Source organism: Planosporangium thailandense (assembly GCF_011947195.1).
Lineage (GTDB): Bacteria > Actinomycetota > Actinomycetes > Mycobacteriales > Micromonosporaceae > Planosporangium > Planosporangium thailandense.
In genome coordinates this window covers 1-56964 of sequence record NZ_JAATVY010000019.1, presented here as the reverse complement: position 1 = coordinate 56964, position 56964 = coordinate 1, and the positions used below count along the sequence as shown (strand labels likewise).

At 71.0% G+C, this 56964-nt stretch carries 55 protein-coding genes and 1 pseudogene (1 of these 56 only partly in view); 24 read left to right on the top strand and 32 right to left on the bottom strand.

What is annotated here, in order from left to right:
• On the bottom strand, positions 1–3451 hold the 5' portion of the coding sequence (locus HC031_RS22805) for a Pls/PosA family non-ribosomal peptide synthetase (RefSeq protein WP_205863101.1). Its footprint begins 512 nt before the window's first position; 3451 of the gene's 3963 nt are visible here — the first part of the coding sequence; the start codon lies at positions 3449–3451; its stop codon lies off the left edge, out of view.
• 1611 nt (positions 3452–5062) lie between these two features.
• Here HC031_RS22805 and HC031_RS22800 point away from each other — a divergent pair.
• Positions 5063–5662 carry a DivIVA domain-containing protein gene (locus tag HC031_RS22800; RefSeq protein WP_167927433.1) on the top strand — a complete coding sequence of 200 codons (600 nt, stop codon included), beginning with the start codon at positions 5063–5065 and terminating at the stop codon, positions 5660–5662.
• Positions 5663–5922: 260 nt separating this feature from the next.
• A complete protein-coding gene (locus tag HC031_RS22795) occupies positions 5923–6723 on the top strand; it encodes an SAM-dependent methyltransferase (RefSeq protein ID WP_167927432.1) in 801 nt (266 codons plus the stop codon).
• A 53-nt stretch (positions 6724–6776) separates the two neighbouring features.
• On the opposite strand, the gene ligD is transcribed toward HC031_RS22795, so the two are convergent.
• Positions 6777–8240, bottom strand: a complete 1464-nt coding sequence (gene ligD / locus HC031_RS22790; RefSeq protein ID WP_167927431.1) for a non-homologous end-joining DNA ligase — start codon at positions 8238–8240, stop codon at positions 6777–6779.
• Between the two features lie 97 nt (positions 8241–8337).
• Positions 8338–9798, bottom strand: coding sequence for a PucR family transcriptional regulator (locus HC031_RS22785; RefSeq protein WP_167927430.1), 1461 nt, complete (start codon positions 9796–9798; stop codon positions 8338–8340).
• Between the two features lie 152 nt (positions 9799–9950).
• Here HC031_RS22785 and HC031_RS22780 point away from each other — a divergent pair, with 152 nt between their 5' ends.
• The 4 genes from HC031_RS22780 to HC031_RS22765 are packed head-to-tail and all read left to right on the top strand — an operon-like array spanning position 9951 to position 14074.
• A complete protein-coding gene (locus tag HC031_RS22780; RefSeq protein ID WP_167927429.1) occupies positions 9951–11045 on the top strand; it encodes an ABC transporter ATP-binding protein in 1095 nt (364 codons plus the stop codon).
• Between the two features lie 35 nt (positions 11046–11080).
• Positions 11081–12280: an ABC transporter substrate-binding protein gene (locus tag HC031_RS22775; RefSeq protein WP_167927428.1), complete on the top strand. Its 1200-nt coding sequence runs from the start codon at positions 11081–11083 to the stop codon at positions 12278–12280.
• Positions 12280–13248: an ABC transporter permease gene (locus HC031_RS22770; RefSeq protein WP_167927427.1), complete on the top strand. Its 969-nt coding sequence runs from the start codon at positions 12280–12282 to the stop codon at positions 13246–13248. The genes HC031_RS22775 and HC031_RS22770 overlap by 1 nt, the downstream gene beginning before the upstream one ends.
• Positions 13249–13258: 10 nt before the next feature.
• Positions 13259–14074: an ABC transporter permease gene (locus HC031_RS22765; protein WP_167927426.1), complete on the top strand. Its 816-nt coding sequence runs from the start codon at positions 13259–13261 to the stop codon at positions 14072–14074.
• Positions 14075–14190: 116 nt separating this feature from the next.
• On the opposite strand, the gene HC031_RS22760 is transcribed toward HC031_RS22765, so the two are convergent.
• Positions 14191–14475: a hypothetical protein gene (locus HC031_RS22760; RefSeq protein ID WP_167927425.1), complete on the bottom strand. Its 285-nt coding sequence runs from the start codon at positions 14473–14475 to the stop codon at positions 14191–14193.
• 46 nt (positions 14476–14521) lie between these two features.
• On the bottom strand, positions 14522–14704 hold the full coding sequence (locus tag HC031_RS22755; protein WP_167927424.1) for a hypothetical protein: 183 nt from the start codon (positions 14702–14704) through the stop codon (positions 14522–14524).
• Between the two features lie 83 nt (positions 14705–14787).
• Here HC031_RS22755 and HC031_RS22750 point away from each other — a divergent pair, with 83 nt between their 5' ends.
• The gene (locus HC031_RS22750; protein ID WP_167927423.1) at positions 14788–15435 is read left to right on the top strand and encodes a TetR family transcriptional regulator; all 648 of its coding nucleotides are present in this window, start codon (positions 14788–14790) and stop codon (positions 15433–15435) included.
• A 12-nt stretch (positions 15436–15447) separates the two neighbouring features.
• Here the strand turns inward: HC031_RS22750 and HC031_RS22745 are convergent, their stop codons facing one another.
• A complete protein-coding gene (locus HC031_RS22745; RefSeq protein WP_240942831.1) occupies positions 15448–16038 on the bottom strand; it encodes a nucleotidyltransferase family protein in 591 nt (196 codons plus the stop codon).
• Between the two features lie 47 nt (positions 16039–16085).
• Between HC031_RS22745 and HC031_RS32600 the strand changes: the two genes are divergently transcribed.
• On the top strand, positions 16086–16241 hold the full coding sequence (locus HC031_RS32600; protein WP_205863100.1) for a hypothetical protein: 156 nt from the start codon (positions 16086–16088) through the stop codon (positions 16239–16241).
• Positions 16242–16432: 191 nt separating this feature from the next.
• Here HC031_RS32600 and HC031_RS22735 read toward each other — a convergent pair whose 3' ends face one another.
• The 3 genes and pseudogenes from HC031_RS22735 to HC031_RS22725 all read right to left on the bottom strand — a co-directional run bounded on the left by HC031_RS22735 (position 16433) and on the right by HC031_RS22725 (position 18796).
• Complete coding sequence (locus tag HC031_RS22735; protein ID WP_167927496.1) at positions 16433–18049, bottom strand: SulP family inorganic anion transporter; 1617 nt, start codon at positions 18047–18049, stop codon at positions 16433–16435.
• A 182-nt stretch (positions 18050–18231) separates the two neighbouring features.
• A pseudogene (locus HC031_RS22730) lies at positions 18232–18555 on the bottom strand (ArsR/SmtB family transcription factor); the annotation flags it as partial.
• Positions 18556–18571: 16 nt separating this feature from the next.
• The gene (locus tag HC031_RS22725) at positions 18572–18796 is read right to left on the bottom strand and encodes a hypothetical protein (protein ID WP_167927421.1); all 225 of its coding nucleotides are present in this window, start codon (positions 18794–18796) and stop codon (positions 18572–18574) included.
• A gap of 128 nt (positions 18797–18924) precedes the next feature.
• Here HC031_RS22725 and HC031_RS34490 point away from each other — a divergent pair, with 128 nt between their 5' ends.
• Together HC031_RS34490 and HC031_RS22715 are read left to right on the top strand one after the other, a co-directional pair.
• Entirely contained in the window at positions 18925–20013 is a 1089-nt protein-coding gene (locus HC031_RS34490; protein ID WP_167927420.1) for a methyl-accepting chemotaxis protein, read from the top strand.
• A gap of 215 nt (positions 20014–20228) precedes the next feature.
• Entirely contained in the window at positions 20229–21755 is a 1527-nt protein-coding gene (locus tag HC031_RS22715; RefSeq protein WP_240942830.1) for an amino acid permease, read from the top strand.
• A gap of 40 nt (positions 21756–21795) precedes the next feature.
• Here HC031_RS22715 and HC031_RS34485 read toward each other — a convergent pair whose 3' ends face one another.
• The 13 genes from HC031_RS34485 to HC031_RS22650 all read right to left on the bottom strand — a co-directional run bounded on the left by HC031_RS34485 (position 21796) and on the right by HC031_RS22650 (position 36553).
• Positions 21796–23007: an amidohydrolase gene (locus HC031_RS34485; protein WP_338090780.1), complete on the bottom strand. Its 1212-nt coding sequence runs from the start codon at positions 23005–23007 to the stop codon at positions 21796–21798.
• 105 nt (positions 23008–23112) lie between these two features.
• A complete protein-coding gene (locus HC031_RS22705; protein ID WP_167927418.1) occupies positions 23113–23967 on the bottom strand; it encodes a 5-oxoprolinase subunit C family protein in 855 nt (284 codons plus the stop codon).
• Positions 23964–24617, bottom strand: a complete 654-nt coding sequence (gene pxpB / locus HC031_RS22700) for a 5-oxoprolinase subunit PxpB (protein WP_167927417.1) — start codon at positions 24615–24617, stop codon at positions 23964–23966. The genes HC031_RS22705 and pxpB overlap by 4 nt, the downstream gene beginning before the upstream one ends.
• 7 nt (positions 24618–24624) lie before the next feature.
• Positions 24625–25464, bottom strand: coding sequence for a LamB/YcsF family protein (locus tag HC031_RS22695; protein WP_167927416.1), 840 nt, complete (start codon positions 25462–25464; stop codon positions 24625–24627).
• A 95-nt stretch (positions 25465–25559) separates the two neighbouring features.
• Positions 25560–27326 carry an ABC transporter ATP-binding protein gene (locus HC031_RS22690; RefSeq protein ID WP_167927415.1) on the bottom strand — a complete coding sequence of 589 codons (1767 nt, stop codon included), beginning with the start codon at positions 27324–27326 and terminating at the stop codon, positions 25560–25562.
• Positions 27323–29119 carry an ATP-binding cassette domain-containing protein gene (locus HC031_RS22685; RefSeq protein ID WP_167927414.1) on the bottom strand — a complete coding sequence of 599 codons (1797 nt, stop codon included), beginning with the start codon at positions 29117–29119 and terminating at the stop codon, positions 27323–27325. Before HC031_RS22685 ends, HC031_RS22690 begins: the two co-directional genes overlap by 4 nt.
• Before the next feature lie 364 nt (positions 29120–29483).
• The gene (locus tag HC031_RS22680) at positions 29484–29663 is read right to left on the bottom strand and encodes a VenA family class IV lanthipeptide (RefSeq protein ID WP_167927413.1); all 180 of its coding nucleotides are present in this window, start codon (positions 29661–29663) and stop codon (positions 29484–29486) included.
• A gap of 44 nt (positions 29664–29707) precedes the next feature.
• Positions 29708–29896: a VenA family class IV lanthipeptide gene (locus tag HC031_RS22675; protein WP_167927412.1), complete on the bottom strand. Its 189-nt coding sequence runs from the start codon at positions 29894–29896 to the stop codon at positions 29708–29710.
• A gap of 48 nt (positions 29897–29944) precedes the next feature.
• Positions 29945–30133 (bottom strand): VenA family class IV lanthipeptide, encoded by a 189-nt coding sequence (locus HC031_RS22670; protein ID WP_167927411.1) that lies wholly within the window; start codon positions 30131–30133, stop codon positions 29945–29947.
• A 208-nt stretch (positions 30134–30341) separates the two neighbouring features.
• The gene (locus tag HC031_RS22665) at positions 30342–32240 is read right to left on the bottom strand and encodes an alpha/beta fold hydrolase (RefSeq protein WP_167927410.1); all 1899 of its coding nucleotides are present in this window, start codon (positions 32238–32240) and stop codon (positions 30342–30344) included.
• Positions 32237–34993 carry a class IV lanthionine synthetase LanL gene (lanL, locus tag HC031_RS22660; protein WP_167927409.1) on the bottom strand — a complete coding sequence of 919 codons (2757 nt, stop codon included), beginning with the start codon at positions 34991–34993 and terminating at the stop codon, positions 32237–32239. Before lanL ends, HC031_RS22665 begins: the two co-directional genes overlap by 4 nt.
• Before the next feature lie 384 nt (positions 34994–35377).
• A complete protein-coding gene (locus tag HC031_RS22655) occupies positions 35378–35788 on the bottom strand; it encodes a hypothetical protein (RefSeq protein WP_167927408.1) in 411 nt (136 codons plus the stop codon).
• A gap of 153 nt (positions 35789–35941) precedes the next feature.
• Positions 35942–36553 carry a response regulator transcription factor gene (locus tag HC031_RS22650; RefSeq protein ID WP_240942829.1) on the bottom strand — a complete coding sequence of 204 codons (612 nt, stop codon included), beginning with the start codon at positions 36551–36553 and terminating at the stop codon, positions 35942–35944.
• 771 nt (positions 36554–37324) lie between these two features.
• On the opposite strand from HC031_RS22650, the gene HC031_RS22645 reads away from it, so the two are divergent.
• Entirely contained in the window at positions 37325–39622 is a 2298-nt protein-coding gene (locus HC031_RS22645) for an MMPL family transporter (RefSeq protein WP_167927407.1), read from the top strand.
• A 193-nt stretch (positions 39623–39815) separates the two neighbouring features.
• Here the strand turns inward: HC031_RS22645 and HC031_RS22640 are convergent, their stop codons facing one another.
• Positions 39816–40385: an NUDIX domain-containing protein gene (locus HC031_RS22640; protein WP_167927406.1), complete on the bottom strand. Its 570-nt coding sequence runs from the start codon at positions 40383–40385 to the stop codon at positions 39816–39818.
• A 163-nt stretch (positions 40386–40548) separates the two neighbouring features.
• On the opposite strand from HC031_RS22640, the gene HC031_RS22635 reads away from it, so the two are divergent.
• The 6 genes from HC031_RS22635 to HC031_RS22610 all read left to right on the top strand — a co-directional run bounded on the left by HC031_RS22635 (position 40549) and on the right by HC031_RS22610 (position 44654).
• Positions 40549–41292 carry an alpha/beta hydrolase gene (locus HC031_RS22635; protein WP_205863098.1) on the top strand — a complete coding sequence of 248 codons (744 nt, stop codon included), beginning with the start codon at positions 40549–40551 and terminating at the stop codon, positions 41290–41292.
• Positions 41293–41403: 111 nt separating this feature from the next.
• The gene (locus HC031_RS22630) at positions 41404–42144 is read left to right on the top strand and encodes a MerR family transcriptional regulator (protein WP_167927405.1); all 741 of its coding nucleotides are present in this window, start codon (positions 41404–41406) and stop codon (positions 42142–42144) included.
• A 196-nt stretch (positions 42145–42340) separates the two neighbouring features.
• Positions 42341–42511, top strand: a complete 171-nt coding sequence (locus HC031_RS22625) for a hypothetical protein (protein ID WP_167927404.1) — start codon at positions 42341–42343, stop codon at positions 42509–42511.
• Between the two features lie 78 nt (positions 42512–42589).
• The gene (locus tag HC031_RS22620; protein ID WP_338090779.1) at positions 42590–43486 is read left to right on the top strand and encodes an NAD-dependent protein deacetylase; all 897 of its coding nucleotides are present in this window, start codon (positions 42590–42592) and stop codon (positions 43484–43486) included.
• A gap of 131 nt (positions 43487–43617) precedes the next feature.
• Positions 43618–44013, top strand: coding sequence for an HIT family protein (locus HC031_RS22615; protein ID WP_167927403.1), 396 nt, complete (start codon positions 43618–43620; stop codon positions 44011–44013).
• 137 nt (positions 44014–44150) lie between these two features.
• Positions 44151–44654: an HXXEE domain-containing protein gene (locus HC031_RS22610; protein ID WP_167927402.1), complete on the top strand. Its 504-nt coding sequence runs from the start codon at positions 44151–44153 to the stop codon at positions 44652–44654.
• On the opposite strand, the gene HC031_RS22605 is transcribed toward HC031_RS22610, so the two are convergent.
• Positions 44651–45280 (bottom strand): TetR family transcriptional regulator, encoded by a 630-nt coding sequence (locus HC031_RS22605; RefSeq protein ID WP_167927401.1) that lies wholly within the window; start codon positions 45278–45280, stop codon positions 44651–44653. The two genes, HC031_RS22610 and HC031_RS22605, sit on opposite strands and share 4 nt — an antisense overlap.
• Positions 45281–45429: 149 nt before the next feature.
• Here HC031_RS22605 and HC031_RS22600 point away from each other — a divergent pair, with 149 nt between their 5' ends.
• The 4 genes from HC031_RS22600 (at position 45430) to HC031_RS22585 (ending at position 48134) form a co-directional block, all read left to right on the top strand.
• Entirely contained in the window at positions 45430–46122 is a 693-nt protein-coding gene (locus HC031_RS22600) for an NADPH-dependent F420 reductase (protein WP_167927400.1), read from the top strand.
• Positions 46123–46182: 60 nt separating this feature from the next.
• The gene (locus HC031_RS22595) at positions 46183–47235 is read left to right on the top strand and encodes an alcohol dehydrogenase catalytic domain-containing protein (RefSeq protein ID WP_167927399.1); all 1053 of its coding nucleotides are present in this window, start codon (positions 46183–46185) and stop codon (positions 47233–47235) included.
• A gap of 134 nt (positions 47236–47369) precedes the next feature.
• Positions 47370–47708 carry a cupin domain-containing protein gene (locus HC031_RS34025; protein WP_205863097.1) on the top strand — a complete coding sequence of 113 codons (339 nt, stop codon included), beginning with the start codon at positions 47370–47372 and terminating at the stop codon, positions 47706–47708.
• A gap of 114 nt (positions 47709–47822) precedes the next feature.
• Positions 47823–48134 (top strand): YciI family protein, encoded by a 312-nt coding sequence (locus tag HC031_RS22585; RefSeq protein ID WP_167927397.1) that lies wholly within the window; start codon positions 47823–47825, stop codon positions 48132–48134.
• Positions 48135–48272: 138 nt separating this feature from the next.
• On the opposite strand, the gene HC031_RS34020 is transcribed toward HC031_RS22585, so the two are convergent.
• Both HC031_RS34020 and HC031_RS22580 read right to left on the bottom strand, forming a co-directional pair.
• On the bottom strand, positions 48273–48407 hold the full coding sequence (locus HC031_RS34020) for a hypothetical protein (RefSeq protein ID WP_277349772.1): 135 nt from the start codon (positions 48405–48407) through the stop codon (positions 48273–48275).
• 199 nt (positions 48408–48606) lie between these two features.
• Complete coding sequence (locus HC031_RS22580; RefSeq protein ID WP_167927396.1) at positions 48607–48822, bottom strand: hypothetical protein; 216 nt, start codon at positions 48820–48822, stop codon at positions 48607–48609.
• Positions 48823–48845: 23 nt separating this feature from the next.
• On the opposite strand from HC031_RS22580, the gene HC031_RS22575 reads away from it, so the two are divergent.
• A complete protein-coding gene (locus tag HC031_RS22575) occupies positions 48846–49067 on the top strand; it encodes a hypothetical protein (RefSeq protein ID WP_167927388.1) in 222 nt (73 codons plus the stop codon).
• On the opposite strand, the gene HC031_RS22570 is transcribed toward HC031_RS22575, so the two are convergent.
• From HC031_RS22570 to HC031_RS22550, 5 genes are all read right to left on the bottom strand, one after another.
• On the bottom strand, positions 49064–49345 hold the full coding sequence (locus tag HC031_RS22570; protein ID WP_167927395.1) for a hypothetical protein: 282 nt from the start codon (positions 49343–49345) through the stop codon (positions 49064–49066). The genes HC031_RS22575 and HC031_RS22570 overlap by 4 nt on opposite strands.
• A 106-nt stretch (positions 49346–49451) precedes the next feature.
• Positions 49452–50999: an amino acid permease gene (locus HC031_RS22565; protein ID WP_167927394.1), complete on the bottom strand. Its 1548-nt coding sequence runs from the start codon at positions 50997–50999 to the stop codon at positions 49452–49454.
• A 260-nt stretch (positions 51000–51259) separates the two neighbouring features.
• Positions 51260–52006: a succinate dehydrogenase/fumarate reductase iron-sulfur subunit gene (locus HC031_RS22560; protein WP_167927393.1), complete on the bottom strand. Its 747-nt coding sequence runs from the start codon at positions 52004–52006 to the stop codon at positions 51260–51262.
• Positions 52003–53955 (bottom strand): fumarate reductase/succinate dehydrogenase flavoprotein subunit, encoded by a 1953-nt coding sequence (locus HC031_RS22555; protein WP_167927492.1) that lies wholly within the window; start codon positions 53953–53955, stop codon positions 52003–52005. Before HC031_RS22555 ends, HC031_RS22560 begins: the two co-directional genes overlap by 4 nt.
• A gap of 92 nt (positions 53956–54047) precedes the next feature.
• Positions 54048–54713 (bottom strand): succinate dehydrogenase cytochrome b subunit, encoded by a 666-nt coding sequence (locus tag HC031_RS22550; protein WP_277349775.1) that lies wholly within the window; start codon positions 54711–54713, stop codon positions 54048–54050.
• Positions 54714–54820: 107 nt separating this feature from the next.
• Between HC031_RS22550 and HC031_RS22545 the strand changes: the two genes are divergently transcribed.
• Positions 54821–55753, top strand: a complete 933-nt coding sequence (locus HC031_RS22545) for a LysR family transcriptional regulator (RefSeq protein WP_167927391.1) — start codon at positions 54821–54823, stop codon at positions 55751–55753.
• A gap of 85 nt (positions 55754–55838) precedes the next feature.
• Complete coding sequence (locus HC031_RS22540; RefSeq protein WP_167927390.1) at positions 55839–56201, top strand: DUF2203 domain-containing protein; 363 nt, start codon at positions 55839–55841, stop codon at positions 56199–56201.
• A gap of 66 nt (positions 56202–56267) precedes the next feature.
• Here HC031_RS22540 and HC031_RS22535 read toward each other — a convergent pair whose 3' ends face one another.
• Entirely contained in the window at positions 56268–56843 is a 576-nt protein-coding gene (locus HC031_RS22535; RefSeq protein ID WP_167927389.1) for a GNAT family N-acetyltransferase, read from the bottom strand.
• Between the last annotated feature and the right edge of the window lie 121 nt (positions 56844–56964).

Below are 56964 nucleotides of genomic sequence, written 5' to 3'. Positions count from 1 at the left end.
GGCTCCACAGCGGCTCCACCCGCGGCCGGTAGGCCCCGATGATGTTGCGCTTGATCGCCGCGCAGCAGGCGATCACGGCGAGGCTGGAGCCCATCGCCACGAACGGCGAGACCGTGGCCGGGATCGGCAGGTCGCGGCCGTTGGCCAGGCCGGACAGCGCCAGCAGGTACAGGTAGAAGCTCGCGCCCAGGATCGAGGCGGGCAGGGTGGCCCGGAAGAACTCGACGGCCAGCCGGTGGACCACCACCTTGCGCGGCGGGCGGAAGGTCTGGTCTTCGGAGAAGTCGCCGCTGTCCTGGCGCAGCGGCAGGTGCATCGCCGGCGAGCCCAGCCACGAGGTGCCGTCGGGCACCCCACCGGCGGGCGGCACGGTGCCGACACCGACCAGTGACTCGTCGCCCAGGCTGGTGCCCGCCGGCACGAAGGCGGCGTTGCCGACGAAGGCCCGGCTGCCGACCTGGGTGGGCAGGAACGCGACGCGGCCGTTGGCGAAGGTGGCGGCGCCGACGCTGGCCATGTCGGCCACGAAGCTCTCCGCGCCCAGGGTGAGCAGGTCCGGGTCCAGGTGCGCGGCGGTGGAGACCTCGGCGCCCCTGCCCACCCGGGCGCCGAGCGCCCGCAGCCACGGCACCGTGTACAGGGTGGCGTACAGGGAGTTGGTGAACATCAGGCTGAACTCGAGCAGCTTGTCGGCGACCCACTTGCGTACGCCGAGCATGGAGCGGACCGGGTGGATGCCGGCCGGCACGTGCGGCAGCACGATCCGCTTGCCGATCGCCACGACCGCGCACACGGTCAGCACGTACACCGGCCCGGCGGGCAGGGTGGCGATGAAGCCGGCGATGACGCCCCAGGTCAGCAGCGCCCACCACACGAGCGCCACGCTGGGCAGGATCATCGCGATCGCCGCGAACTCCAGGCCGAGCAGGCCGACCAGGGCGGCGGCCACGTGGTGCAGGCGCCATCCGCGTACCGGCCGCCCCGCGCCGAGCATCTCCTCGACCGTCGGCGCGAGCGCGTCGGTGGGGTTCGGCGGCGAACCGGACCACCGCTCCCCGATCGGAACGGTCTCGCCCTGGCCGAGCACCGACTGCTCGCCGAGCGCGGCGTTCGCCTCTACCACCGCACCGGGCTCCAGGACGGCGTTCGCCCCGACGAAAGCGCCGTACCCGACGACGATCGGCGCGACGTTCACCCAGCCGTCCTCGACGCGCCACGGGCGCAGCGAGACCCCGTACCCGATCGACGCGTCCGCGCCGATTTTGACCATGTTGGGCAGGCTGATGGCGCTGGTCGCGATCGTGGTGCGCCGGCCGACCTTGGCGCCGAGCAGCCGCAGGTACAGCGCCATCAGCGGGGAGCCGCTGAGCACCGGCAGCGGACCGACCGCCAGCAGCATGTTCACCGCCCACAACCGGACGTAGGTCAGTCCCCACAGCGGATACCGGCCGGGTTTGATGCCGGCCGAGAGCGGGCGGATGAGCAGCACCGGCAGCAGCCAGCGGACCCCGAGGTAGCTGACCAGGATGGCGTACATGAGCTGGACGAGCACGGAGACCGACACGTCACCGTTGTTCCAGGTGTACACATAGGAGACCGGAAGGGTGACGGCCAGCAGCAGCAGGTAGATCACCACCGCCTGCCCGAAGCCGGCGCCCGCGATCCGCCAGCGGCTGTGGCGCAGCGGCGCCGGGCGGGGCGGTGCGACCGGGCCGGGCTGCCGGACCGCTCCGCCGAGGTGGGCGGCCATGCCGCGGACAGTGGGATGGTCGTACAGGTCGCGCACCGCCGGACTGGCCCCGATGTCACGCATCCGCAGCAGCGAGACCACGGTCGCCGCCAGCAGCGAGTGGCCGCCGAGGTCGGTGAAGAAGTTGGCCTCGACCGACAGCTCTTCGGGCTCCATGTTGAACGCCTCGGCCCACGCCGCGCGCACCTGCTCTTCGAGCTCACCCTCCGCGGCGACGACCGGTCCGCCGCCGGTGGCGGGCCGCCGGCGCACCGGGATGGGCAGCAGCCGCCGGTCGACCTTCCCGCTCGGCATCATCGGCAGCGCGTCGATGCCGTCGAGGAACGACGGCACCATGTAGCCGGGCAGCCGGCTCTGCATGGCCTCGTACAGCCGCCGGACCAGCGCCTCGTCGCCGCCCGCGTCGAAGCCCGGGCACACGATGTAGGCGGCCAGCTCCTTCGGCGCGTCCGGCGCGTCCGAGATCGGCACGAGCGCCGCGACCGCTTCGGCGACCTCGGGGTCCTCCATCAGGACGCTTTCGATCTCGCCGAGGTCCACCCGGTGCCCCCGGATCTTCACCTCGGCGTCCGCCCGCCCCAGATACTCGATCTCCCCGTCGGGGGTGATCCGGCCCAGGTCGCCGGTGCGGTACAGCCGCCCGCCCGCCGGCGCCAACGGATGCGGGAAGAACTTGTCCGCGGTCAGCTCGGGGCGGCCGACGTAGCCGCGCGCCACCCCCGGCCCGCCGATGCAGATCTCGCCGACCTCGCCGTCGGGAACCGGTTGGCGCTGCTCGTCGAGGATCACCACCGAGTACGTCGGCAGCGGCCGGCCGATCGTCACCGGCCGCCCCGGCCGCAGCTCACACCAGGTGGCCGTCACGGTCGCCTCGGTCGGCCCGTACGTGTTGAGGATGCGCCGACCCGGCCGGCTCCACCGCTCCACCAGCTGCCCCGGACACGCCTCCCCACCCACGTACAGGTTGCGGATGTGCGGCAGGTCCCGCGGGATCGTCGCCAGCAGCGTGGGCACGCAGTAGAACAGCGTGATGGCGCGCTCGTCCAGGAAGTCCGCCAGCTCGGCGCCGAGCCGCCGGGAGTCGGTCGGACCGGCCACCAGCGTCGCGCCCACCGACCACGTCGGCCAGATCTCCTCGATGGAGAAGTCGAAGGCGATCGTCATTCCCTGGTAGACCCGGTCGCCCGGCCGCACGTCGTACACGCCGGGCACCACGTCCAGGAAGTTGCGGATGCTCGACTGGTTGACCGCCACGCCCTTCGGCCGGCCGCTGGACCCCGAGGTGTAGATGATGTACGCGACCGGGTCCTCCTCACCCCCGTCGCGGCCCTCGTCAGCGCCGAGGTCCGGCCGGTCCGCCGGCTCGGCCGCGAGCACGGCGGCGCTCTCGTCGACCACCAGCACCCGCCGGTCCAGCCCCTCCGCCCCGCAGACGAGCTCCGACGACGTGAGCAGAAGATCCACATTGGAATCCTCGGCGATGTAGGCCACCCGGTCCGGCGGAGACTCCGGATCGATCGGCACGAACGCCGCGCCCGCCTTCCCCACCCCCAGCAGCGCCACGTACGTGTCGATCGAGCGCTGCAGCAGGATCGCGACGCGTGAGCCGGTCCGGATACCCAGGCCCCGCAGGTGCTGGGCCAGCCGGTTGGCGCGCTCGTCGAGCTGCCGATAGGTCAGCCACGCATCGCCACACTCCAACGCGACAGCCGCGGGATCGCGATCACAGGCGGCCTCGAAGACGTGGTGGAGGCGGCCGCGGTCGGGCCGGGCTTGGTCGGCCCGGCCTTCGTCGGCCCGGTCGTCCCGCCCTCTGCTCCTGACATAGAGGGCAGACGAACGACCGATCACACGGCTCGTCCCGCGACCGTCACCGCCGGGGTGACCGGACACCGGTAATACGGCCGCCGCGGTGGTAAGTGCCTCACTCAAACCGGTTCCTCCGAACGCGTACCAATTCCCCGAACCCCATGTCTGATCAGTTCGCTCCACCCGCTGATCACCCGCTGATCACCCAGGCTCTCCGCACACGACGGCGCAGCGGCGCCCGTGCGTTGCGCAATTTCCGATCCCCCGTCGGTTGGTGCACGACATTCGACTCGGCGCCATCGCCTACCAGCGGCTCACCCAGACGCAATACGTACGGCAACCCGCTGCCGTTCAAAGCCGGCCGATCCCGTCCGACCAATGTGAAGGAACACACGTCCATCAATCACGGCTGCTCGTGCCCGGCCGACGTCGCCCGGGTCCGCCAGCCGCCGCTACCGAAGAGCGACGCCGAACCCGCCGGTACGGCATCGCCCGGGCACCCGAAGCAAACGGCACCTGTCAATTGCACCGTACCGGTGAACGACCCCACGACCGCGCGGCGCCGAACGTCTTGTCAGCCAGCCGACAGTCAATGTGTGCGCCGGACCGCGGCGCGACGTGACCTGAATCGAGGGCGTGCCCACGTTCCTCCTTGAACCGTTGCAGGAAACAGCCCCTGCACAACGAGGCGCGTCATTGTCATTGCGAGGTGCGCGAGTCGAGGCAGCTATAACCGTATCGGTCACCGCTAAACATGAGGCCTTCGCGGGTGGCCGATCGGCATCCCGCGACAACGCCCTCAATACGCAAATCCACCCTGCGGTCCTTTGTGGACTAAGTTTCCGTACCGATCTCGGCAGACCTTGCAAAAGCGCCATTCCGGGCGCGACAGAAGCACTGAAATACCACGAAAGGACTCCGCAGCGACGACCGCTTGGCGATCCCACTACAGCACCGTCTCGACATGTTCAACCCGCGTTCGCATGAATTCCACGTCGCGGTTCAGCCGGTCATTTTCATACCTGTGACGACCCGCTTCCGGTGCCGCCACGGCAATCCGTGTTGACTGTTGCGCACTTTTCGTGACCGCAGTAATGCCATCCGTTAGCGACACCTGACGGCGCCGCGAAGTGACGCTCCGGGACGGCACGACGGAGTGGCGTCGTTCGATGCCCACAAGAAACGATACCCTTCGATGGCTTTCCAATGAACACCATCCCGGTGAACACCATCCCGGTACGCCGTCGGGTGGCGCCCCTGGAGCACCGTCCGGTCGCGCCCGGGTGCGCCGACCGATGGCTCACCCGGCGGTCCCGCCGGGTCGCACGCCTCGCTCGCCGGCCCGTCCGAGCCGCACGGCCGCCGCCCGAGCCTTAAATGAACCTCCGCTGTGCCCTAAGTGCGGGTTAAGGGATCTCGCCAACGGCCGCCTCCATCGATAATGATGGGCACCATCACCAGGGGCCGGCACCGCCTCCGGCCCGGCCGCCCGCGGAGGTATCGATGAGTTCCCCGGTCGACCCCGGCCGCGTCCGGCTCCAGCCCGACGCGCTGACCGCGGACGAGGTCCGGGCGGCGACGTTCCGGCAGTCGCCGTTGGGCTGGCGGGGCTACTCCGAAGATGACGTCCAGGAGTTCCTCGAGCGCGTGGCCACCGCACTCGAGGCCGTCGAGCGCGACAACTCCGCCCTGCGCACCGAGGTCGAACGGCTGCGCAGCTTCTATCGGGATCACGGCACGGACGTGGATCGCGTCGCCGGCCGGACGCCCGCGCGCCATCACCCCAGCCCACTCGTCCGCGAGGTCGACCGCTACAGCGACACGCTCGTCGACGTCGCGGCCGGATGCGCCGACAGCACCGCCGCCGACGACGCCGAGACCTGCGAACGCGATCTTTACCACGCGAGGGTCCGCGCCCGCGTGTACGTCGAGGATCTGATCTCCTCGTTCCTGTCCGACCCGCACACCAGGTCACGGGCCGACGACGAGCTGCGACTGGTGGCGCGCTGGATGCGCGGTTTCGGCGAGGCGCTGCTGGCTCAGGTGGATGCGATGGTGCTGGTCGCCGACAACCACCTGCGGTCACCGGCCGCCTGGCGGTGAGGCGACCGGCGCCGGCTGCGCCACCACCGACGGACCCGACCGGCGTCTTCACCCTGTTGCCGAATTCGGTGACAGCCCTTGGCAGCCGGGTACCGGTGAGCAACAGTGATGGCGGTCGCTCATGGTCGCGACGCCGGTGACCCCGACGCCGGTGACCCCGACGCCGGTGACCCTGACTCCTGTAAGCCTGACCCGGACCGTGCCGCCGGACCGAGAAGACCCGGATACCACCGCCGCCACGACGACGTGAGGAGCGCGAGTTGGAACTGCCGAGCTGGGTGCCTGACGGAGTGGACGTGACCGTTCCCAACGTCGCCCGGGCCTACGACTACTTCCTGGGCGGATACCACAACTTCGCGGTCGACCGGGAGTTCGTGGCGCGGGTGGAGGCGGTGATGCCCGGCTTCGGCCAGGCCGCTCATGCCAACCGGGCGTTCCTCGGCCGCTGCGTGCGGTGGCTGGTCGACGCCGGCGTCCGGCAGTTCCTCGACATCGGCTCGGGCATCCCGACGCTCGGCAACGTCCACGAGGTGGCCCAGGCGGCGGCGCCCGAGTGCCGCGTCGTGTACGTGGATCTCGACCCGGTGGCCGTCGCGCACGGGCAGGCGATCCTGTCCGGCAACCCACGCGCGCTGTCCGTTGAGGCCGACCTGCGGCGACCTGCCGAGATCCTGTACCACCCGCAGGTACTCGACCTGCTCGACTTCGCGCAGCCCGTGGCCGTGCTGCTGATGGCGGTGCTGCACTTCGTCGTCGATGACGACGACCCCGCCGGCATCGTCGCCCAGATCCGCGACTGCCTGGCCCCCGGCAGCTACATCGCGGTCTCGCACGTGACCGACGCCAACCACAAACAGGAGATCGAGGAGATCCGCCGGCTCTACGACCACACGCCGACCCCGGGGCAGGCGCGTACGCCCAAGCAGGTCGAGGCGCTGCTGTCGGGTCTGGAGATCGTGGAGCCCGGGGTCGTCGCGGTCGCCGACTGGCACCCGGATCCGGATGCCGCCGGCGCTCCCCGGTCGGAGCTGATCCTGGGCGCGGTGGGACGCAAGGTGTAAGTGGGCCGCAGGCCGTAGCTGGGCGCGCCCGGCGATCGACGCTCCCGGCGGAGTCAGCTCTCCCGTACCACCTCGTCCGGTGACTTGTCCGGGCGCAGGCCACGCCAGCTCGGCTGGCGCAGCCGGCCGTCGCGGGTCCACTCACCGAACTCCACCTCGCCCACCAGCTTGGGCGTGACCCAGTGCGCGTCCTTCGCGTCCCGCGTCGGCAGCGGCCGGGCGAAGGGCGGGGTCCTGCGGTCGAGGGGGCGCAGCCTTCGCTGCAGCTCGTCGAGGGTCTCGCGGCTGAAGCCGGTGCCGACCTGGCCGACGTAGTCGAGCCCGTCCGGGCCCGGGATGCCGAGCAGCAGGGCGCCGACCGTACCGGCGCGCCGACCCTTGCCGGGCGCCCAGCCGCCGACGATGACCTCCTGGGTCCGGGTGTGCTTGACCTTGATCCACGCACCGGAGCGCCGGCCCGGCTCGTAGGTGGACTCGATCCGCTTGGCCACGATCCCTTCGAGCGCCTGCTCCTTCGATGCGGCGAGGGCCCGCGCGCCGCCGCCACGCGTGTACGACGGCGTGTCCCAGCGTGGACCGTGCAGCTCCAGGGACTCCAGCAGTTCGCGGCGCTGCGCGTACGGCAGCCCGATGGTCGGGTGGCCGTCGAGCTGGAGCAGGTCGAAGATCTGGTACGTCACCGGGGTGCGCTCGCGCAGCCGCTCGATCTGCGCCCGGTCCCGCACGTGCATCCGGGGCTGCAGGGCCATGAAGGAGATCCGGCCCGCCGGGTCGCAGGCGACGATCTCACCGTCGAGGACGGCCGGGACGCCGCCGAGCGCGGTGCCGAGCGCACACAGCTCCGGGTAGGCGACGGTGGCGTCACGGTCGTTACGCGACACGACGCGTACCCGGCCGTCGCCGGCCATGTACACGACCGCCCGCAGGCCGTCCCACTTCATCTCGTAGCCGTACTCGTCGTCCTCGGCGGGCGGCGGCAGCTGCCCCAGGGTCGCGAGCATCGGCCTGATCAACTCCGGCACCGGTTTCTGATTGTCGGCCGGTTTCTGATTGTCGGCCGGCGGCCGGTCCATCCGGTGGATCAACCAGTTCTTGCCGTGCGTGTGGATCAGCGCGTACCGGCCGTCCGCCCGCCCGCCGTGGAGCACGAACTTCACCTCGCGGTCGGTCCACTTCTCGCATTCGTAGGTGCCGCGGTCCCAGATCTCGACCCGGCCGCCGCCGTACTCGCCCTTCGGGATCTCGCCGGCGAACGACGCGTACTCGAGCGGGTGGTCCTCGGTGTGGACCGCGAGGTGGTTGGTCGCCGGGTCCGCCGGCAGACCCTTCGGCAGCGCCCACGACACGAGCACCCCGTCGCGCTCCAGCCGGAAGTCCCAGTGCAGCCGACGGGCATGATGCTCCTGTATCACGAAGGTGTCGTCGGCTCCGTGCGGCAGCGGCGCGGGCGCAGGCACCGGCTCGGGCGTACGCGACGGAGACCGCTTGCTGCGGTACCTCGCCAGCTTGTCGACCATGACTGCTGTCTACCCCTCGGGGCCGCCCTCAACGCGCGGCGCCACCGGGCCCGCGGAACCGGACCCGCGTCAGCGGGCCGGCGTCACCGGGCCCACGTCAGCGGGCGCCCAGCGTCACCGCCTGCAACGCGAGCCAGAACTGCACCCGGTCCTGTGTCGACGCGAGGCTGCGCCCGGTGAGCCGCTCGATCTGCTCGAGGCGGTACCGGACGGTGTTGCGGTGCACGAACAGCCGGGAGGCGACCCGCGCCACCGACCCGTCCTCCTCCAGGTACGCGCGCAGCGTGGCCACGAGATCACCGCCGCCCTGCTCGTCGAAGTCGAGCAGCGGCGCGAGCACCGCCCGACCCAGCTCGGTCAGGGGCAGGGCCTCGCTGGCGAGCAGCAGGCCGGGCAGTGACAGCGGCTCGCGCCCGTTGATCCCCGGCCCCCGGCTCAGCGCCTCCCGCGCCTCGTAGAAGCTCCACCGCAGGCCGGCAGCGCCGGGGTACGCCCCGCCGATGCCGACCCGCGCGCTCTCGCCGAGCCGGCCGACGTAGCCGAGGGTCTGGCGGGCGACCTCGTCCACCGGCCGGCCCTCTCCGACCACCACCACGAGGTGCTCGCCCAGGTACGCGGTGACGATCGGCTCCGCGCCGGCGGCCGACAGCGGGTACACCCCGCCGGGCAGGCTGCGCAGCCGGTCCCCGCCCGGGTCGACGCCGCGGCCGGCGGCGGCGAGCAGCACGGTGTGCGGCCGCGCGGCGTCCACGCCGAACGCGGACAGGCGCTTCGCGGCTTCGCTCTCCGAGAGGCTCGCCCGCACGATGTCCTCGATCACCTGGCCGACGAGCTCCCGGCGACCGGCCAGGACGGCCTGGCGGCGGGCGAGCTCCAGGCCGACGAGGCTGGCCGCGTACGGCAGCACCTCGTGCTCGGCCGGTGTCCGCAGGTGCGCCACCACGATGTCGGCCACCTCGACGTCGGCCACCTCGATGGGCGCGTCCTGACCGGCCGGCCACTCGCCACCGGGGGGCGTGGCGGCCAGGACGGCCCCGTACGCGTCGGTCACCGCCACCGGAGCGCCGACGAGCTGGGCCAGGGTGTGGACGAGGCCGTCCAGGCCGCCGCCGGACAGCAACGCCCGGGCGAGGGCGTGGTGCATGCGCAGCAGGTCGCGTTGCCGGCCGTAGCTCTCGGCGGCGATCCGGTCGGCGACGAACCGGTCCACGGCGAGGAACGGCGTCTCGTACGGCACCTCCAGCACCGGCAGGTCGTACGCACGGGCCGTCGTGATGACCATACGGGGCACCCGCTCGTGGGTCAGCCCGGTGCCGAAGCCGATGCCGGACACCCCTCGGCGCGCGACGAGCTCCACGAACTCCCGCTGCGCCGCGGCCGTGCGCTGGCGCAGGCCGGTGGTGAGCACCAGTTCGCCGCCCTGCAGCCACGGGCGCGGGTCGGCCAGCTCGGTCACCGAGCACCAGCTCACGGGGCGTTGCAGGGCCTCGGGCGAACCGGTCAGCGCGATCAGGTGGAGCCGCGGAGCGGCCAGGATCTCGGCGAGCGGGAGCACCATGCGTCCAGACTGTACAACTGAACAATGACCATGGAAATGGTTGTGCATCCATCCATTGAGTGGCACCCGGTCAGCAGCCTAACGTCCGGGGCGCATCCGCGTCCCCTCAGGTCAGTCGCGGCGCCGGCACCGAGAGTAGAAAGGCGGCGAGATTGGACACGCCCGCGATCCGTCTGACCGGACTGCGCAAGTCCTTCGGCAACGTCGATGCGGTCGCCGGCGTCGACCTGGAGATAGCCGACGGTGAGTTCTTCTCCATGCTCGGCCCGTCCGGCTCGGGCAAGACCACCGTGCTCCGCCTCATCGCGGGCTTCGAACTGCCCACCTCGGGCGTCGTGGAGCTGGCCGGCGCGGACGTGACCCGCAAGGCGCCGTTCGAGCGCGACGTCAACACCGTCTTCCAGGACTATGCGCTGTTTCCACACATGAGCGTGATCGACAACGTCGAGTACGGGTTGAAGATCCGCAAGGTGGGCCGCCGGGAGCGGCGCGAGCGCGCCGAGGCGGCGCTCGCGACCGTCCGGCTCGAGGGGTACGCCCAGCGCAAGCCGGGCCAGCTGTCGGGCGGGCAGCGCCAGCGGGTGGCCCTGGCCCGGGCGCTGGTCAACCGGCCCAAGGTGCTGCTGCTCGACGAGCCGCTCGGGGCGCTGGACCTCAAGCTGCGCGAGGAGATGCAGCTCGAGCTCAAGCACATCCAACGCCAGGTCGGCATCACGTTCGTGTTCGTGACGCACGACCAGCAGGAGGCGCTGACGATGAGCGACCGGATCGCGGTGTTCAACGCCGGACGCATCGAGCAGGTGGGTACCCCGGCCGAGGTGTACGACCAGCCGGGCAGCGCCTTCGTCGCCGGCTTCGTGGGCACCGCCAACGTACTGCGCGACGACGCGGCGCGGACCGTCCTCGGTGAGGACGGCTGCTTCGCCATCCGCCCGGAGAAGATCGCGCTCGAAAGTTCGCCGGGCGACGGCTCGCCGGGTGACGGCTCGCCGGGTGACGGCTCGCCGGGTGACGGCGAGCAGGGCGACGGCTTGCCGGACGACGGTGACGTGACCGCGACCGGCCGCGTCGTCGAAGCCGTGTACGCCGGACCGACCACCCGGTTCGTGGTACAGCTCGACGCCGGCGCCCAACTCGTCGCCCTGCGGCAGAACCTGCGCAGCTCGTCGGCGGACGTGCAGTCCTACCGCGACGCCCCGGTCACCCTGCGCTGGCGGCGCGAGCACGCGATCCGCCTCCCCGCCTGAACAGCTCCGCACCGAACACATCCCGAGGAGAATCCATGCGTCGAGCGCGCATCATCACCAGCCTCGCCGCGGCGGGACTGCTTGCCCTGTCCGCCTGTTCCAGCGGCTCGGACTCCGGCAAAGCCACGGGCCCGGCCGGGGTCAAGCCGCCGAAGATCGAGGCGCTGAAGACCGTCGGCACCGGTGAAGGCCAGGTCAACATCGTGGCCTGGGCCGGATACGTGGAAAACGGCAGCAACGACCCCAAGGTGAACTGGGTCAGCGACTTCGAGAAGCAGACCGGCTGCAAGGTCAACTCCAAGGTCGCGGGCACGTCCGACGAGATGGTCACCCTCATGAAGTCCGGCGACTACGACGTGGTCTCCGCCTCCGGTGACGCGTCGCTGCGGATGATCTACGGTGGCGTCGTCGCACCGGTCAACACCGACCTGGTGCCCAACTACGCCGATGTCAACGACTTCCTCAAGCTCAAGACGTGGAACTCCGTCGACGGCGTCGCCTACGGCGTCCCGCACGGCTGGGGCGCCAACGTCCTCGCGTACCGCACCGACAAGGTCAACCCGGCGCCGACCTCGTGGAGCGTCGTCTTCGACGACGCGTCGGCCAACGCCAAGCACGTCACCGCGTACGACTCGCCCATCTACATCGCCGACGCGGCCGTGTACCTGATGGCGCACAAGCCGGAGCTCGGCATCAAGAACCCGTACGCGCTCGACGACAAGCAGCTCAAGGCCGCAGTCGACCTGCTCAAGGGCCAGAACAAGAACATCGGCGAGTACTGGTCGGACTACACGAAGGCGGTGCAGGCCCTCAAGTCGGGCAACACGGTCGTCGGTACCGCGTGGCAGGTCATCGTGAACCTCGCGCAGGCCGACAAGGCGCCGGTCGACGCGGTGCTGCCCTCCGAGGGATCGACCGGCTGGTCGGACACCTGGATGGTCGCCGCCAAGACCAAGCACCCCAACTGCGCGTACAAGTGGCTCAACTGGATCGTGTCCCCGGAGGTGAACGCCCAGGTCGCCGAGTGGTTCGGTGAGGCGCCGGCCAACGCCAAGGCCTGCGAGCACACCTCGGACAAGGGCTTCTGCGACACCTACCACGCCAACGACGCCGCGTACGCGAGCAAGATCTGGTACTGGACGACCCCGACCGCGCAGTGCCTGGACGGTCGCAAGAACGTGACCTGCAAGGACTACGCCGCCTGGACCCAGGCGTGGACCGAAATCAAGGGCTGATGAGCTCCGTATCTCCCCTGGCGGGTCGGACCGGGACTCCCGGTCCGACCCGCCCTGCTGAACCGTCCGGACGTTCCGGCCCCGGGTCGGCGGCCCCCGCCGCCGGCCCGGCCCGCCGGCTGGCCGCCTGGCTGCACCGCCACCCGTCCGCCCGGCTGTCGGCGCTGCTGTCCGCGCCGCTGTTGTGGCTGGGCGTGGCCTACCTCGGGTCCCTGGCGGTGCTGTTCGTCTCGGCGTTCTGGACGGTCAACTCGTTCACCGGCGACGTCGTACGGCAGCCGACCCTCGACAACTTCCAGACGATCGTCACGGACGCGGTGTACCGGACCGTGACGCTGCGCAGCCTCGGCGTCGCCATCGCGGTGACGCTGATCGACGCCGCGATCGCGCTTCCGATGGCGTTCTTCATGGCCAAGGTCGCCGCGCCACGGTGGCGGCACTGGCTGATCGTGGCCATCCTCACCCCGCTGTGGGCCAGCTACCTGGTGAAGGCGTACGCGTGGCGGGTGCTGCTGGCCGGGGGCGGCCCGGTGGACTGGCTTCTGGGCGGCAACGGTCGGGGTCCCGGGTACGGGCTGACCGCAACGGTGATCGTGCTGGCGTACCTCTGGCTGCCGTACATGATCCTGCCGATCTACGCCGGCCTGGACCGGCTGCCCGACTCCCTGCTGGAAGCCTCCGCAGACCTGGGCGCCCGCGCCGGACGCACGTTCCGTTCGGTCGTGCTGCCGACGGTCGTCCCGGCCACGGTCGCCGGCTCGATCTTCACGTTCTCCCTGTCACTGGGCGACTACATCGCCGTGCAGATCGTCGGCGGCAAGACCCAACTGATCGGCAACCTGGTGTACGCCAACATCGGCGCGGCCAACAACTTGCCGTTCTCGGCGGCGCTCGCCACCGTCCCGGTGCTCATCATGGTGATCTACCTGGTCGCGGTACGGCGCAGCGGCGCCCTCGAACAGTTGTGACGGAGCACCTATGACCCTCTCTCGCACCGCTCGGTGGCTGCTGCGCGGCGCCATGGCGCTGGGCCTGGCGTTCATCTACATCCCGCTGGCCATCGTGCTGGTCAACTCGTTCAACGCCGACCGTACGTTCGCGTGGCCCCCGCCGCGCTGGACGACCGAGTGGTGGACGCGGGCGTGGGCCAACGACGGTGCCCGGACGGCGCTGCTGACCTCGGTCAAGGCCGGGCTCGGCGCGACCGCGGTGGCGCTCGTCCTCGGCACGATGATCTCGTTCGCGGTCGCGCGGTACCGCTTCTTCGGCCGGGAGGCGCTCTCCCTGCTCGTCGTGCTGCCCATCGCACTGCCGGGCATCGTCACCGGCATCGCGCTGGACACCGCGTTCCGCACCGTCATCGTGCCGCTCGGCGTCAGCAAGGGTCTGCTGTCCGTCGTGATCGGACACGCGACGTTCTGCGTCGTGGTCGTCTACAACAACGTCCTGGCGCGGCTGCGGCGTACCGGCACGACCCTGGAGGAGGCCTCGGCCGATCTGGGCGCGTCGACATTCCAGACGTTCCGGTACGTGACGTTCCCGTTGATCCGGTCGGCGCTGTTCGCCGGTGGCCTGCTGGCCTTCGCGCTGTCGTTCGACGAGATCATCGTGACCACCTTCACCGCGGGCGCCGGCGTCCGGACGTTGCCACTGTGGATCTTCGACAACCTCTTCCGCCCGAACCAGGCACCGGTCATCAACGTGGTCGCCGCGGTACTGATCGTGCTGTCGGTGGTGCCGATCTACCTGGCGCAGCGCATCTCGAGCGACACGGCGAGCGGCGGGCGCCTCTAGCCCTCGCCTCAGCCTTCGCCTCAGCCTTCGCCTTCGCCTTCGCCTTCGCCTTCGCCTTCGCCTCTGCCATGATCCTGAAGGATTTTCCGTGTCCCAGCACGGAAAATCCTTCAGGATCATCCGTTGACGTGGAGCGTGCCGTCGTGGATCCGGCTGGCCACCAGTACGGCGAGGACCACCAGGTCGGCCACGCCGAGACCGATCCCGAGCAGCGCAGCCGCGTACCCGAGCCGCCCGGATCCACCGGCCCGCCTGGCCCGGCGCGCGGCGACGGCGCCCAGCGCGATCGCGAACGGGCCGAGCACGGCGTTGAACAGGAAGAGCCCCACCGCACCGCAGAGCAGGGCAGCGGCCGCACGGTCGTCGAGCCGCGTGATCGTCCGGTGTTTCACGATGTCCACGAGGTGCTCCTTTCCGGTCAGGGCAGGCGTCAATGGTCAGCGCAGGTCAGTCGTCACGCGCGCGCCGGCCGTCACGCGCGCCGCTGAGCGTGCGCACCCGCCACATGACGGCGAGGATCACGGCGGCCACCAGGAGGGCGGTCGCGATCACCTCGATCGGATGACCGCTGAGCGTGGCCGTGCCGACGACCAGGACCGCCAGCAGCAACGCACCCGCGAGGGCGAACACGGCTCCCCCTTTCGGCGTACAACTGTTTACTCGTCCAAGCCTGGACCACCCGTCCTCCAGCGAACAGGTGTTTACTGAGTGACATGACCCATAGCCTCGGTGGCAGAGCCGCGCAGAAGCTCCATACCAGACAGTCGCTGTTGGACGCGGTACTCCGGCTGACCGCCGACCACAGCCTGGGCAGCCTGAGCCTGCGGGAGGTCAGCCGGCAGGCGGGTATCGTGCCGGCCGGCTTCTACCGGCACTTCCCCGACCTGGAGAGCCTGGGCGTGGCGTTGGTGGAGCAGTCACTCGGCGGACTGCGTACCGCGCTGCGGGCCGTACGCGCCGGGTTGACATCGAGCGAGGAGATCGCCCGCCGCTCCGTGGACGCACTGCTCCGCGAGGTACGCGCGCACCGCGAGCAGTTCCGGTTCATCGCGCGCGAGCGGTACGGCGGCCTGGGCCGGGTCCGGCGCGCCATCGGGGACCAGTTGCGGCTCATCAGCGAGGAGTTGGCGGTCGACCTCCTCACCGGCGAACGCGCCGCCGCCCCGGTGCTCAGCCGGTGGAGCGACGAGGACGTGAAGATGCTCACCGACCTGATCGTCAACCACATGATCTCGACGGCGGCCGCGATCGTGGACGTCCCACCCGGCCGGTCCGCCGCCGAGCGCCGGGTCGTCGCGACCGCCACTCGGCAGCTTCAGCTGGTCATTATCGGCGCGCGCCACTGGCTCGACCCGGCCTGACAGCCGGCCCGATCAGCGGGGCGGGATCACCCGTACCCCCGGCCACCGCCGACCCGGCCGGTGGCGGGCGAACCGGGCGAGCGACACCTCGAGGCTGGCGCGGCGCGGGTTACGCCGCCACACCCCGGCCAGCAGGTCGGCCAGGCCGAGCGGGGCGCAGACGTCGAGGTGGCCGGCGCCGTCGAGCCGCACGGCGACCGCGGTGGCGGTCTCCGGCCAGGTCGCAACCGCCTCCGCGATCGAGGAGAAGGGCAGGACCGGAGCACCGCCGAACCTGTGGTGGTACCAGGTGTGCACGGCGGCCTGGTTACGCGCCTGCCACGGCGCGTCGGGCCAGGCGTCACCCAACATCCGGGTCGCGCGCTCGTCCCGCTCCCGGCTCAGGTCGTCGGGGTCGAAGAACACCACGTCGACGTCGTTCACATCGCCGGGGTCGAAGCCGGGCCCGTACAACCGGCCCCAGACCACGTCACGTACGGCGCCCGCGCCGACCCACGCGTCGGGCAGGTCGACCGCCCGTACCGTCTCCAGCACGCGCATCAGCCAGCCACACGACCGGACGATACGACGCAGCCGGTCGTCATCGGTCTCCCCGGTCACCATTCCCGGCAGCCTATGCTGGCGGAGGTCGCGGGATCGAACGGAGCCGCATGTCCTACCCAGACTCTCGCTGCCTGGCCGACGGCGGCGAGGTCAGCGCCGTCCTCCAACCGGCGACCCGGCAACCCGACCGGACCGTCGGCGCCGCCGCGGTCCACTACCTTGCCACCTCGGCGTCCACCCGCGGAGAGTTCGGTCTCTACTGATCCTGTTCGCCCCGGGTGCGCCGCGCGAGAGCTACTTCGAATCGCTGGCCGAGATCGTCGCGTCCGGACGTCAACTCAGCGACGAGGAGTGGACGGAGCCGTACGCACGGCACGACCGGTACATGGTGTGAACCCAAGGGCCACAACACCACGACCGAGGTCCAGGCGGCCCTGCAGGCCGGAGCCGTGCGTCAGGCCGGCCCGGCCAGCCCCGTGACGAGACCGCCGGCATGCAGATGCGACCGCGCCGCTTCGATCGCCAGCGGGGTGGTGGCACACACCCGCCCGGCCTCGGTGAGGCGGTCCAGGACGCCGAGGGCGTCGAGGGTTTTCGTGTGGTCGGCGCGCAGGCCGGAGACGTAGACGACGATCCCCCGCTGCTCCAGCCGCTGGATGGCGTCGCCGAGCACGAGCGCTCCGGACGCGTCCATCGTCGAGACCCGTGACATCCGGAGGATCACCACCCGGACGTCGGCGATCTCAGACAGTTCCAGCAGGAAGCGGTGGGCGGCGGCGAAGAACAGCGGACCGTCCAGACGATAGGCCACGATGTGCTCGGCGAGCAGCGCGTGCTCCTCGTCCCGGTGGTCGCCGTCATCCAGCGGGACCTCCTCGACCCGTACCGACATCGCGATCTTCCGCAGGGACAGCGCCCCGGCGACGACGAAGCCGACGAGTACCGCCTCGACGAGGTCCAGCGCCAGGGTGCCGATCGCGGTGAGCGCCATGACCAGGGCGTCCGACCGGGTGGAGCGGACCAGGGCGGCGAGCGATCCGACCTCCACCATGCGGACCGCCGTAGCGATCAGTACCCCGGCCAGCGCCGCCAGCGGTATGTGAGCGACCAGCGGGGCGGCCACCAGCATGATCGCGGCTAGGACCAGGGCGTGGGTGAAGGCGGCCAGCCGGGAGCCGGCCCCGGAGCGCACGTTCACCGCCGTACGGGCGATCGCGGCGGTGGCGGGTACGCCGCCGAAGAGCGGAGTCACGACGTTGGCCAGCCCCTGGCCGAACAGTTCCCGGTCGGGATCGTGGCGCTGCCCCACGCTCATGCCGTCGGCGACGGTCGCCGAGAGCAGGCTCTCCAGCGCCGCCAACGCCGCCACCGCGACCGCCGCGGTGAACAGCGACGGCACCGCGGCAAGGTTGAGGAAGCTCAGTGTCGGGGCGGGCAGCGTCGATGGCAGGGCGCCGATGCGGGCCAGCGGCACGTGCACCAGTTCGGCCACCGCGGTAGCGGCCGCCACGGCAACCAGCGAGAACGGTACGGTCGGCCGCCACCTGGCGCCGAGCAGTACGGCGAGGGCGACGCCCACGGCCACGGCCAGCGCCGCGGGCCGGGGATGGCGTACGAACGCCAGAGCCGCCCGCCACGCGACCGCGGTCACCGAGTCGCCGTGCGCGGTCACCCCGAGCGCGGCCGGCACCTGCTGAAGAAAGATCACCGCGGCGATTCCGACGGTGAAGCCCTCCACGACCGGGGCCGGGACGTAGCGGACGTACCGGCCGGCCTTCGCGACCGCGAGCGCGATCAGCAGCAGGCCGGCCAGGAGACCGACCGTGAGCACGCCGCCGGCGCCGTACCGGGCCACGATCGGCACGAGAACGACGGTCATCGCGCCGGTGGGCCCGGAGACCTGCAGGTTCGATCCGCCGAAGATCGCCGCGATCGCCCCCGCGACGATCGCGGTGGTGAGGCCGGCGGCCGCCCCGAGCCCGGAGGAGACGCCGAACCCGAGCGCGAGCGGCAGGGCGACGATCGCCACCGTCAGGCCGGCGAGGAGGTCCCGGCGGGGCTGGCGCCCCATCGCCTTCCATGCCTCGGTCGGCGGAAGCAGCCGGACCAGGCGCCGGAGTCCCGCGCTCACGCGTTGTCCGCGCTGGCAGGGCGCGCATCGGCCGTACCCGGCTGGCTCGGGGCGGTACCCGGCTGGCTCGGGGCGGTACCCGGCTGGCTCGGGGCGGTACCCGGCTGGCTCGGCCGGTCCTCGCGCAGCGCGTCGAGGAGTTCGGCCTGTCCGGTGATCATCTCGGTGAGGATGCGCCGGGCCGCCCGCATCAGGTCCGCCACGTCGGGGCCGGCGAGGGCGTAGACGACGGTCGAGCCCTCCCGCGTGGAGGTCACGATGCCCGCCCGGCGCAGCACGGCAAGCTGCTGGGACAGGCTCGACGCCTCGATGCCGATCTCGTCGAGCAGCGCCCGCACGGTCGTCGGCCCTTCACCGAGCAGCTCGAGGACCCGGATGCGCACCGGGTGGCCCAGCATACGGAAGAACTCGGCCTTGGCCTGGTAGAGCGGAACCACGCCGGGCATCCGTCACCGCCTTTCACTATACCTGACCAATTGCACACTTCTTCAATTCACCAAGTACACAGGGCGCGCCGTTGGTGATCACCGTCACTGTCCCGGTGGGGGCTCCGAACAAGAGGACCCCGCCGACGGCGAGCGCGACCGCCACCGCCGCATTGAGCGCGTTGAGCAGGTACTCGCCGTGGTCGAGGACAGCCGCCGGCCACGACCGGTCACGTCGCCGGTCGGCCTGCGCAGGCGCCACGCCTCCGATCGTGGGCCGACCGCCCGGCCGACGTCCAATCCGCAGGTTTGCTCAACCCTGCCCTCCGCCGGCCGATCTGGGTCAGCGGAGGTCGTAGCCAGAGCTACCAGACGACAGGGAGAGCGACCGTGAACGTTCCCGCGAGGTTCGGCCGATCCGCATCGGGTGGGCGCCACCCCTTGGTGGGCTCCGCCGACGCGCTCGTCACCGTGCTCACGGCGGCGCCTTGCGTGCTGCTGGTGACCGACGAGGCCGGCGAGATCGTGTTCCGCAACGACGCCGCGGTCAACATGGCCCGCCAGGCCGCCGAGACGCAGGGCCCGCAGGTACTGGACCTGCTCCGCGCGACGCTCGTGCGGATCATCCGGGAGAACACCCGCTTCCCCGTCGTCGGGACGTTCGAGGTCGGCGACGGCGCGGACCGGGCGGTCGCCGAGCTGACCGTGGGCGCGATTCCCGGCGGGTACGCGGCGACGTGGCGCAACATCACCCGCGAGGCCGCCCAGACCGTCGTGACCCAGCAGCTGGCCGACGAGTTGGCGGCGCAGGCCTCCTCGCTGGCGGAGCTCGGCGACCGGCTGACCAGCGTCGCGGCCGAAGCCTCCGGCCAGGCCGACGTAGTGTCGCAGGGCGCCGCCGAGATGACCGCGAGCATCGGGGAGATCTCGACCCGGGTGACCGCCGCGTCGACGAGCACCACGAGCGCGGTGAGCTCGGCTGAGTCGACCACCCGCAGCATGAACAAGCTCCAGGAGTCCAGCGAGAGCATCGGCGCCATCACCAAGCTGATCACCGGGATCGCGGAGCAGACCAAGCTGCTGGCCCTCAACGCCACCATCGAGGCGGCCCGCGCCGGCGAGGCCGGCAAGGGCTTCGCGGTGGTCGCCGGTGAGGTCAAGGACCTGGCGGCCCGTACGGCGGAGGCGACCGACCAGATCACCACCATGATCGAGGCGATCCAGTCGGAGAGCGCCCAGGCCGCCGCCGCGATCTCCGGCATCGTCGAGCTGATCAGCTCGATCGCCGAGCAGCAGACGCTGATCGCCAGCGCGGTCGAGGAGCAGACGGCCACCACGGCGGAGATGTCGACCGGTATCCGGTCCATGGCCGGCTCGGTGCAGTCCTCGTCGGAGGCGGCCGAGACGGTACGGGTCACGGCGGGCGAGATCAACGACCGCGCGGTCCAGCTGCAGAAGCTGGTCGCGGAGGACCAGTAGCCGGGGACCAGTAGCCGAGGACCAGTAGCCGGGGACCAGTAGCCGAGGACAGGTAACGGTCCCGGCGGGCGGGTACCGACCTGCTGCCGGGCAGCATCGTCGCCGCGGCGCCGTCACTGACATGATCGTGAAATCGACGGCGGGAGATTGCACGATCCGCGAGATGGGTACAACACGGCCGATATTTGGCCGAAAGGGGTACCCGTATGTCGCTTATGCGGACAAAGCCGATCGACGACGTGCTCATTCAGAGCGAGAGCGACGACGGGGCGGGTGGTGACGCGGCCGGCAGCCGCCGACTGCGCCGCCGGCTGGGCCCGTTCGACCTGATGGGCTTCGGCATCGGGATCGTCATCGGCACCGGCATCTTCACCCTCACCGGGATCGAGGCGCGCGACCACGCCGGACCCGCGGTCACGATCTCGTTCGCGCTCGCCGGCGTCGCGAGCCTGCTGGCCGCGCTCTGCTACGCCGAGCTCGCGTCCAGCGTGCCGACCGCCGGCAGCGCGTACACATACGCGTACGCGACGATGGGTGAGCTGCCGGCCTGGATCATCGGCTGGGACCTGGTCCTCGAGTTCGCGCTGGGCGCGGCCGTCGTCGCCCGTGGCTGGTCGGGCTACCTCGGCAAGCTGCTCGGCCTGCCGACCGCCTGGTTCGGCGAGAGCAGCACGGTAAACCTGGGCGCGATCGCCATCACCCTCGTGCTGGGCGCCATCGCCACGATCGGCATCCGGCAGTCCGCCCGGGTGACCAACGCGCTCGTCGTGGTCAAGATCGCCATCTGCGTGTTCGTGGTGATCGCCGGCCTGTTCTTCGTGAAGTGGGCCCACCTGACGCCGTTCGTGCCGCCGGCCCGCCACGCCGGTGGCGGCACATCCGGGCTGGCCCGGCCGCTGTCGCAGGCGGTGTTCGGCATCGCCCCGTCGGCGTTCGGCTTCGCCGGCGTGCTCACCGCGGCGGCGGTGGTCTTCTTCGCGTACACCGGGTTCGAGGCCGTCGCCAACCTCGGCGAGGAGACCCGGCGCCCGGCACGCGACCTCCCCCTCGGCCTGTTCGGCACGCTCGGCATCTCCGCGCTGCTGTACGTCGCGGTGTCGCTCGTCCTGGTCGGCATGGTCGACTACCGGAAGATCGACCCGGGCGCGCCGATCGCGTCCGCGTTCTCCGCCGTCGGTGCCGGCTGGGCGGCCGTCCTCGTCTCCATCGCCGCCGTCGCCGGCCTGACCAGCGTCATCCTGGTGGACATCGTGGCGATCGGCCGGATCGGTTTCGCGATGGCCCGCGACGGTCTGCTGCCGCCCGGCATCGGCGCCGTCCACCCGAAGTGGGGCACTCCCTACCGGCTGACCGTGGCGATGACGGCGTTCGTCGCGCTGCTCGCCGGCTTCGTACCCCTGTCGGCGCTCGCCGACCTGGTCAGCATCGGCACGCTGTTCGCGTTTGTGATCGTCTCGCTGGCCGTTCCGCTGCTGCGGCGTACCCGCCGCGATCTCGAACGGCCGTTCCGGGTGCCGCTGTCGCCGGTGGTACCGGTACTGTCCGCGCTGGCCTGCCTGTACCTGATGACCAACCTGTCGTTGGCGACGTGGCTGCGGTTCGCGATCTGGCTCGTCGCGGGAATGGTGGTGTACCTCGGCTACGGCCGGCGGCACAACCGACTGGCCCGGCAGGAGCGCCACGCGGCCGTGCCGGCGCCCCGGCCGGCCAGCGCCCCGACGGGCGCTCCCGTCTCACACTGACGCAGCCAGCGATCTTGGACAGTTGTGGGGGTCATAGCCCTCACAACTGTCCAAGATCGCTGAAACCGCCATCCCGGTAGACCTCTACCCCGCCGACGTACGCCCGCTCCACCCGGTTCATCACGTCGAGCGGGTCCCCCGACCAGATGCACAGATCGGCGTCCTTACCCGGCTCGATCGAGCCCAACCGGTCGGCGACCCCGGCGATGCGGGCCGGGTTGATGGTCACCGCGCGCAGCGCCGTCACCGGGTCGAGCCCCTCCTTGACCGCAAGGGTCGCCTGGTGGATGAGGAAATTGATCGGTACGACCGGGTGATCGGTGGTGATCGCGATGGTGACGCCGGCGGCGGCGAGCCGGCCGGGGTTGGCCAGTGACCGGTTGCGCAGCTCGACCTTGGACCGGGTGGTGAACAGCGGTCCGATGATCACCGGGATGCCCTTGGCCGCGATGATGTCGGCCAGCAGGTGCGCCTCGGTGCCGTGGTCTATCACCAACTCGTAGCCGAACTCCTCGGCGATGCGCATCGCCGTGGCGATGTCGTCGGCCCGGTGGCAGTGCTGCCGCCACGGGATCTCCCGGCGCAGCACCTTCGCGAGCGCCTCCAGCTTGAGGTCCCGATCGGGCTGCTTACCGGGCTCCGGGTTCTCCCACTTGGCGAGGTAGTTGCCCGCCTGGGTGAACGCGTCCCGGATGACGGCCGCGGTGCCCAGGCGCGTCGACGGCAACTGCTTGCGGTCGCCGTACACCCGCTTGGGGTTCTCCCCCAGCGCCGACTTCAGGCCGCTCGGCTGGCGCAACAGCATCTCGTCGACCGTCCGGCCCCAGCACTTGAGCGCGACCGTCTGGCCGCCGATCGGGTTGCCCGAGCCCGGATTGACGTTGACGGCGAGCACGCCGCCGCCGATGGCGTCCCGGAAGCCGAGGTCGGCCGGATTGATCGCGTCCAGGGCGCGCACGTGCGCGGTGTTGGGGTCGGTCATCTCGTTGGTGTCCTGACCGGCCCACCCCTCGGCCTCCTCCCAGACACCCACGTGGGCATGCGCGTCGATGAAGCCGGGCAGCACCCAGGCACCCTCGGCGGACACGGTCGTCGCGCCCTCGGGAACGGGCAGGTCGGCACCGCCGACGGCGGCTATCCGGCCGTCTTCGATCACGATAACGCCACCGTCGATCGGGTCACCCTCGATCGGCACCACCCGGCCGCCGACGATGGCTACCGGTCCTGTCCCCGCCAACCCTGGCGAACCCACACAATCACCTCCAGCTAGCACCTCAGCTAGCCCTCGTTCCCCCACCCCGGCGCGCGAAACGGCACATCACCCATCCGACGACGACATCAGCGCCCAACGACGACGTCACCGACCAATCCAGCGCAGCGATACGCGCTCACCCGGCCGGGCCTGACCCAGCAGATCGAGGTCCGGCGGCTCGACGACCCCGATGACGGGGTAGCCGCCGGTCACCGGATGGTCGGCGAGGAACAGCACCGGCCGGCCGTCCGGCGGCACCTGCACCGCCCCGCGGACGATCCCCTCCGAGGGCAGTTCGTCGCGCCGGGCCAGGACCAGCGGGGGCCCTTCGAGCCGGACCCCGACCCGGTTGCTGCGGGCGCTCACCGCGTACGGGGCGGAGGCGAACAGGCGGCGCGCCTCGGCGGTGATCCAGTCGTCGCGCGGGCCGGCCAGGACGCGCAGCACCAGGTCGCCAGGGGCCACGGGTACGGGCGCCAGGTCCACAGTGGGCATTCCGGCGACAGCGTCGCCCACGGGCAGCCGGGCGCCGGCCGTCACCGGCGCCGGCCCCAGCCCCGACAGCAGGTCGGTCGAGCGGGAACCGAAGACCGGCGCCGCGTCGATCCCGCCGCGAACGGCCAGGTACGTGCGCAGCGCCCGCTGCGGCGCCCCGAGTACCAGGCGCTCGCCGGCCCGTACGGTGAACGGACCGTTGAGAAAGCCCTGCCGGTCGCCCACCCGAACGGGTGCGGGCGCGCCGGTCAGCGCGACGATCGCGGCTTCGTCGAACCGGGCGACCAGCCCACCGAGCGTGATCTCCAGGCATGCGGCCGACTCGGGGTTACCGACGAGCCGGTTGGCCAGCCGCAGGGCGCCGAGGTCGGCGGCGCCCGACGGGCTCACGCCGAGCGCGGCCCAGCCCGGGCGGCCCAGATCCTGCACCGTCGTGAGCGGGCCCGGACGGATGACCTCGATCATGACGGATCCACCGCGCCGACCGGATCCACCGCACCGACCGAATCCATCGCGACGAAGCGGACCCGGGTGCCGGCGACCAGCAGCGCCGGCGGGTCACGGTCGACGTCCCACAGCGCCGCGCCGGTACGGCCGATGAGCTGCCAACCGCCGGGCGACGGCCGGGGATAGACCCCGGTGTACTCGCCGGCCAGCCCGACCGCGCCCGCCGGCACCACCGTTCGCGGGCTCGCGCGACGCGGCACCCGCAGCGCCCGGTCGCCCCCGGTGAGGTAGGCGAAGCCGGGCGCGAAGCCGCAGAACGCGACCACGTACTCCACGCCGGTGTGCCGGCGCACCACCTCAGCGGGCGACAGGCCCGTGCGGGCGGCGACCTCGGCGAGGTCCGGCCCGTCGTACGCCACCGGCAGCTCCACGATCCCGGCCGGGCCGTCGTCCCCGTCGGCCGGCGGCGTACGCCGTACCAGCTCGGCCAGCCCCGCGAAGGAGGTGCGGGACCGGTCGAACGTGACGAGCAGCGTGCGCGCCGCGGGCACGAGGTCTGTCACCCCGGCCGGAGCGGTGCGGGCCAGCGCCCGGTACAGCCCCATGACCTCGTCCAGCTCGTCGAGCTCCACGAGCAGCGCGCCGCGACCGTACCGGAGGATGCGCACCGGCTCCTCAGCCCTCCCCGATTCCCACGTTCCCGGTGAAGCTCCCGCTCCCGGTGAAGCGCCGGACAGTGACGCCCGCCTTGAGCAGTGACTCGCGTACCCGGCGGGCGATGGCGACCGCCCCGTCGGTGTCGCCGTGCACGCAGATCGACCGGGCCGCGACCGGCACGGGCGTACCGTCGACCGCCGCCACGGTGCCTGCGGTGACCAGCTGGACGCACCGTTCGGCGATGAGGTCGGCGTCGTGGAGCACCGCGCCGGTGGTCCGTCGCGGTACGAGGTGACCGGCGGGCGTGTACGCCCGGTCGGCGAAGGCCTCGCCGACCGTGGTGAGGCCGGCCTCGGCGGCGAGCCGCAGGAACGCCGAGCCGGGCAGGCCGAGCACCGGCATGGCGGGGTCGTACCGGCGGACCGCCTCGACCACCGCCACGGCCTGCGCCTCGTCGGTGACGATCGTGTTGTACAGCGCCCCGTGCGGTTTGAGGTAGGCCACCCGGCCGCCCTCGACCCGGGCGATGCCGTCCAGCGCGCCCAGCTGGTAAAGCACCTCGTCGGCGAGCTCGGCCGGGTCGACCGCGATCGGCCGCCGGCCGAACCCCGCCAGGTCGCGGTAGCTGACCTGGGCGCCGATCGCGACGCCCCGCTCGACGGCGCGGGCGCAGACCCGACGCATGATCGAGGGATCGCCGGCGTGGAACCCGCACGCGACGTTGGCGCTCGTGACGATGTCGAGCAGGGCTTCGTCGTCACCGAGGGTCCACGGACCGAAACCCTCACCCAGGTCACTGTTGAGGTCGACGACCGGCGCGCTCGCCGGTAGGCCGGCGTGGGCAGAGCTGGCGGTCATCGCGCTCATCCTCCCGGCGGTACTGCCGCTAGGTTGATCCTGCCAGACCGGCGACGCCGCGTAAGCGTCGATGCCGCGTAATTGTCGATGCCGCGCTACCGGCTTCGGGCCGGCACGCCGAGACCGGTTTCTCGGGCCGGCACGCCGAGACCGCTCCAGTGGCCGACGAGTTCGGCGTAGAGCGGGCTGCGGCGCAGCAGCTCTTCGTGGGTGCCGAGAAGGGGATCGGCGCCGTCCATCACGAGGACCCGGTCGGCCCGGACGGCCGAACTGATCCGGTGGGCGATCACCACGAGCGTGCCGACGCGCTCGGCGAACGCCTGCTCCGCCCGCGCCTCCGCCATCGGGTCGAGGTAGCAGGTCGCCTCGTCGAGGATGACGATCCGGGCCGCCGACAGGAACACCCGGGCCAGCGAGATGAGCTGCCGTTCCCCGGAGGACAGCGTCTCGCCGCCGGGCGGGATCTCGGCGTCGTAGCCGCCCAGGCGGGCGCACGTCTCCTCGAGACCGACGGCGGCCACCGCGCGATCGAGGTCGGCCCTGGTGGCGTGCGGCTGCAGGTACGTCAGGTTCTCCCGTACCGTCCCGGCGAACACGTACGCCTCCTGGGGGATCAGCGCCACGGTGCGCCGCAGATGCTCCTCGTCGACCGTCTCCAGGCTCACCCCGCCGATCGTCAGCTCACCCCGCTGCGGTCTGGCCAGCCGGGTGAGCAGGTTCGCGAGGGTGGACTTGCCGACCCCGCTCGGGCCCACCACCGCGAGATGGAGACCTTCGGGGATGTCGAGCGTGAGGTCACGGACCACCGGTTCGGCATGTGCGGAATAGGCGAACGTGACGCCCCGAAGGCGCACGTCGCAGGTCGGTGGCCGCAGCACCGCCGCGCCGGGAGCAGACGGGGGCGGCTCGGCGCACACCTCCGACAGCCGGCCGAGCACCACCCCGAGGTTGGTGAGGATGCTCCCGCCGGCGCCGATGAGCATCCGGATCGCCGGCTCGAGCCGGCTGAACAGATAGACGGCGCCGCCCGCGATCTGCCCGACGGTGAGCCGACCGCCCGCGAGCAGCCACGGTGACAGCCCCAGGAGGGCGAGCAGGGGGAACTGCGCGCCCAACATCATCACGGGCAGCCGGAGCACCCACGCCCTCGCGTACGCCCGCTGGGCTTGGGCCTCGTCGTCGATCGCCCTGCCCACCTCGCGGGCGGCGCGCGTCTCGGCGCCGCAGACGACGACGTCGCGCAGCCCCTCGACGACCGGTGAGGCGGTGGCGCCGATCCTCTCGCCGAGCAGCACCACGGCGCGGTACCGCGCGACGAGGACCCGCACCAGGCCGGCGAACGCGAGCAGCGCCAGCACCACCAGCCCGGTGGTGACCAGGGCGATCAGCGGCGACAACACGAACAGCCCGCCGAGGGCCGCGACGGTCGTGACGAGGAACTGGCGCGCGGTGCGCAGCAGGCTCGACATCAGGATCCGGACCGTCTCGACCTGCACGGTGGCCTGGGAAACACTCGATCCGCCGGCCCTGTCCTCGCCCCGCAGGGCCCGCCGCAACGAGGCGGTGACCACGGCGGTGACCAGCGAGTCGCGCAGCGGCTCGACGGCCGAGGCCAGCCACGGGAAGGCCCGTCGGGTACCGAGGGCCCCGACGGCGTACAGCGCGCCCAGGGCGGCCAGCGAGCCGAACCCGACGAGGGGCCGTCGCGCGAGGAAGCCGTGGTCGATCGCGTTGGCGACGAGCAGCCCGGAGACGAAGGCGGGCACCCCCTCGACGGCCGACCAGGCGGCGAGCCACCAGAGCGCCCGGCGGTGCGGCCGCAGATGGCTCCGGAGCAGCCGCGCGCCGGCGGAGAGGTTCATCTCCGCACCCCGACCTGGAGGGCCGCGGGCATTCCGGAGACGTCGCGGACCGCGATTTCGCCGGCTCCCGTGTCGTCCGCCGCTCCGAACACTGCCCGGTAGCCGGGATCCGACCACAGCGCCGAGTGGGGAGCGAGCGCCCGTACTCGACCCCCGTCGAGCCAGGCCACGAGGTCGGCGCGGGCGGCGGTCATGGCCCGGTGGGCCACCACCACCGAGGTACGTCCGGCGAGGACCCGCGCGAGCGCCCGCGCCACCTTCGCCTCGGTAGCGGTGTCGAGGCTGCTGGTGGCGTCGTCCAGCACGATGACCCGAGCCCTGGCCAGGATCGCCCGGGCCAGCCCGAGGCGCTGCATCTCGCCACCGGACATGGGTGCCTGGGCCAGCGGGGTGTCGTAGCCCTTCGGCAGCAGCCGGATGAACCGATCGGCCTGCGCCACGGCAGCCGCCGCCTCGACCTCGGCCCGCGATGCGGCCGGCCTGCCGTAGGCGATCATGTCGTGGATGGTGGCGCCGAGCAGGGCGGGCCGCTCGAAGGCGTACGTCACGGTCCGGCGCAGTGCGGCAGGCTCGATCTCGGCGACGGGAACCCCGTCGAGCAGCACCTGGCCCTCGTCGGGGTCGGCCAGCCGGCCGATCAGGGACACCAGCACGCTCTTGCCGGTGCCCGACCGCCCGACGATCGCGACACTCCGTCCCGCCGGCACCGCCAGGTACAGATGGTCGAGCACCGGGCGGTCGTCCATCCGCACGCTGATGTTGCGCAGCTCCAGCCGGCCGTACCCGGGTGGCACCGCCACCGGTGACGCGGGTGCCGGCGCGGCGGGCACCGCCTCGAGCACCTCACCCACCCGGCCCGCTCCTACCTGGCACGACAGGAGGGAGACGAGCGTGTCCAGCAACCCCATCGAACCGAGCGCGAGGCCGGCGTAGGACGCCGCCGCCACCAGCTGACCGGCGGTGATCTGGCCGGCGACCAGCGCGTAGCCGCCCACCGACAGCACGAGCAGTTGGACGACGGGTACGAGCAGCGCCAGCTGCCAACTGGCGCGCCCCTGCACCACCCACCCCTGCCGTCCGACCTCGTGCAGCTCCGGCACCGGCTGGAGAATCCGGCCGATCTCACGCTCGGCCGTACCGCCGGCCCGGATCGTGCGTACGCCCCGGTGGGCGTCGAGCAGGCGGGTGGTGATCGCGGCGAGCAGTTCCTGGTAGCGGACGAAGGGCTGGGCCGCCGTGGCGACGAACAGACGGAGCAGCGCCACGCTCGGCGGTACGCCGAGCAGCAGGGTGACCGCGAGACGCAGGTCGATCAGCGCCAGACTCACCACCGCGCCGAGGGTGACCGACAGGGTCGCCGTCGCCGACAGGAGCATGGGAAGGACCATCGCCGGCGTACCCGCGTTGACGGTGATGCGGGACAGCAGATCCCCGGCGGGAAAGCGCCGGAGGCCGGGTACACCAAGCGCGAGCGCGCGGCCCAGCAGCCGGTGCCGGAACCCGGCGGTCAGCATCGTGCCGTAGTAGGAGCCGATCAGGTCGTCGAGGGCGCTCGCCGCCGTCGCGATCGCGAGCAGCGCCGCCAACTGCGCCAGCGCGCCGGTCACGTTGGTTCCCGTGGTGGCCGCGTCGATCGCGGCGGCCACCACGCGGGGCATCAGGACGGTCGTGACCGCCCCGACGCCGGTGACCACGGTGAACAGCAGCACCAGGAACGGGTGTTGCCGGACGGCCTGCCGCAGGACACGACTGCCCGCGGCCCGCAGCGTCCCGGCGGGCAGCTGTGGCGCCACCGCGCGGGCCAGCCAGCTCGTGAGCCGCGCGGGGGATCGGGGGCGGTTTGCCGGGACGGTCTGCGACGCCGAGGCGCGCAGACGCCGGCTTCGACAATGTCGCCTTCGACAATGTCGACCGTGCCGCCGCCGCACCACTGCCTCTCGTCCCCTCTGCCTCTCGTCCCCTTCGGCCTCTCGTCCCCTTCGGCCTCTCGTCCCCTTCGGCCTCTCGTCCCCTTCGGCCTCTCGTCCCGCCCCCTTGGGCGAAGGTCGTCGGCGCAGAGCCGGGCACGGAGGCAGCGGGTGACCGCCTCCGTGCCCCATTCCCCGTCGCCCGCCGCAGTCTCCAGCGGTCAGGGTCGCGGGGATCGCCTACGACCTGCTAGGCGCAGGTGATACCGATGCAGACCGTGTTGAGGAGGTTGACGGTCAGCAGACCGATGCAGATCGCGGCGCAGGTCTCGTTGCCGCCGCCGTCGAAACGGATGCCGTCGATCTCGATCGGGTCGGTCTCCGGGAGCGCCTGCAGTGAGGCCACCAGGTCGAAGCTGTCAAGCTGCATGATGAGTTCCTTTCAGGGAGTGTTGTGAGTTCGTCCGGACCCTGCTATGCGCAGGTGATGCCGACACAGACGGAGTTGGCGATGTTGACGGTCAGCAGACCGATGCACACGGCCACGCAGGTCTCGTTACCGCCACCGCCGCCGCCGTAGAACTGGACGCCGTCGATCTCGATCGGGTCGGTCTCCGGCAGCGCCTGCAGCGAAGCCACCAGGTCGAAGTTCTCAAGCTGCATGTTTGTCACCTCCTTCCCTGGAACGTCCCGGGCTCGTCGGCGGCCCCGCTACGCGCAGGTGATGCCGATGCAGAGGGTGTTGGCGATGTTGATCGTGAGCAGACCGATGCAGACGGCCGCGCAGGTCTCCGAACCCCCACCACCGCCGCCGTTGAACTGGACGCCGTCGATCTCGATCGGGTCGGTCTCCGGCAGCGCCTGCAGTGAGGCCACCAGGTCGAAGCTGTCAAGCTGCATGATTTTCACCTCCTTCCATGGGATGGGTTTCCGGTTGTTCAGCGGGTCGTCCAGGCCCGGTTATCGGCACGTACCGCACATGCAGACGGGGTCGAGCGACTGGACGCTCAGCGCGGGGCACACCTGTGGTCGGGTCCCCGCGCGGCACTGGATGCCGTCTGTGTCGACCCGTTCGGTCATCGGCAGCGCCCTGCGGCGGGCCGCCTCGTCAAACCGGTCGAACGGCATGGTTTTCACCTGCCTCCATGCGAACGAAGTGGTCGGCCGGGATCCTCCGGCTCAGGCAGAAGCTCACGATCCGTCGGGCCAGCGCGCTCGGCCGGGCCGAGGCCACTGCCGCGTGATCGCCCGGAACCTCGAGGTACTCGAAGTCGACGCCTTCGGACCTGCCGAGCTCGGACAGCCGGCGCACGAGCGTCCGCGACTGCTCGACCGGTACCGCGACGTCCCCGGTGCCGTGGACCAGCAGCAGCGGTGCGGACAGCGACGCGCAGATCCGCAGCACGTCCCTGGGCCCCGCGCCATCGTCGACGGCGTTGCGCCCGCCGAGCTTGTCGACCCGGCTGCGCACCACGCCGTGTGCGCTTTCGTACAGGCGTGGTCCGGACAGAAAGGGCGCGAGGGCGACGCATCCCGACCATCGCTCCGGCTCCCGGCACGCCGCCAGCAATGCCAGGAAGCCGCCGTAGCTCTCGCCCAGCACAACGGGCTTCGGCAGGTGAAGCGACGCCCGCTGCGTTTCGAGGCGCCGCACCAGGTGCAGGACGTCCTCGAGGTCCGGCCCGCCCCAGTTCGTGACGACCGCCCGCAGATGCTCCTCGCCGTAGCCGATGCTGCCGCGGCAGTTCGGCGCCACGACGGCGACGCCGGCCGCGGCGAGGCGTTGGAAGAGCGGTTCGAACTCGAAGCGCCATGCGGCGAGCGGGCCGCCGTGCAGCGCCACCACCAGATGCGGACATCGCCACCACGCCGCGCCGCCGTACACGATCGCCTCGATCGGACCTGCCGGTCCCGGCAGCGAGATGAGCTCGGCGGCGGCCCAGGCGGTCTCGTTCTCCGCTTCCCCGACCCGGCTCAGCGACCATCGGGGCCGCGTTCCCAACCGCACCGTCGCGAGCGTGGGGGGTTGGTCGGGAGCCGAGAAGCGGAACCGGACGAGGTCGCCGACCCACGAGGCCGGAGGTGAGACGGTGCCGGCCGGGCCGGTGACGGGCCGCAGACGTCGGTCGGCCGGGGTGTAGGTGAACAGCCGGGACACCGCGCCCCGCGACTCGTGGACCAGCAGCCGCTCACCGCTGCTGTCGAGCGCCAGCGCGCGCCGCGGGTGGCCCGGGTGGTGCAGGACCTCGGGGAAGTTGACTTCGCCCTGTCCGAGTCGGCTCCAGCCGAGTCGCTCCTCGCCGGTCGCGTTCGTGGTGACGACGAGCGCCTTCGACCGAGGGCTGTAGAGGACGATCCGGTCGGTGCTGCGGTCCGACACTGACCAGATGCGCCGCCACTCCCCGCGGACCAGGTCGACAGCGATGCCGCTGCTGTGGCCGTCGAGGTCCTGGTTCACCGCGAGCACACCGGCGTCCGCGTCGAGCCACACGCCCCCCGACAGGGAGCCCGGCACGCGCACCACCGGCTCCATCACCGGTAGCCCCGTCCCCGGCCGGGACGTCGAAAGCCGCCAGATCGTGGAATGATCCGGATCGTCGCGCGCGACGAAGAAGGCGAGCCGCGTCGAGCCGGGGCACGGTAGGAGCCCACCACCGAGCAACGTGGACACTTCGCCGAGCGGCTGTTCGCTGAAGCCACTACCACTGGGCTGCAGGACGGCGAGCCGATGTCGGAAGGTGAGCTCGACCCCGTCGCTGCGGGACAGCAGAATCCGGCCGTCGTCAAGGGGGAGAGCGTGGCTCGCCCCACCGACGACGACGCCGGTGACCGGCCGGCAGACCGCCTCCTCCGAGTGCAGGCTCCAACTCTCGAGGGTCGCCGGACTCTCCAGGGACACCGCCTCGTCGCTGCGCTTGAGGCACGCGGCGTAGCGACCGTTCCCCGAGAAGGCGAAGTCGAAGCGGTCGGTCACGGCCGGCAGGGCCTCCAACCGGAGTGTGGTCACGACCGGTGGCCCCGCTCGAGCACGGAGTCGACCATCCACAGTCGAGGCGACCGGTACTTCAGCCGCAGGAGGAAGGCCAGAACCCCACTCATACCGTCCGCCCAGGAGGGGTTGACGGCTCCTTCCTGGTCGGGAAAGACCGTACGGCCGTCGCGGTAGGCCCGGCTGGCGTGGACGATCCGCGCCAGTTGGTGTGCGAGGCCCTCGTACCGCGGCCCATCGGCCAGGTCGGCCATGTCGAGGAGGAACTCTCCGTTGCCCGAGAGTCCGTGACACTGCCCGAGCACTCCCCGCCAGGAGTGGTCCATCACCGCGCGCGCGGCCATGTGGGCCAACTTCTCGAAACGGTCGTCCCCGGTGGCGCGGTACAGGCGGATGAGATACATGCCGATACCCGTGGATCCGTGGCACCAGTACGGCGCCGTGGTCGGATCACCGGGGCCGGAGCCCCACATGGCCGCGCCGTCCGTCACGGATGCGTTGGTGAGGAGCGTCTCGCCTGCCTGGCGGGCGAGCGCGAGGCAGTCGGCCCGCCCGGTGGCGGCCGCCGCGGCGACGAGGAAGGTGCCCACACCGGCTGTGCCGTGCGCGTACCCGTAGTAGCGGCCGCCGGCCAGTCGGGAGATGTGCGCGGCCGGAGTCCCCCAGATGAGGCCGCCTGGTTCGGTGCGGGCCTCGGCGATGAGGCGGTCGGCCGCCTCGTGGACGCGGGTGCGGAACTCCTCGTCGCCGGTCCTCAGCCACAGGTGCAGGAACGCGAGCCCGATCCCGGCGGTGCCGTGGGTGACGTCCAGGTCCCGTGAGGAGACCGACACCGAGCCGGCCAGTTCCAAGCCCTGCTCGACCAACCGGCCGTCATCGAGAGCCCGTCCGGCTTCGTACAGCGACCAGGCCACGCCGGCGTCGCCGAAGTGGAGGCCCGGCGGCCGGGTGTCGTCGGCGCGCAGCCGCTGGGCGAGCCACCCACCCGCGGTGGCGAGCACTGCTGGCAGCCGGTCGTCGCCGGTGAGTTCGAAGTACCTGGTGAGCACGCCGAGAATGCCCGCGGCGCCGAGTTGGACCGAGCACGGGTCGGCGGCGGCGTTGGCGCAGGAGCCGGGCCACAGCCGGTCCCCGCCGGGACCGTTCATCGAGCCGGCGCTGTTGATCGAGCCGGCACCGTTCATCGAGCCGGCACTGTTCATCGAGCCGGCACTGTTCATCGAGGCGAGCAGGTAACCGACGGCACCGTCGACCGCGTCGCGCCACTGCTCGTCCCCCAGCCGGGCGTCGGCACCGCGCTCGGGCTCGGCCCCGGAACCGGTTTCGATCGACGGGTGCGGCAGCGCTGGTCGCTCCGGGCGCTCCCGCGCCGCCTCCAGCGCGGCTCGGGCGCGCGCGGTCGTCCAGCGGCGCTCGGGCTCGTCGTCCATCAGGCCCAGAATCAACGTCTTGAGGTCATCGTGATCGGACGCGTCCTGACGGACCTCCAACCACTCCGCGAGCCGCTCACGAATCGGCCGGCGCGCCGGCTCGTCCGGCAACAGGGACGGGGAATTGCCGGTGACCACGAAACAGATGGTGGCCCCGAGGCTGTAGTAATCGGCCTGAATATTCGGAGCCGCGCCATTCATCTGCTCGGGTGCGGCGTACCCTGGCGTGCCGGCAGGCCGGTGCTCCCCTTCCCGCGCCTCCGCCAGCACCGCGAACTCGAGGTCGATCAGCTCCAGGCGGCCATCGGGACGCACCATGATGTTGTTGGGGTTGAAGTCCCGAAGAATGACGCCGGCCTGGTGTACGAGGTCCATGAGCTCCACCAGGCGTGCGGCGATGTCCAGCGCCTCCGGAATGCGGCGGCGCCACCCAACTTCCCGGATCCGGATCGGGACCCATTGGCAGAGCGGTTTCCCCGGGACCAGCTCCTCGGCGAGGAAAAGGTGCTGGTTCTGCTCGAAGAGCTTGAGCGGCCGGGGCGCGACGCTCAGCGGCGAGACTTTCGCCAGCGCGGTCGCTTCCGCGCGCAGGAGGTCACGTACGTCTTTCCCGGTCTTGTCCGCCTCGACGTGCGCGCGCGCTTCCTTGATGACGATCTCGCTGCCGCTTTCGGTATCCACACCGCGGTAGACGCCGCCTTTGTTGGTGTGGCGGATCGCCTCCCGCACCAGAAATCGGCCGGCGAGCAGCACACCGCGATCGTCCTTCTTAGTGCCCGACCCACCGCCTTCGGCAGGGTTACCCACAGGCGCGGGGAACGGGCACTGCACCCAGGCCGGTGGCTGGTATACCGGGGCCCGCCGGTCCTCCACCGGGTTGCCGTCCGGGTCGAAAATTACCCAGGAGTACAGGCCGTCATTGGAGAGCCGGCGCGCTTCGACGAACGCGCCGTATCGGTAATGGACGATACTGTCGTAGCGATACGGCCGGTCGGAGAGGATACGGGGACCGGCCAGCCCCGCCGTCGCCCGGTGCAGCTCGTCCGCCAGGCGCACGGCCTCCTGGTCATCGGCCGGGTAGACGGTGATGAACTTGCCGGACTTCCCCCGCGGAGTGTTGCGCGCATTCATCTGCACGACATACTCGACCCTGCCCATGAACTTGAAGGCGGCGCGGCTTCGCAGCAGTACCGGAAGCGATCGCGTCAGTACCGACTCGGCCGACGCGGGAGTCGCCGACAGGTGAAGCTTCCAGCCTTGCGGGGGCAGTACGCGATCCTTCGGCGTCACAGCGCACCAGAGGCCGTTGGTCCCCACTTCCCAGCGGTCAGCGTCGGCCATATCACGCAAGGCGCGATCAAGTGCCGCGGCTAGTGCTGAACTATCCGCGCTGGCCTCCACTGGCCGAGTGAGGAAGCTTTGATCGAACGCTGCCATTAAGTGGTCTCCAGGAGTTGGGCGCGCGGCGTGGATGACGCTGTACTCACGCTGTCGGTGCTCACGCTGTCGGCCGAGTGGCGAATATCGGCAGTCTTAAGTGACTGGTGAACTTCGCAGTTTGGTCGCACTCGTAATGCTGCTGGGCGCGCCCGGCCGGGGTAAGTCACGTCTGTCATGACAGACCGTTAAGTACTCATGTTTAGGGCCTGAAAGGTACTCATGTTCTGGCCCGGGAAACCGGCACCGCACGGCGCTGCCACAATTTGCCAGGCGCAGTGACTCGACTCAGCGACGGGTGCCGTGCCGCCGAAGCCAGGAATGGAGCCACGGCGCGGTGGACAGTGCCGCCACCGCCAGGATGCTGATCACGGCGTGCGAAACGCGGGCGACAGCGGAGCCGATCGACAATTCGTAATCCGCGTATCCATTGGCCACGGCGTCCGTGACGAGGATGCAAACGGCAAGATAAAGACCGGCCGCGCGCCGAAGCCAGAGCAGTATCGCCGCGAGCGGGTCGGCCAGCGTCAGCGACGTGAAATAGATCGCGAGCCAGGTCGGCGCCCACGAATAGGGGTGGAAGCCCTGCCCGACGAATTGAACGACATGGACGCCCGCGCCATAGCCGAGCACCATGGTCTCGGCGCCTACGGCGAGGCGCACGGATCGCGGCGCGTCTGCCCAGCGCTGCCCGAACACCGCATCATCGTGCCAGCACGCCGCCGCCTGACGGGTTCGCGCGCCGGGGCGCAGACGGCCGCCGGGTCGACCATCTGCGCAGGGCCATCGCCGTTCAGTCAGCGCCGTTCAGTCAGCGCCGTTCAGTCAGCGCCGCTGCCGCGGCCCGGCCGATCAGATCCATCCGGACCCCTGAGCGATCCGGATCGCCTCGATCCTGGTCCGCGCTCCGGTTTTCGCGATGACCCGGGACAGGTAGTTGCGCACGGTGCCGGCGCTCAGGTAGAGCTGTGCGGCAATCTCCTTGGCCGGCGCGCCGTCCGCGGCCAGGCGAAGGACCTCGCGTTCCCGGTCGGTCAACGGGTTGTGTCGCGCGGTCAGCGCTGCCACGGCGACCTTGGCGTCGAGCACCGGTTCGCCACGAATTAACTGGCGGACGCTGTCGACCAGTTGCCAGGGTGTCGCATCGGTCGTGAGGACGCCCACCCGTGGCGCCAACCTGGCCAGAGCCGTGCTCAGGGCGCCGCCGCGCCGGTCCAGCAGGACCAGCACGACCGACCGCGGCGCGGCCACGCCGAGCTTCTCGCACAGATCTGGCACGGTGAGCGATCCGGGCAGCGCATGGTCGAGCACCACGGCGTCGGGTCGCTCCCTGGCGGCGACAACCGGCACTTCATCGGTGTGTGCCAGTTCGGCGACCACCTCCAGGCCGTCGCTGGAAGCCAACACCGAGGCGAGCGCTTCGCGCCACACCCGTCCCTCGCGGCCGAGCAGGATGCGGATCAACCCTCCCCCTGTCTGGATCGAAATGTCAGGCCCCGAACTCCCCCGTCCGGACAGTTACGAAACAACGGTTGGACGAAGTGTGTTAGTCCAAAAGTACAGGCGTTCAACCGTTCCAATATGTGTCATCGGTCGGGGAGTCGCCAATGCAACACGGCGCGTAAATGATCGATCCGGACCCGACGCCGGATCGCACGATCCATTTAGATGCATTGTCATGCAATATGCGAACCTCTAGCCAGGGAAGCGGTAGACCACTACCGTGCAGTAGGCAAGGACATTTGCGCAGCCAAGACGGAAACAGCCAAGAAGCTTTTACAATTTCTGTACCGCGGCTCGCACACCGCCCACGCGCCTGCTGCCTGTGGAGATACGGCGTCGACGGAGGCACGCCGGCGAACGGCGCGACGAATGGTCGGCAATAGACCTTGTTGCCGAGAAGGCACAAACACGCATCGGCGCACTTATGCCGCCGATGTCAGCTGCTCCCGTCAGCCGCTCCCGTCAGCCGCTCCCGTCAGCCGCTCCCGTCGACCTTTTCCGCCAGCCGGCGTCGCGGCGGCCGATCGCCGTTGCCGCGCCGCGATGCCAGGTGGTCGCGGTCGCCCCGGACGGTCTCAGGGTGCCTGACCCTGAGACCGTCCGGGGGCCCCGCGCACCCGGCTCCGGGTACCGGCAGGGCTTCTCCCGGATGGCAGCAGGCAATCGCGCCCCTACCGTCGTCGGTGACGTGATCAAGAAACCCCCCATGAGATTCCGCAAAGGACACCGGCTGTGAAGAAAAGACCGTTGACGGTACGGATGGCGCGCTGGAGCGCGACCCACCCGTGGCGCGCGATGGCGCTGTGGGCGCTGTTCGTCGCGTTGTGTTTCGGGCTGGGCAACCTCGCCGGCTTCCACAAGAGCTCCACGAACGACGACGCGATCGGCGAGGCCGGACACGCGAGCCTGATCGTCGACCAGGGACACTTCAACCACCCGGCAACCGAGAATGTCCTCATCACCGCCCGTACCGGCAGCCTCGACCCGGCGGCCGTGAAGGCCGCCGCCGACGACGTCTCCGCGCGCATGCGTACCCGCCCTGATGTGACGAGGGTGGACGGTCCGGTACCGGCCCGCGACGGCCAGGCCCTGCTCGTGACGGTCACGATGGCCGGCAACCCCGACACCGCGGCCGACCGCGTCCAGCCGCTACGCGACGTCACGTCCCAGGTCCAGGCGGCCCACCCGGGCGTACGGGTCGAGGAGACCGGCAACGCGTCCATCACCAGGGCGCTCAACGAAACCCTCGGCAAGGACTTCCGCAAGGCCGAGCTGCTGAGCCTGCCCGCCACGTTGATCATCCTGCTCGTGGCGTTCGGCGCGCTGATCGCCGCCGGCGTGCCGGTCATCCTCGCGCTGTCGTCGGTCGTGGGCGCACTCGGCCTGTCCGACCTGGCGTCGCACCTCATTCCGGGAAATGACAACACGAGCAGCGTCATCCTGCTCATCGGTATGGCCGTCGGTGTCGACTACTCACTGTTCTATCTGCGCCGCGAGCGCGAGGAACGGGCCCGGGGCCGTTCCCACCTCGACGCCGTCGAGCTCGCCGCGGAGACGTCCGGCCACGCCGTCGTCGTCTCCGGCATTGCCGTCATCATCGCGATGGCCGGTCTGTTCCTCGCCCACGACGCGGTCTTCTCCTCCCTCGCGGTCGGTTCGATCCTCGTCGTCGGAGTCGCCGTCATCGGTTCGCTGACCGTGCTGCCGGCCGTCCTCGCCAAGCTCGGCCGCTGGATCGACAAGCTGCGGGTACCGGTGCTCTGGCGGCTCACCGCCCGCCAGGGCAACGGAAAGGGTGGCGAGCCCCGGCTGTGGCCGGCGATCCTGCGACCGGCGCTGCGGGCGCCCCTGGCCACGCTGGTCATCTCGGTACTGGCCCTGCTCGCCCTGGCCGCACCGGCGCTCGGCATGCGGCTGAAGTTCCCCGGCAGCGAGGACCTGCCCCGCACCACCGCGCCGATGCAGGCGTACGACCGGCTCACCGCCGCCTTCCCCAGCACCGGCACCACGCACCTGATCGCGGTCAAGGCACCGGCCGACCGCAGCGCGCAGGTTCGCGCCGCGCTCACCGACCTGGCCCGGCGGGCGTCGGCCGACAAGCTCTTCGCCGTCGACGACCGTCCTGACAGCGGTGGTCTGGACATCCGCGTCAGCGCCGACGGCCGCATCACCACGATGGAGCTGCCCACCCCGTACGCGGGGCGCAGCGCCGAGGCGGCCCGGTCCCTGGACGTGCTGCGGCGCGATCTCGTGCCCGCGACGATCGGGAAGGTGCCGGGCGCCGAGTACGCGGTCGGCGGCTTCGTCGCCGCCAGCGTGGACTACGCCGCGCACATCCGGCAGAAGCTGCCCATCGTCATCGGGTTCGTGCTGCTGCTGACATTCCTGGTGATGGCGTACACGTTCCGCTCGGTCGTCGTGGCGCTGACCGCGATCGGCCTGAACCTGCTGTCGGCCGGCGCGGCGTACGGGCTGCTGACGCTGGTGTTCCAGGGCAGCTGGGCCGAGGGCATCCTGGGCTTCCGGTCGATGGACGCGGTCGTGAGCTGGCTCCCGCTGTTCCTGTTCGTGGTGCTGTTCGGACTGTCGATGGACTACCACGTCTTCGTCGTCAGCCGAATCCGGGAGGCGGCGCAGCGCGGCATGCCGACCCGGTTCGCGGTCGCGCACGGCATCACCACCTCCGCCGGCACGGTCACCAGCGCCGCGCTGGTGATGGTCGCGGTGTTCAGCATCTTCGCGACGCTGAGCACGATCGACATGAAGCAGCTCGGGGTCGGCCTGGCGGCGGCGATCCTGCTCGACGCGACGGTCATCCGCGCCGTGGTGCTGCCGTCGCTGATGAGCCTGCTCGGCACGGCCAACTGGTGGGCGCCTCGCTTCCTGCGCCGCGCCGACGACGACGGCGACGGCAACGGCGATGGCAACGGCGATGGCGATGGCAACGGCACGGCGCCGGACCCGACCGCCGCCGCCAGCGCCAATGCCGGTGGTGCCACCGACGCGGGCAAGCTCACGCCTGTCGGCTGACCGGCCCCTCCCCACGCCGGTACGGGTGGCGGTGTCGACGCGACACCGTCACCCGTACCGCTCGGTCACCGGCGCGGGTCCGGGACAGGATGACCGCGAGCGACATCCGGGGAGACGACCATGCTGGAACCTGGCGTACCCGCAGTACCGCCGGCGCTCCCCGTTGCCGCCCTCCGGCGGTCGGGTTCCCGCCTCAGGTGGTCGGCTTCCCGGCGGTCGACAGCAACCGGCCGACTCGGGAAAGCGTCTCGCGCAGGTTGGCCTCGCCGGTCAGCGAATGCGCCTCCGCCACCGACAGCCACCGGAGCTCCGCCGTAGGGTTCTCCGGCCGCACCCGCTCCGGCGTACCGGTGGCGAGCACGAACCGGACGTCGACGTGCTCGTGCGCCGGCTCCTGAGCCGATGGCGCGACCGGCACGACGACGACGTGGACGACCCGGGCGTCGGGCCACGGAACGAGATCGTCGAGCCCGGTCTCCTCGCGCCCCTCCCGCAGCGCGATCGCGACCGGGTCCAGCTCGCCGGGATCGGCGTGCCCGCCGACCTGCAGCCACGCCTGCTGGCGGGCGTGCCAGCGCAGCAGCACCCGGGCCGTCGGGGGGTGGACGATCAGGGCCGAGGCGGTGACGTGCAGGGCGGTCGACCGCGACCAGGGGTCGCCGGTCCCCGCCAGGTCGCGGACCCGGGCGAGGTCGACCGCCTCGACCTCGCCGTCCGGCTGGTACCGGTCGAGCGCCTCGACGAGCGGGTCAGCGGTACGCACGGATCACTCCAATCCCATCGACGGCAGCTCACGTCAGTGGCAGCTCACATCGGCGGCAGCGATCCTACCGATGGACGCGGCGCACCCGCGTGGGCTTAACCGTCACCATCCGGGGTACCCGGCAGTAGCCGGACCGACCGGATCGACCAGCAGGCGTGAACCGATGCCACGAGGAACCGAATCGGCGCCACCGCACACCCAGATCGAAGAGAACGCGCAACACGGCCGGCTCACGGTACGGCTGGAACAGCCGGTGAGCGCCGCCGACAGGACCGGCCTGCTGTCGTTCGAAGGGCCGACCGGGGACCTCGTGGGGCTGGCGTACGTGCCGGCGCCGGCGGACGGCCGCCCGTACCGGCTGGCCCTGCTCCTGCACGGCGCCGGGGGCTCGCCGCGGCACGGCCTGGACCTGCTGCTCCCGGCCGCCGACGAGCAGCGACTGCTGCTGGTGGCGCCCCAGTCGACCCTCTCCACCTGGGACGTCATCGTCGACGGGTTCGGAAAGGACGTGCGCCGCATCGACCGGCTGCTGGAGGAGGTCGTCAACTCGTACCCGGTGGAGTACGCCGTCGTCGGCGGCTTCTCGGACGGAGCGTCGTACGCGCTGTCGATCGGGCTGTCCAACGGCGATCTCTTCGGCGCCATCCTCGCCTTCTCCCCGGGCTTCGCCGCCCCGCTGGTGGTCCACGGACGGCCCCGGGTGTTCGTCTCGCACGGCGTCGGCGACACCGTGCTGCCCATCACCGCATGCAGCCACCGGCTCGTGCCACGGCTGGAGGCCATGGGGTACGAGGTCGCGTACGACGAGTTCGACGGCGGCCACGAGGTACCCGAGCACGTGGTCGACCACGCGGTGGACTGGCTGCGGGACGGGACGGGCGCGCCCGCCGTGCCGCCCGTACCGTAGCCGCCGCGCTGTCAGGAGGCCGGCTCGCGGTCGGACCCGAATCGACTTGAGGTTGACGCAGCGTCAACTTCTATCGTGGTGTCACCGACGAGATGCGGGGGGCGAACGGCGATGGAATGGTCAATTCAGGACATCGCGCGCCTGGCCGGCACGACGAGCCGGACGCTGCGGCACTACGACCAGCTCGGCCTGCTCGTGCCCAGCCGGGTGGGCGGCAACGGCTACCGGTACTACGACGAGGAGTGCCTGGTCCGGCTGCAACGGATCCTGCTGCTGCGACAGCTCGGCCTCGGCCTGCCGGCCATCGCCGAGGTGCTCGACGGGCAGCGGGACACCGTCGCGGCGCTTCGCACCCACCTCGCGCTCCTCGAGCAGGAGCGCGATCGCATCGCGCGGCAGATCGCATCGGTACGGACGACGCTACGCAAGACGGAGGAAGGTGAGCCGCTGATGGCGGAAGAGGTACTCGACGGGTTCGACCACACCCGGTACGAGCAGGAGGTGACCGAGCGGTGGGGTCGCGAGGCGTACGAGCGGGGCGACCGATGGTGGCGCTCGCTCAGTGACGCCGAGAAGAAGGCGTTCCAGCAGCAGCACCTCGACATCGCGCGCGACTACGGGCGGGCGCACCAGGCCGGCGCGCATGTCGACAGCGACGAGGTACAGGACATCGTCCGGCGCCACGTCGACTGGCTGTCGGTGACGATGAACCCGACGAAGGAGTACGTGATCGGGCTGGGCGAGATGTACGTGGCCGACCCGCGCTACACGGCCAACTACGACCGGCACGGCGAGGGGGTCGCGGCGTTCGTGCGTGACGCGATGAAGGTGTACGCCGAGCGCAACCTGTAGCCACCGCGGGTCCTGCAACAACCGCGGATGCGGTGGTCGCGGTGACGGGGCTGCAGACCCGTTGCCGCAGACCCATTGGGCTGACCCATCGCCGCAGACCCACCGCCGCAGACCCACCGCCGCAGATCCATCGCCGCGGCCGGCACCACCCGGCCGGAAACCTCAACCGACCGCCGGGCGCGCCGATGGGGGATACATGGCTTCAGAAGACCCCACCGTGTACCGCATGGACCCGGCCGAGATGCTGTCGCCCTCATCGGTACTCGTGGACCCCACCGGTGCCGAGGTCGTCGTGGAGATCACCCGGTACGGCGCGGACCGGCCGGTCGCGACTCCGTCCGCCGACGAGCACCTGGCCGCCGCGTAGATCCGCCCCGGTCGCTTCCGTCGCAGCGTTCGCCCCGCTCCCTCAGGGCTCCACGCACCGGTGAGGGACCATGGACGCGTGATCGATGCGGTGACCGACAGCGGACCGGACACCATCAGCGCGCTGGCCGCGCTGGTAGCCGACGGTGACGTCGTGGTGCTCAGTGGCGCGGGGCTGTCGACCGAGTCCGGCATCCCCGACTACCGGGGGCCGAGCGGGGCGACGCGGCGCAGCGCGCCGATGACCTACCAGACCTTCACCGGTGACCCCGGGGCGCGGCGGCGGTACTGGGCCCGCAGCCACCTCGGCTGGCGGACCGTGGCCCGGGCCCGCGCGAACGCCGGCCACCACGCCGTCGCCCAGCTTCAGCGCCTGGGGCTGCTGCGCGGCATCGTCACACAGAACGTGGACGGCCTGCACCAGGCCGCCGGCGCACGGGACGTCATCGAGCTTCACGGCAGTCTCGGGCGGGTGGTGTGCCTGCACTGCGGTGACCTGCTCTCCCGCGACGAGCTGGACCTCCGGCTGCGCCAGGCCAATCCCCGGTTCGACGCCCGGATCGTGGGCGTCAACGCCGACGGCGACGTCGACCTGCGCGACGGTGACGTCGAACGGTTCCGGATGGTCGACTGCCAGGTCTGTCCCGGCGGCACGCTCAAGCCCGACGTCGTCTTCTTCGGCGAGACCGTACCGGCTGACCGGGTCCAGGCGAGTTTCTCCCTCGTCGAGCGCGCCCGCCTGCTACTCGTACTCGGCTCGTCGTTGACCGTGATGTCGGGCCGCCGGTTCGTGCTGCGCGCCGCCAAGCTGGGGATTCCGGTGGCGATCGTCAACCAGGGCGCGACGCGCGGCGACCGCTACGCCGCGCTGACGGTCGACGGCCCGCTGGGCTCCGTACTCACCGAACTCGTCCGGCGCGTCGACCCACCGGCGACCGCGTCGGCCGTCGCGGGCCCGGCGGGGGCCGCTCGCTGACGTACCGCCCGCGCATGTCCAACCGATCGGATCGCCTCCAACCGATCGGATCGCCTCCAACCGATCGGACCCGCTACAACCGATCGGACCCGCGCCGCGCCCGCGCCGCGTCCTACTGCGACAATCACGCCATGCCGACGGTATTCACCAAGATCATCAACGGCGAGCTGCCGGGCCGGTTCGTGTGGACCGACGACCGCGCGGTCGCGTTCCTGACCATCGCGCCGATCACTCCCGGGCACACCCTGGTCGTACCGCGCGAGGAGATCGACGACTGGACCACGATGGAGCCCGACCTCCAGGCCCACCTGATGGTCGTCGCCGGCAAGATCGGGGCAGCGGTCCGGCGCGCCTTCGACGCGCCCCGCGCCGGCCTGATCATCGCCGGCTTCGAGGTGCCGCACACGCACCTGCACGTCCTTCCCACCTGGGGACTGGAGGACTTCGACTTCAAGCGGGCCAACAGCAACGTCCCGGCGGAGGAGTTGGACGGGGCCCGCGACCGGATCCTCGCCGCGCTGTCCTGATCGTTCCGCATCCTGATCGTTCCGCATCCTGATCGTTCCGCGTCGCGACCGGTGCGCTTGTTGATCATTCCGCGCCGCGCGGTCCTGTTCGTACCGTAGGCTGCGGTGCCGTGACAGCACAGCGGGATGATCGTCTTATGGCCGCCACGTGGGGGCTGTTCCTGGCGTGGGCCGTCCACGACGCCGAGGAACTGCTGACGATGGGCGGTTGGGTCGACCGGGCCCGGCCGCGCCTGAACGCGCGGTTTCCGCGGGTGCCCGACCGGGTCTGGGACCGGCTGCGCGTAAACCCGGCACAGGCGCGTTTCGCCGTCGGCGCAATGGGGGCCATCGTGGCCGCGGCAGCGGCGCGCGGCGCGCGTACCGGCGGGCGCAGCCGCTTCTACCAGGCCACCCTGGCCGGGTTCGGCCTGCACTCCGTCACCCACATCGCGCAGGCGGCCACGCTGCGTGGCTACACCCCTGGCGCGGCGACCGCCCCGCTCGTGGTCGCCCCGTTCTCGGTCTGGGCGTGGCGCCAACTCGGCCGGGCCGGCGTACGCGGACCCGCCCGTACGGCCGCCGTCAGTGCGGCGGCGCTGCTACCCGTCGCCACCGTGGCCTGCCACGCCCTGGCCCGCACCCTCGCGCCGAAGCGCTAACGGCCGACGGCCCCCGCGCCGTGATCGGGCACGCTCATCCGGCGCACCATCGCGACGACGGCCTCCTCTCCGGGGACCGCCGCGTCACCGCGCCCACCCGGCGGCGTCACGGCGCCGGTGAGGATCCGACAGACCTGCGGCGCGGCCGCCCACCACCCGGCCAACGCGATCACCGCGTACATCAACTCCGCCGCGCTGATCGACGCGGTCAGGTAGCCGTCCCGCTGGGCGCGCGCCACCGCAGCGACCTTCTCCTCGTAGTAGCCGGCCCGGCCCAGCTCGTCGACGACCGCTTCACCACCTCGTTCGAGGCCCTCCCAGTACAGCAGCCGGAGCAGCGCCGGATGCTCGCGGTGGTGCCGCAACACGCGACCGGCGTACTCGCCGAGGTCGCGTGCCTGCTCGTCACTGAGCGGGACGGCCGCGGCGAGGCGCGCCAACTCCTGGCGCAGTACCTGGGTGAAGAGCGCTTCCTTGTCGCCGAAGTAGCCGTACAGCCGTTCCTTGCTGATGCCGGCCCGTTTCGCGATCCGATCGACCCGGCAGCCGGCGCCACCGAACTCCGCGAACTCCTGCACCGCGGCGTCCAGCAACCGTTGCCGGGTGAGCTCCGTCTGCCATGCCATGAGCTTGATCATACTTACTGGTCGGTCTCCAACTAAACAGTTGACGTTTCTCCCAGGCGACTGTCAAGATCCAACTATCCAGTTGGAGTTCGGGCGGGATCGGCCCCTCGTGCCGCCCCACCCCGACCACCCGCGACCTTGGAGGCGTCATGAGCCAGCCGCAGCGTCCACCGTTCACCCGATCCACGGACCGCCGGATCGCGATCATCGGCTCCGGCCGGATGGGCCGCGGCCTCGTGCGCCAGCTCGCGCCGTACCACCAAGGGCTGCTGTGGGGCTCGCGCGACCCGCAGCGGCTGACCGCAGCCGCCGCGGAGCTCGGGGTGGCCGGGTCGGTCGAGCCCGCCGACCACGATCAAGCGTTGCGGGCCGATGTCGTGATCCTGGCGCTCTGGCACCGGGACGCGGTCACCTTCGCCGACCGGTACGCGGACGCGCTCGCCGGCCGGATCGTCGTCGACATCGCCAACCCGTTCACCGACGACTTCGAGGACTTCACTCTCCCCGAGACGACCTCGGCGGCCGAGGAGCTCGCGCGCCGGCTGCCGGGCGCGTCCGTGGTCGGCGCGTTCAAGAACACGTTCTGGGTGGTACTCGACGACCCCGACTTCCCCGAGGGCCCGTCCGACGTCCTGGTCACCGGCGACGACCCGGCGGCCCGGCGTGCCGTCATCGAGCTGCTCACCCCGCTGCCCTTCCGCGTCCTGGACGCCGGTCGGCTCGCCAACAACCGCACGATCGAGCGGATGACGTTGCTCGGCCGGGAGCTGGCCGTACGCCACGGCCACTACCCGCGGATCAGTTGGCGACTGCTGGGCGCGGCCGACGAGCAGTCCCGGTGAGCACACCCCGCTCAGGCGCCCGCGCCGGTAGCTGACAGCCACGCCCCAAGGAGACCCGCCATGCGCGCACTGACCCTGACCGAACCACTGACCGGTACCCCGCCGCAGCTCACCGAGGCGCCCGATCCGGTACCCGGGTACGGTGAGGCGCTCGTACGCATCCACGCGGCAGCGCTCAACCACCGCGATCTCCTGTGGATGGATCGGGAGCGCGGCCCCCGGTTCTTCGTCCCCAGCGGTCCGTTCGTCATGGGGGCCGACGGCGCCGGCACGGTGGCCGCGGTCGGCGACGGGGTCACCGGCTGGCGGGCCGGCGACCGGGTGCTGATCGACCCGCTGCTGACCTGCGGCAGCTGCGAACACTGCCGCACCGGGAAGGTCATCTTCTGCCCCGCGCTCTCGGTACTCGGCGGGCCGGCCGACGGTACCCTCGCCGAGCTGATCGCCGTCCCCGCGCGCAACCTGCACCGGGTACCGGCGCACCTGAACCTGGAGCAGGCGGCCGCGCTGCCGATGGCGCTCGGTACGGCCTACCACAGCCTGTTCGTGGCGGCCGGCCTTCAGCCCGGCGAGACGGTGCTCGTACACGGTGTGGGCGGCGGGGTGGCCCAGATCGGCGCGCAGCTCGCGGTCGCCGCCGGCGCCACCGTGATCGCCACCTCGTCCGACGACGCCAAGCTGGCCCGCGCCCGCGCGCTCGGTGTCGCGCACACCGTGAACTACCGGCGCGACGACGTGGAACAGACGGTCCGGGACATCGTCGGGCCGCACGGCGTGGACGTGGTGCTCGACGGTGTCGGCGGCCCCGCGCTGCTCACCTCACTGAAGCTGGCGGCCCCGCGCGGGTACGGGCGGGTGGTCCGGTTCGGATCGGTGGCGGACACGCCCGTCGACCTTCCCGCCGGCCTGCACGGTGGGGCGAATCTGCTGGTTGGACACATGGCCGCACCCGGCGAGATGGCGGCTGCTGTCAGGTTCGTCGCGGCGCACCGCGTCACACCCGTCGTCGCCGAGCCGATGACGCTCCACCGCGTCGACCACGCCCTCACCGCGCTCAGGGAGGGCCGGCACAATGGAAAATTGATCGTGAACGTCGAGGGAGCAGCCGCATGACCGGCACAGGCGGGGCCGACGGAGGCGCGCCTCCGACAGGTCCGGACGCCCGGATTTCAGAGGCTCGGACGGCAGAGGCGCGCACGTCAGAGGCTCGGACGTCAGAGGCGCGGACGTCAGAGGCGCGGACGGCAGTGGTCAGCGCCGACACCGTCCCGCAACGCGAGTGGGGCGACGGCTGCGCGGCCTGGCCACTGGCCGACACCCCGGCGCTGCTCGTGGTCGAGGAACGCATGCCGCCGGGAACCGCCGAGGTCCCACACCGGCACGTACGCGCGACACAGACCTTCTACGTGCTCGCCGGCACGCTCACCATGCAGATCGCCGGCGTGGCGTACACGGTTTCCGCGCGGCAGTGCATCACCGTACCCGCCGGCGTGGCACATCAGGCCCGCAACGACACCGACGGGCCCGTCGAGTTCCTGGTCATCGCCTCCCCGCCGACCACCGGCGACCGCGTCGACCTGCCCTGACCGATTCCGAGCCGTCTCCGATCCAAGCCGTCTCCGATCCGAACCGTCTCCGATCCAAGCCGTCTCCGATCCGAACCGTGTCCGACTCCGGACGTCCGACCCGAAAGGCCCCGCGTGTTCCTCCTGATCGTGAACTACATCGCGCCGATCGAAGAGGTCGAGCGGCTCATGCCCGACCACTTCGCCTACCTCGCCGACCATTTCGCCGACGGCACGTTCCTCGTCTCCGGCCGGCAGAAGCCGCGGACGGGAGGCTTTATCGTCGCCGCCGGCGATGACCGTGCCGCGGTCGAGCGCCTCATCGCCACTGACCCGTTCGTCACCGGTGGCGTGGCGACCTACACCGTGCTCGAAATCGAGCCGACCAGGGCTGCGCCCGCCTGGCGGCCGGTGCTGCGCGCCGCCGGCGTCGAGCTGCCCGGCTGACTCGCGCCAACCCCGGGTCCCGCCATTCTCGGCTTCTCGCTTTACGCGAATGCTCGCTGTACCCGACTGCTCGCTGTACCCGACTGCTCGCTGTGCCCGACGGGCGCCGGTGACTGGAGAGCCGGCGCCCGTCGGCGTTCATGAGCGGCGGCGCCGGCGGCCGACAGCGACGCGCCTTGCGATGGCCACGCGCCGCCGTTCGGCAGCCTCCGCGATCATTTCGCGCTGCCGCTGGTGTACGACGATCTGCAGGCTGTCCGGGTGCGTCATCATGGCCTTGGCTCCTTCCGCTCCGGACTCCCCCGCCCGAAGCTGGATCAAGCTTCGCCGAGTAAGGGGCTGGCCACATCGGGATCGGTTACCTACATGCGCACCGGGCCGATACCTATTTCCCGCGCGGCGGCCCTGGTACCAGGCCCTAGGTAGCCCTGGTACCGGCCCTAGGTATCCCTAAGGCCATGTATCGCTCGGTTCACCGGTGCGCGTGCGCGGGCCCGGCGCCGAAGACCAAGCGCAGGAGGAGATCACGCTGCCAGGCTCGCAGCTCGGTGTCGTCCGGCTCGACGAGCCGCTGCGCCAGTGTGCCGTCGTGGACGGCGATGATAGTTCGGGCGAGGAGGTCGAGCGTGGTGGCGACGCCGGCCGGATGCGACCATGCCGGATGCGACCATGCCGGATGCGTCGGCAAGCCATGATCCTGAAGGGTCCGCGGTGCCAGAGGCCCACAAACTCTTCAGGATCACGGCGTGTGGCCTGCCGGGCACGCCCGTGATGAGGCCCGACCGGCGAGCGCTGCCGCTCGAGGCGGTGGTGGCCGGGACCGTGCTCGGCGAGGCGATGTTCGCCGCGCTGCGCCGCCCGGCCCAGGAAGACGCCTCGGCGCGCTGGCTCGTCGACGGCGAACCGGAAGCCCACCCAGAGTCAGGGCGCTAGGCGTTGTCCGTCCGGACCCCGGTGACGGGCCGTCGCAGGGAGTACACGACGGAGTGCAGCCGCTGCGGCTGGCCTACCAGCTGGGCGGCGCGATCGTAGGCCTGCCAGCCGTGAGCGCCGGCCCGGTTGAGATGGCGCAGATCATCGAAGCGCTCATCGGTGCCCCACCGCTGCACACCGCCCGGGTGGTAGAAGATGGCGTCCCAGTCCATGAACTTGTCCGTGCCGAAGGTGCCGGTCGCTCGGTACTCGAGCCGCGCGTACTCCCACTGCGTCACCGCATCATCATGCCGCAGCCGCGCACCCGTCCGGTACGGTCGGCGTCGATGGATCGCGGCGACACCGGCGGATCCCAGCGCCGTACCGCGCACCCTACCGTGCGCCCTACCGGCCCCCGGGCGCCTCCGATTGCGGTGCCTCCGGTTGCGGAGCCTCCGATTGCGGCGCCTCCGATTGCGGCGCCACGGCGTTACCGGGAGCCAGCAGCGACTTCCGCCGGCCATAGGCGAAGTAGACGACCATCCCGATGACGAACCACACCGCGAAGCGCAGCCAGGTGACCGGCTTCAGGAACGTGATCAGCCAGATCGAGAAGAGCACGCCGATGATCGGTACCGCCGGCATCCCCGGCGTGCGGAAGGTGCGCGGCAGGTCCGGGCGGCGGTAGCGCAGCACGATCACGGCGGTACAGACGACGACGAAGGCGAGCAGGATGCCGATGTTGGTCAGCTCGGCCGCCGCGCCGATCGGCAGGAACCCGGCGATCACCGCGGAGACGGCCCCGGTGATCCAGGTGATGCGGGTCGGCACCCTGCGGACGGGGTGGGTCTTGGCGAACCAGCGCGGCAACAGGCCGTCGCGGCTCATCGAGTACCACACCCGGGTCACACCGAGCATGAACGTGAACATGACCGTCAGGATGCCGACGATCGCGCCCACCGCGATGACCGACGCCAGCCCGGACAGCCCGACGGCGGCGAACGCCGAGGAGAACCCGCTCTTGGGGTTGATGTCGGAGTACGACTGCATCCCGGTCAGCACCAGACACGCCAGTACGTAGAGGACCATCGAGATGGCCAGCGAGTAGATGATCGCCTTCGGCATGTGACGCTGCGCGTCCTTGGACTCCTCCGCCGCGGTGGACATCGCGTCGTAGCCGAAGACGGCGAAGAAGACGGTGGCCGCGCCGGTGAACGCCCCGCCGATCCCGAAGGGGAAGAACGGCGTGTAGTTGCCGGTCCGGATGTAGAAGAAGCCGACCACGATCACGATCAGGACCACCGCGACCTTGAGCGCGACGATCATCGTCTCCACCCGCGCCGCGGTCCGGATACCGAGGTTGAGCAGGAAGGCGATCAGCAGGCACAGCAGGGCCGCGAACAGGTCGACCTGGTAGCTGCCGGACCGTACACCGGATGGCTCGGTACCCGGCGCGCCCAGCATCCAGGCCGGTAGGTGGATGCCCAGCTGCGCCAGCAGGAAGCCGAAGTAGCCGGAGATCCCGATCGCCACGACCGAGACGATGGCCGTGTACTCCAGAAGCAGGTCCCAGCCGATGAACCAGCCGACGATCTCGCCCAGAACCGCGTAGCCGTACGTGTACGCCGAGCCCGCCTTGGGGATCAGCCCGGCGAACTCCGCGTACGAGAACGCCGCGGCGGCGCTCGCCACCCCGGCGACCAGGAAGGAGATGAGCACCGCCGGCCCGGCCGTTCCGTTGGCGACCGCTCCCGCCAGCGCGAAGATCCCGGCGCCGATGATGCCGCCGACACCGATCGCGGTGAGTTGCCACAGCCCCAGCGACCGGGACAGGCCGCCCTCGGCCCCATCACCCGCAGCCGCGCCGCCCAGCGGTGCCCCGTCGATCTGGTCGACGGGCTTGCGCCGGAAGACGCCCAGTCCGCCACCGTCCTGTTGCAGCCCAGCGCTCATCGTCGCGGCCCTTCAATCGTCGCGGCCTTTCAACCGTCGCGGCCTTTCAACCGTCGCGGCCCTCCACCGCCGTCAGCCAGCGGTAGTCCTGGATCACCCCCGTTATCTCCCGGTACCGGTCCAGTGAAACCGATCGCTCACGATCATGGGGACTGCGGCCGCCGGAACTGCCCCGACCTGCGCAACCCGACCTGCCCAAAAAGCCGCCGGCCGGAAGCGACGAGGTCGCTTCCGGCCGGCGGGATCTGACCGGGAGGTCGTCAGGAACGCTTGCGCGCCGCCTTGATGAAGTCGCCGTTGAGCCGGCCGATCGTGGTCAGCGGGATGCCCTTCGGGCACGACGCGGTGCACTCACCGATGTTCGTGCAGCCGCCGAAGCCCGCGTCGTCGTGGGCGGCGACCATGTCCAGTACCCGGGTCTCCCGCTCCGGCTGCCCCTGCGGCAGGAGGCCGAGGTGGGTGATCTTCGCGGCGGTGAACAGCATGCCGGAGCCGTTGGGGCAGGCCGCGACGCAGGCGCCGCAGGCGATGCACTCCGCGGCCTCGAACGCCGCGTCGGCGTCGGGCTTGGGTACCGGCGTGGAGTGGGCGTCCGGCGCGCTGCCGGTCGGCGCGGAGATGTACCCGCCGGCCTGGATGATCTTGTCGAACGCGCTGCGGTTGACCACCAGGTCCTTGATGACCGGGAAGGCGCGGGCCCGCCAGGGCTCGATGTCGATCGTGTCGCCGTCCTTGAAGTGCCGCATGTGCAGCTGGCAGGTGGTGGTCAGCTTCTGCGGGCCGTGGGGCCGGCCGTTGATGACCATGCTGCACATGCCGCAGATGCCTTCGCGGCAGTCGTGGTCGAACGCGACCGGCTCCTCGCCCTCCAGGATCAGCCGCTCGTTGAGCACGTCGAGCATCTCCAGGAACGACATGTCCGGCGACACGTCGCTGACCTGGTAGGTCACCATCCGGCCCTTGTCCTGCGGGCTCCGCTGGCGCCAGATGCGCAGGGTCAGGTTCACTTGTAGCTCCGCTGGGTGGGGTGGACGTATTCGAAGTTGAGGTCTTCCTTGTGCAGCACCGGCGGCTGGCCGGCCCCGGTGAACTCCCAGGCGGCGACGTAGCTGAAGTTCTCGTCGTCGCGCTGGGCCTCGCCGTCGGGGGTCTGGCTCTCGGCGCGGAAGTGGCCGCCGCACGACTCGGTACGGTGCAGCGCGTCGATGCACATCAGCTCGGCGAGCTCCAGGAAGTCGGCGACCCGGCCGGCCCGCTCGAGCGCCTGGTTGAGGCCCTCGCCGGCGCCCGACACCTTGACCCGGCGCCAGTACTCCTCACGCAGGCCGCGGATGAGCTCGATCGCCTTGCGCAGCCCGGCGTCGGTACGCTCCATGCCGCAGTACTCCCACATGATGTGGCCGAGTTCGCGGTGGAACGAGTCGACGGTACGGTCGCCGTTGATCGACAGCAGCCGCTGCAGCCGGTCCTCCACCTGCGTGCGGGCCTCGACCGCCGCCGGGTGCTGCCCGTCGACCTTCGGGAACGGGCCGGCCGCCAGGTACTCGTTGATCGTGTTCGGCAGGACGAAGTAACCGTCGGCCAGGCCCTGCATCAGCGCGGACGCGCCGAGCCGGTTGGCGCCGTGGTCGGAGAAGTTCGCCTCGCCGATCACGAACAGGCCGGGGATGGTCGACTGCAGGTCGTAGTCGACCCACAGGCCACCCATCGTGTAGTGCACGGCCGGGTAGATGCGCATCGGAACCTCGTACGGGTCCTCACCGGTGATGCGCTGGTACATGTCGAAGAGGTTGCCGTACTTGGCCTCGACGGCCGGGCGGCCGAGCCGCTTGATGGCGTCGGCGAAGTCCAGGTACACGCCGAGCCCACCGGGGCCGACGCCGCGCCCCTCGTCGCAGACGTTCTTCGCGGCGCGGGAGGCGATGTCACGCGGGACCAGGTTGCCGAAGGACGGGTAGATGCGCTCCAGGTAGTAGTCGCGCTCGTCCTCGGGGATGTCACCGGGCGCGCGCTTGTCGCCGGCCTTCTTCGGTACCCACACCCGGCCGTCGTTGCGCAGCGACTCGCTCATCAGCGTGAGCTTCGACTGGTGGTCGCCGGACTGCGGGATGCAGGTCGGGTGGATCTGCGTGTAGCAGGGGTTGGCGAACAGCGCGCCCTTGCGGTGCGCCCGCCAGCTCGCCGTGACGTTGCAGCCCTTGGCGTTGGTGGACAGGAAGAAGACGTTGCCGTACCCGCCGGAGGCGAGGACCACGGCGTCGGCGAACTCGGTCGTGATTTCGCCGGTGACCAGGTCGCGGACGACGATGCCGCGGGCCCGGCCGTCGACGATGATGAGCTCCAGCATCTCGTGCCGGGCGTTCATCTCGACGTTGCCGGCCGCGATCTGCCGCTCCAGGGCCTGGTACGCGCCGAGCAGCAACTGCTGGCCTGTCTGGCCACGGGCGTAGAAGGTGCGCGACACCTGGGTGCCGCCGAAGGACCGGGTGTCGAGCAGGCCACCGTACTCGCGGGCGAACGGCACACCCTGGGCCACCGCCTGGTCGATGATGTTGACCGACACCTCGGCGAGCCGGTACACGTTCGATTCCCGCGAGCGGAAGTCGCCGCCCTTGACGGTGTCGTAGAACAGCCGGTACACCGAGTCGCCGTCGTTGCGGTAGTTCTTCGCGGCGTTGATGCCGCCCTGGGCGGCGATCGAATGCGCCCGGCGGGGGCTGTCCTGGTAGCAGTACGACTTGACGTGGTAGCCCAGCTCGGCCAGGGTCGCACCGGCCGACGCGCCGGCGAGGCCGGTGCCGACCACGATGACCGTCATCTTGCGCTTGTTGGCCGGGTTGACCAGCTTGCCGGAGAACCGGCGCCGCTCCCAGCGGGTCTCGATCGGCCCGTCCGGGGCCTTCGTCTCGGCGATCGGCTCGCCAACGATGTAGTTGCCGATCTGGTCGTTGCCCATCGGGTCGTTGCCCATCTGGTCATTGCCCATCTGGTCATTGCCCATCTGGTCATTGCCCATCTGGTTATCGCCAGTCTGGTTGTCGAGCATGGTCAGCGCACCAATCCGGTGAGAACGGCGAACGGCACGGACAGGTAGCCGGCGCACAGCACGATGGCGAAGCCGAGGGCGAACGCGCGCGACCGGCGTTGCCACTGCTGGGACTGCTGGCCGAGGGTGCGCAGCGCGCTGAAGATGCCGTGGCGCAGGTGGAAACCGATCGCGAGGATCGCGAGGACGTACCAGATCGTCACGTACCAGCGGTGCGGCGCGAAGTCGGCGACGACGTTCGCGTACGGGTGCTGCTTGTCCCCGACCGGGTTCAGGTTCCCGGTGGTCAGGTCGAGGATGTGGTAGATCACGAAGAGCAGGATGATCACGCCGCCCCAGCGCATCGTGCGGCCGGCGTAGCTGCCCTGCACCGGCTGCCGGTGGGCGTAGCGCACCGGCCGGGCGGCCCGCGCCCGCCGCGCCAGCACGGCGGCGGACCAGATGTGCCCGATCACCGCCACGGTGAGCACCGTGCGCTGGATCCACAGGTACCACGTGTTCGGCAGCAGCGGCGTGCCGATCGCGCGCAGCCAGTGCGCGTAGTGGTTGAACGCCGTGGGCCCGACGAAGATCTTCAAGTTACCCAGCATGTGCGCGATGAGGAACAGCACCAGCAGGATGCCGGTCACCGCCATGAATACCTTCAGGCCGACGGTGGTACGGAGCATCGGTGCTTTCACTCGCGGCGCTGTCGCGGTCGCCATTTGTCCGACGGTACGAATCGGACTTTGATTCGTCCAATGCATCGCAGCATCACTCTCCATAGCCGTAAGCTATGAAGGTGCAGCTACAGCAGCTTCGGTACTTCGTGGCAGCGGCGGAACTACGACATTTCACCCAAGCGGCCGACATGGTCGGCATCAGTCAGCCCTCGTTGAGTAAGCAGATTCACACCCTCGAGAGCGACCTCGGCGCGCCGCTGTTCGAGCGTACGCGCGGGAATGTGACCTTGACCGCGGCCGGCGAAGCCCTCCTACCGCTGGCCATCCGGATCCTCGCCGACGTCGACACCGCCCGCCGCGAAATCCAGGACCTCATCGGCCTGCGCCGGGGCCGGGTGCGGCTCGGCGCCCCGCCGAGCCTGTGCGTGTCGCTCGTGCCGCGCCTGCTGCGGCAGTTCCACGACGCCCACCCCGGCGTCGACCTGCACATCGAGGAGGGCGGCTCGCAGGACCTGGTCCGCAACCTCTGCCAGGGCGAGCTTGACCTCGCACTGATCGTCGTACCCGAAGACGGCACCGACCCCGGCCTCGAGACCCAACCGGTCCTGCGGGAGAGCCTCGTCGTCGCCTCGGTCGACCCCCTGCCGACCGTCGACGGCAAGCTGCGCATCACGGACCTGCGCGACCAGCCGCTCGTCATGTTCCGCGCCGGATACGACCTGCGGGACGCGACGATGGAGGCGTGCCGGCAGGCCGGCTTCACACCGTCGTTCACCGTCGAAGGCGGCGAGATGGACGCCGTACTCAGCCTCGTGGAGGCCGGCCTCGGTGTCGCCCTGGTGCCCGGCATCGTGATGGCCGGTCGCCCGTCGCTGCGCGTCACCCACCTCGCCCCGCCGGGCTTGGCCCGTACGATCGCGCTCGCCCGCCGCCGGGAGGCCCTGCTGTCCCACGCCGCCCAGGCCCTACGCGACACCCTGCTGGCCGACATCGAGGAGATCAAACGGCAGGGGCCGCTCCCCCCGGGAGTCGAGCTTCTCTGCTGACTGCTTCCCGGCGCCTCGGGTTCGCGGTGCCTCGGGTTCGCGGTGCCTCGGGTTCGCGGTGTCTCGGGATGGCAGGCTGACGGTCATGGGACTGTTCACGTTGGCCGAGGCGCGCGCCGAGCTGGCCCGGCTGCGGCCCGTACTCGACGAGCTCGTCGCCGTGCGCGCCGACGCGGTGGAGTTGGCCGCCGCCGTCGCCCCGGGCGGCCCGCCGACCCGGCTCGGCGGCCTGCCCGAGTGGAAAGCCGCCGAGGCCAGGCTCGACGAGCTGATGACCGCGGTACAGCAGACCGGAGCCGAGCTCAAAGGCCTCGCGCCGCTACTGGTCGACTTCCCGGCCGACCTGGACGGCGTACCGGTACTGCTGTGCTGGCTGGAGGGCGAGCCGGAGCTGGCCTGGTATCACCGGCTCGATCTGGGCTTCGCCGGCCGGCGTCGGCTGCCCTGAGGATGCGTTGATACGGACGCAGGCTGACGGATGCGGGCTTACGGGCGCGGACTTACGGGCGCGGACTTACGGACGCGGGCGCAACCGCTGGGCCAGCACCTGTCCGGGCCACGGCGTGTCCCCCACCGTGACGGTGAACGGCTCGGCGCGGGTGAAACCCTGTCGCTCGTAGTACCGCACCAGCGACCCGTCCCCGCCCGCGAAGCAGTCCACGCGCAGCAGCGCGACTCCCTGTTCACGAGCGATGGTCCGGGCGTGGTCGAGCAGCGCCGCACCGACGCCCTGACCCGCCGCGGAGCGGTCGGTGACCAGCAGTTGCACGTACAGCTCGGGCTCGTCCACCGCCGGCACGTAGGGCAGGGCCGCGCCGACCGACAGTGCGCCTAGCGGCAGTGCCCCTGCCGGCAGTGCTCCTAGCGGCAGTGCCCCTACCGGCTGTCGGTCGGCCTCGGCGATCCACAGCTCGCCGGCGTGCGCGGACGCGGTCACCTGCGCGACCCGGCGCGGATTGGTGGAATGCGGCTCGGTGCCCCACTGATCGATGCGCCCGTTGGCCACCAGCCACTCGGTCGCGCGGTCGAGCAGCGCGAGTACGGATGGAACGTCGCCGGGACCGCCGGGCCGGATGGTGATCGACAGCATCGGGTGATGCTGCCATAACGTCATGAACACGGGCGCGGCCCTACTCCCGTCGGTGGTAGCGGTTGCGTCGGGGGCGTTGGGTCGGGTCGATGTATGTGGGTGGGATGAACTCCGGGAGTCC

Excerpts from the sequence above, each read along its gene's own strand:
- HC031_RS22800 (WP_167927433.1), top strand. The coding sequence starts at position 5,063 with ATGAGTTCCCCGGTCGACCCCGGCCGCGTCCGGCTCCAGCCCGACGCG.
- ligD (WP_167927431.1), bottom strand. The coding sequence starts at position 8,240 with ATGGTCGACAAGCTGGCGAGGTACCGCAGCAAGCGGTCTCCGTCGCGT.
- HC031_RS22785 (WP_167927430.1), bottom strand. The coding sequence starts at position 9,798 with ATGGTGCTCCCGCTCGCCGAGATCCTGGCCGCTCCGCGGCTCCACCTG.
- HC031_RS22775 (WP_167927428.1), top strand. The coding sequence starts at position 11,081 with ATGCGTCGAGCGCGCATCATCACCAGCCTCGCCGCGGCGGGACTGCTT.
- HC031_RS22770 (WP_167927427.1), top strand. The coding sequence starts at position 12,280 with ATGAGCTCCGTATCTCCCCTGGCGGGTCGGACCGGGACTCCCGGTCCG.
- HC031_RS22765 (WP_167927426.1), top strand. The coding sequence starts at position 13,259 with ATGACCCTCTCTCGCACCGCTCGGTGGCTGCTGCGCGGCGCCATGGCG.
- HC031_RS22750 (WP_167927423.1), top strand. The coding sequence starts at position 14,788 with ATGACCCATAGCCTCGGTGGCAGAGCCGCGCAGAAGCTCCATACCAGA.
- HC031_RS22745 (WP_240942831.1), bottom strand. The coding sequence starts at position 16,038 with ATGGTGACCGGGGAGACCGATGACGACCGGCTGCGTCGTATCGTCCGG.
- HC031_RS32600 (WP_205863100.1), top strand. The coding sequence starts at position 16,086 with ATGTCCTACCCAGACTCTCGCTGCCTGGCCGACGGCGGCGAGGTCAGC.
- HC031_RS22735 (WP_167927496.1), bottom strand. The coding sequence starts at position 18,049 with ATGGGGCGCCAGCCCCGCCGGGACCTCCTCGCCGGCCTGACGGTGGCG.
- HC031_RS22715 (WP_240942830.1), top strand. The coding sequence starts at position 20,229 with ATGCGGACAAAGCCGATCGACGACGTGCTCATTCAGAGCGAGAGCGAC.
- HC031_RS22705 (WP_167927418.1), bottom strand. The coding sequence starts at position 23,967 with ATGATCGAGGTCATCCGTCCGGGCCCGCTCACGACGGTGCAGGATCTG.
- HC031_RS22695 (WP_167927416.1), bottom strand. The coding sequence starts at position 25,464 with ATGACCGCCAGCTCTGCCCACGCCGGCCTACCGGCGAGCGCGCCGGTC.
- HC031_RS22690 (WP_167927415.1), bottom strand. The coding sequence starts at position 27,326 with ATGAACCTCTCCGCCGGCGCGCGGCTGCTCCGGAGCCATCTGCGGCCG.
- HC031_RS22680 (WP_167927413.1), bottom strand. The coding sequence starts at position 29,663 with ATGCAGCTTGACAGCTTCGACCTGGTGGCCTCACTGCAGGCGCTCCCG.
- HC031_RS22675 (WP_167927412.1), bottom strand. The coding sequence starts at position 29,896 with ATGCAGCTTGAGAACTTCGACCTGGTGGCTTCGCTGCAGGCGCTGCCG.
- HC031_RS22670 (WP_167927411.1), bottom strand. The coding sequence starts at position 30,133 with ATGCAGCTTGACAGCTTCGACCTGGTGGCCTCACTGCAGGCGCTGCCG.
- lanL (WP_167927409.1), bottom strand. The coding sequence starts at position 34,993 with ATGGCCGACGCTGACCGCTGGGAAGTGGGGACCAACGGCCTCTGGTGC.
- HC031_RS22635 (WP_205863098.1), top strand. The coding sequence starts at position 40,549 with ATGCCACGAGGAACCGAATCGGCGCCACCGCACACCCAGATCGAAGAG.
- HC031_RS22630 (WP_167927405.1), top strand. The coding sequence starts at position 41,404 with ATGGAATGGTCAATTCAGGACATCGCGCGCCTGGCCGGCACGACGAGC.
- HC031_RS22625 (WP_167927404.1), top strand. The coding sequence starts at position 42,341 with ATGGCTTCAGAAGACCCCACCGTGTACCGCATGGACCCGGCCGAGATG.
- HC031_RS22615 (WP_167927403.1), top strand. The coding sequence starts at position 43,618 with ATGCCGACGGTATTCACCAAGATCATCAACGGCGAGCTGCCGGGCCGG.
- HC031_RS22610 (WP_167927402.1), top strand. The coding sequence starts at position 44,151 with ATGGCCGCCACGTGGGGGCTGTTCCTGGCGTGGGCCGTCCACGACGCC.
- HC031_RS22605 (WP_167927401.1), bottom strand. The coding sequence starts at position 45,280 with ATGGCATGGCAGACGGAGCTCACCCGGCAACGGTTGCTGGACGCCGCG.
- HC031_RS22600 (WP_167927400.1), top strand. The coding sequence starts at position 45,430 with ATGAGCCAGCCGCAGCGTCCACCGTTCACCCGATCCACGGACCGCCGG.
- HC031_RS22595 (WP_167927399.1), top strand. The coding sequence starts at position 46,183 with ATGCGCGCACTGACCCTGACCGAACCACTGACCGGTACCCCGCCGCAG.
- HC031_RS34020 (WP_277349772.1), bottom strand. The coding sequence starts at position 48,407 with ATGATGACGCACCCGGACAGCCTGCAGATCGTCGTACACCAGCGGCAG.
- HC031_RS22565 (WP_167927394.1), bottom strand. The coding sequence starts at position 50,999 with ATGAGCGCTGGGCTGCAACAGGACGGTGGCGGACTGGGCGTCTTCCGG.
- HC031_RS22555 (WP_167927492.1), bottom strand. The coding sequence starts at position 53,955 with ATGGGCAACGACCAGATCGGCAACTACATCGTTGGCGAGCCGATCGCC.
- HC031_RS22550 (WP_277349775.1), bottom strand. The coding sequence starts at position 54,713 with ATGCTCCGTACCACCGTCGGCCTGAAGGTATTCATGGCGGTGACCGGC.
- HC031_RS22545 (WP_167927391.1), top strand. The coding sequence starts at position 54,821 with ATGAAGGTGCAGCTACAGCAGCTTCGGTACTTCGTGGCAGCGGCGGAA.
- HC031_RS22540 (WP_167927390.1), top strand. The coding sequence starts at position 55,839 with ATGGGACTGTTCACGTTGGCCGAGGCGCGCGCCGAGCTGGCCCGGCTG.
- HC031_RS22535 (WP_167927389.1), bottom strand. The coding sequence starts at position 56,843 with ATGCTGTCGATCACCATCCGGCCCGGCGGTCCCGGCGACGTTCCATCC.